This window comes from Pseudomonas sp. TH34 (assembly GCF_016650865.1).
Taxonomy (GTDB): domain Bacteria; phylum Pseudomonadota; class Gammaproteobacteria; order Pseudomonadales; family Pseudomonadaceae; genus Aquipseudomonas; species Aquipseudomonas yamanorum.
This window is the reverse complement of sequence record NZ_JAEKFB010000031.1, coordinates 1-57671: the sequence shown is the minus strand read 5'-3', so window position 1 is coordinate 57671 and position 57671 is coordinate 1. Positions and strand designations below refer to the sequence as shown.

The 57671-nt window shown below is 61.1% G+C and carries 47 protein-coding genes and 1 pseudogene (1 of these 48 running past the window's edge); 31 read left to right on the top strand and 17 right to left on the bottom strand.

Annotated elements, in window-relative coordinates:
* The 4 genes from JFU58_RS23170 to JFU58_RS23155 all read right to left on the bottom strand — a co-directional run.
* Positions 1-125, bottom strand: the beginning of a protein-coding gene (locus JFU58_RS23170) for an alpha/beta fold hydrolase (RefSeq protein WP_201142475.1). Its footprint begins 700 nt before the window's first position; only the first 125 of its 825 coding nucleotides appear in the window; it begins with the start codon at positions 123-125; the stop codon falls past the left edge of the window.
* Complete coding sequence (locus tag JFU58_RS23165; protein WP_201142474.1) at positions 118-1008, bottom strand: VOC family protein; 891 nt, start codon at positions 1006-1008, stop codon at positions 118-120. Before JFU58_RS23165 ends, JFU58_RS23170 begins: the two co-directional genes overlap by 8 nt.
* Positions 1009-1980: 972 nt before the next feature.
* Positions 1981-2676 carry a TetR/AcrR family transcriptional regulator gene (locus JFU58_RS23160; RefSeq protein WP_201142473.1) on the bottom strand — a complete coding sequence of 232 codons (696 nt, stop codon included), beginning with the start codon at positions 2674-2676 and terminating at the stop codon, positions 1981-1983.
* Positions 2677-3254: 578 nt separating this feature from the next.
* A complete protein-coding gene (locus JFU58_RS23155; RefSeq protein WP_201142472.1) occupies positions 3255-4709 on the bottom strand; it encodes a tyrosine-type recombinase/integrase in 1455 nt (484 codons plus the stop codon).
* 226 nt (positions 4710-4935) lie between these two features.
* On the opposite strand from JFU58_RS23155, the gene JFU58_RS23150 reads away from it, so the two are divergent.
* Positions 4936-5397: a hypothetical protein gene (locus JFU58_RS23150; RefSeq protein ID WP_201142471.1), complete on the top strand. Its 462-nt coding sequence runs from the start codon at positions 4936-4938 to the stop codon at positions 5395-5397.
* A 65-nt stretch (positions 5398-5462) separates the two neighbouring features.
* Here the strand turns inward: JFU58_RS23150 and JFU58_RS23145 are convergent, their stop codons facing one another.
* The 3 genes from JFU58_RS23145 to JFU58_RS23135 form a co-directional block, all read right to left on the bottom strand.
* Positions 5463-6296, bottom strand: coding sequence for a CmcJ/NvfI family oxidoreductase (locus JFU58_RS23145; RefSeq protein WP_201142470.1), 834 nt, complete (start codon positions 6294-6296; stop codon positions 5463-5465).
* Between the two features lie 28 nt (positions 6297-6324).
* Positions 6325-7065, bottom strand: a complete 741-nt coding sequence (locus JFU58_RS23140; protein ID WP_093199052.1) for an SDR family NAD(P)-dependent oxidoreductase — start codon at positions 7063-7065, stop codon at positions 6325-6327.
* Between the two features lie 92 nt (positions 7066-7157).
* Positions 7158-9308, bottom strand: coding sequence for a TonB-dependent receptor family protein (locus JFU58_RS23135; RefSeq protein WP_201142469.1), 2151 nt, complete (start codon positions 9306-9308; stop codon positions 7158-7160).
* A 434-nt stretch (positions 9309-9742) separates the two neighbouring features.
* On the opposite strand from JFU58_RS23135, the gene JFU58_RS23130 reads away from it, so the two are divergent.
* The 17 genes from JFU58_RS23130 (at position 9743) to JFU58_RS23050 (ending at position 32200) form a co-directional block, all read left to right on the top strand.
* Positions 9743-11446, top strand: coding sequence for an ABC transporter substrate-binding protein (locus JFU58_RS23130; RefSeq protein ID WP_201142468.1), 1704 nt, complete (start codon positions 9743-9745; stop codon positions 11444-11446).
* Positions 11443-12375 (top strand): ABC transporter permease, encoded by a 933-nt coding sequence (locus JFU58_RS23125; protein ID WP_093199041.1) that lies wholly within the window; start codon positions 11443-11445, stop codon positions 12373-12375. Before JFU58_RS23130 ends, JFU58_RS23125 begins: the two co-directional genes overlap by 4 nt.
* 23 nt (positions 12376-12398) lie before the next feature.
* Complete coding sequence (locus JFU58_RS23120) at positions 12399-13652, top strand: acyl-CoA dehydrogenase family protein (protein ID WP_201142467.1); 1254 nt, start codon at positions 12399-12401, stop codon at positions 13650-13652.
* Between the two features lie 32 nt (positions 13653-13684).
* Complete coding sequence (locus tag JFU58_RS23115; RefSeq protein ID WP_063031627.1) at positions 13685-14737, top strand: NADP(H)-dependent aldo-keto reductase; 1053 nt, start codon at positions 13685-13687, stop codon at positions 14735-14737.
* Positions 14738-14752: 15 nt separating this feature from the next.
* Positions 14753-15616, top strand: a complete 864-nt coding sequence (locus tag JFU58_RS23110) for an ABC transporter permease (RefSeq protein WP_063031624.1) — start codon at positions 14753-14755, stop codon at positions 15614-15616.
* Positions 15613-17271, top strand: coding sequence for a dipeptide ABC transporter ATP-binding protein (locus JFU58_RS23105; RefSeq protein ID WP_177026029.1), 1659 nt, complete (start codon positions 15613-15615; stop codon positions 17269-17271). Before JFU58_RS23110 ends, JFU58_RS23105 begins: the two co-directional genes overlap by 4 nt.
* A 37-nt stretch (positions 17272-17308) precedes the next feature.
* Positions 17309-18709 (top strand): LLM class flavin-dependent oxidoreductase, encoded by a 1401-nt coding sequence (locus tag JFU58_RS23100; RefSeq protein WP_177026030.1) that lies wholly within the window; start codon positions 17309-17311, stop codon positions 18707-18709.
* Between the two features lie 41 nt (positions 18710-18750).
* A complete protein-coding gene (locus tag JFU58_RS23095; RefSeq protein WP_201142466.1) occupies positions 18751-19266 on the top strand; it encodes a GNAT family N-acetyltransferase in 516 nt (171 codons plus the stop codon).
* Positions 19267-19428: 162 nt separating this feature from the next.
* Positions 19429-20736, top strand: coding sequence for an IS4 family transposase (locus tag JFU58_RS23090; protein ID WP_201139778.1), 1308 nt, complete (start codon positions 19429-19431; stop codon positions 20734-20736).
* 980 nt (positions 20737-21716) lie between these two features.
* The gene (locus tag JFU58_RS23085; protein ID WP_201142465.1) at positions 21717-23378 is read left to right on the top strand and encodes an ABC transporter substrate-binding protein; all 1662 of its coding nucleotides are present in this window, start codon (positions 21717-21719) and stop codon (positions 23376-23378) included.
* Positions 23375-24355, top strand: a complete 981-nt coding sequence (locus JFU58_RS23080) for an ABC transporter permease (RefSeq protein ID WP_093199022.1) — start codon at positions 23375-23377, stop codon at positions 24353-24355. The genes JFU58_RS23085 and JFU58_RS23080 overlap by 4 nt, the downstream gene beginning before the upstream one ends.
* On the top strand, positions 24352-25215 hold the full coding sequence (locus tag JFU58_RS23075) for an ABC transporter permease (protein WP_076016009.1): 864 nt from the start codon (positions 24352-24354) through the stop codon (positions 25213-25215). Before JFU58_RS23080 ends, JFU58_RS23075 begins: the two co-directional genes overlap by 4 nt.
* A complete protein-coding gene (locus JFU58_RS23070) occupies positions 25212-26927 on the top strand; it encodes a dipeptide ABC transporter ATP-binding protein (RefSeq protein WP_201142464.1) in 1716 nt (571 codons plus the stop codon). The genes JFU58_RS23075 and JFU58_RS23070 overlap by 4 nt, the downstream gene beginning before the upstream one ends.
* Positions 26928-26947: 20 nt before the next feature.
* Positions 26948-28156 carry an acyl-CoA dehydrogenase family protein gene (locus JFU58_RS23065; protein ID WP_201142463.1) on the top strand — a complete coding sequence of 403 codons (1209 nt, stop codon included), beginning with the start codon at positions 26948-26950 and terminating at the stop codon, positions 28154-28156.
* The gene (locus tag JFU58_RS23060; RefSeq protein WP_063031611.1) at positions 28153-29592 is read left to right on the top strand and encodes an MFS transporter; all 1440 of its coding nucleotides are present in this window, start codon (positions 28153-28155) and stop codon (positions 29590-29592) included. Before JFU58_RS23065 ends, JFU58_RS23060 begins: the two co-directional genes overlap by 4 nt.
* Positions 29592-30104, top strand: coding sequence for a GNAT family N-acetyltransferase (locus JFU58_RS23055; RefSeq protein WP_177027403.1), 513 nt, complete (start codon positions 29592-29594; stop codon positions 30102-30104). The genes JFU58_RS23060 and JFU58_RS23055 overlap by 1 nt, the downstream gene beginning before the upstream one ends.
* A gap of 290 nt (positions 30105-30394) precedes the next feature.
* The gene (locus tag JFU58_RS23050) at positions 30395-32200 is read left to right on the top strand and encodes an ABC transporter ATP-binding protein (RefSeq protein ID WP_201142462.1); all 1806 of its coding nucleotides are present in this window, start codon (positions 30395-30397) and stop codon (positions 32198-32200) included.
* Between the two features lie 35 nt (positions 32201-32235).
* Here the strand turns inward: JFU58_RS23050 and JFU58_RS23045 are convergent, their stop codons facing one another.
* Both JFU58_RS23045 and JFU58_RS23040 read right to left on the bottom strand, forming a co-directional pair.
* Complete coding sequence (locus JFU58_RS23045; RefSeq protein ID WP_201142461.1) at positions 32236-33324, bottom strand: sigma-54 interaction domain-containing protein; 1089 nt, start codon at positions 33322-33324, stop codon at positions 32236-32238.
* Between the two features lie 8 nt (positions 33325-33332).
* Entirely contained in the window at positions 33333-34520 is a 1188-nt protein-coding gene (locus JFU58_RS23040; protein WP_063031607.1) for an acyl-CoA dehydrogenase family protein, read from the bottom strand.
* Positions 34521-34932: 412 nt separating this feature from the next.
* Here JFU58_RS23040 and JFU58_RS23035 point away from each other — a divergent pair, with 412 nt between their 5' ends.
* Positions 34933-37038 carry a TonB-dependent receptor family protein gene (locus JFU58_RS23035; protein WP_201142460.1) on the top strand — a complete coding sequence of 702 codons (2106 nt, stop codon included), beginning with the start codon at positions 34933-34935 and terminating at the stop codon, positions 37036-37038.
* A 159-nt stretch (positions 37039-37197) separates the two neighbouring features.
* Here the strand turns inward: JFU58_RS23035 and JFU58_RS23030 are convergent, their stop codons facing one another.
* A complete protein-coding gene (locus JFU58_RS23030) occupies positions 37198-37662 on the bottom strand; it encodes a hypothetical protein (RefSeq protein ID WP_201142459.1) in 465 nt (154 codons plus the stop codon).
* Between the two features lie 133 nt (positions 37663-37795).
* Between JFU58_RS23030 and JFU58_RS23025 the strand changes: the two genes are divergently transcribed.
* A complete protein-coding gene (locus JFU58_RS23025) occupies positions 37796-39076 on the top strand; it encodes an MFS transporter (protein ID WP_201142458.1) in 1281 nt (426 codons plus the stop codon).
* On the opposite strand, the gene JFU58_RS23020 is transcribed toward JFU58_RS23025, so the two are convergent.
* From JFU58_RS23020 to JFU58_RS23010, 3 genes are read right to left on the bottom strand one after another with little or no spacing between them, the layout of a single operon-like run.
* Entirely contained in the window at positions 39068-40609 is a 1542-nt protein-coding gene (locus tag JFU58_RS23020) for a cryptochrome/photolyase family protein (protein WP_201142457.1), read from the bottom strand. The two genes, JFU58_RS23025 and JFU58_RS23020, sit on opposite strands and share 9 nt — an antisense overlap.
* Positions 40606-40911 (bottom strand): DUF6482 family protein, encoded by a 306-nt coding sequence (locus tag JFU58_RS23015; RefSeq protein ID WP_201142455.1) that lies wholly within the window; start codon positions 40909-40911, stop codon positions 40606-40608. Before JFU58_RS23015 ends, JFU58_RS23020 begins: the two co-directional genes overlap by 4 nt.
* Positions 40912-40928: 17 nt before the next feature.
* Positions 40929-41465 (bottom strand): DUF3833 domain-containing protein, encoded by a 537-nt coding sequence (locus JFU58_RS23010; protein ID WP_201142453.1) that lies wholly within the window; start codon positions 41463-41465, stop codon positions 40929-40931.
* Positions 41466-41757: 292 nt separating this feature from the next.
* On the opposite strand from JFU58_RS23010, the gene JFU58_RS23005 reads away from it, so the two are divergent.
* The 6 genes from JFU58_RS23005 (at position 41758) to JFU58_RS22980 (ending at position 47626) form a co-directional block, all read left to right on the top strand.
* Positions 41758-42426: a GntR family transcriptional regulator gene (locus tag JFU58_RS23005; RefSeq protein ID WP_177027410.1), complete on the top strand. Its 669-nt coding sequence runs from the start codon at positions 41758-41760 to the stop codon at positions 42424-42426.
* Between the two features lie 74 nt (positions 42427-42500).
* A complete protein-coding gene (locus tag JFU58_RS23000; RefSeq protein WP_177027411.1) occupies positions 42501-43307 on the top strand; it encodes an ABC transporter substrate-binding protein in 807 nt (268 codons plus the stop codon).
* A gap of 12 nt (positions 43308-43319) precedes the next feature.
* The gene (locus tag JFU58_RS22995; RefSeq protein WP_017478926.1) at positions 43320-44096 is read left to right on the top strand and encodes an amino acid ABC transporter permease; all 777 of its coding nucleotides are present in this window, start codon (positions 43320-43322) and stop codon (positions 44094-44096) included.
* 2 nt (positions 44097-44098) lie between these two features.
* Positions 44099-44878 (top strand): amino acid ABC transporter ATP-binding protein, encoded by a 780-nt coding sequence (locus JFU58_RS22990; RefSeq protein WP_017478927.1) that lies wholly within the window; start codon positions 44099-44101, stop codon positions 44876-44878.
* 20 nt (positions 44879-44898) lie between these two features.
* Positions 44899-45990, top strand: a complete 1092-nt coding sequence (locus JFU58_RS22985; protein WP_201142451.1) for a polyamine ABC transporter substrate-binding protein — start codon at positions 44899-44901, stop codon at positions 45988-45990.
* Positions 45991-46015: 25 nt separating this feature from the next.
* On the top strand, positions 46016-47626 hold the full coding sequence (locus tag JFU58_RS22980) for a gamma-glutamyltransferase family protein (protein WP_093198979.1): 1611 nt from the start codon (positions 46016-46018) through the stop codon (positions 47624-47626).
* A gap of 653 nt (positions 47627-48279) precedes the next feature.
* Here JFU58_RS22980 and JFU58_RS22975 read toward each other — a convergent pair.
* The gene (locus JFU58_RS22975) at positions 48280-49767 is read right to left on the bottom strand and encodes an aldehyde dehydrogenase family protein (protein ID WP_201142450.1); all 1488 of its coding nucleotides are present in this window, start codon (positions 49765-49767) and stop codon (positions 48280-48282) included.
* Positions 49768-49995: 228 nt separating this feature from the next.
* On the opposite strand from JFU58_RS22975, the gene JFU58_RS22970 reads away from it, so the two are divergent.
* On the top strand, positions 49996-51165 hold the full coding sequence (locus JFU58_RS22970; protein WP_177027119.1) for a p-hydroxyphenylacetate 3-hydroxylase oxygenase component: 1170 nt from the start codon (positions 49996-49998) through the stop codon (positions 51163-51165).
* 59 nt (positions 51166-51224) lie between these two features.
* Positions 51225-51701: pseudogene (locus JFU58_RS22965) on the top strand (flavin reductase family protein); the annotation flags it as partial.
* A gap of 171 nt (positions 51702-51872) precedes the next feature.
* Here the strand turns inward: JFU58_RS22965 and JFU58_RS22960 are convergent.
* On the bottom strand, positions 51873-53201 hold the full coding sequence (locus tag JFU58_RS22960; protein WP_201142448.1) for a hypothetical protein: 1329 nt from the start codon (positions 53199-53201) through the stop codon (positions 51873-51875).
* 217 nt (positions 53202-53418) lie between these two features.
* On the opposite strand from JFU58_RS22960, the gene JFU58_RS22955 reads away from it, so the two are divergent.
* From JFU58_RS22955 to feaR, 3 genes are all read left to right on the top strand, one after another.
* On the top strand, positions 53419-54918 hold the full coding sequence (locus tag JFU58_RS22955) for an APC family permease (protein ID WP_003219898.1): 1500 nt from the start codon (positions 53419-53421) through the stop codon (positions 54916-54918).
* The gene (locus JFU58_RS22950; protein ID WP_063031577.1) at positions 54899-55483 is read left to right on the top strand and encodes a DUF3156 family protein; all 585 of its coding nucleotides are present in this window, start codon (positions 54899-54901) and stop codon (positions 55481-55483) included. The genes JFU58_RS22955 and JFU58_RS22950 overlap by 20 nt, the downstream gene beginning before the upstream one ends.
* 117 nt (positions 55484-55600) lie before the next feature.
* A complete protein-coding gene (feaR, locus tag JFU58_RS22945) occupies positions 55601-56554 on the top strand; it encodes a transcriptional regulator FeaR (RefSeq protein WP_093198961.1) in 954 nt (317 codons plus the stop codon).
* Positions 56555-56720: 166 nt separating this feature from the next.
* On the opposite strand, the gene JFU58_RS22940 is transcribed toward feaR, so the two are convergent.
* Together JFU58_RS22940 and JFU58_RS22935 are read right to left on the bottom strand one after the other, a co-directional pair.
* The gene (locus JFU58_RS22940) at positions 56721-57134 is read right to left on the bottom strand and encodes a hypothetical protein (protein WP_201142446.1); all 414 of its coding nucleotides are present in this window, start codon (positions 57132-57134) and stop codon (positions 56721-56723) included.
* Positions 57131-57671, bottom strand: a 541-nt coding sequence (locus JFU58_RS22935) for a scabin-related ADP-ribosyltransferase (protein ID WP_446739988.1), incomplete at its 5' end; no start/stop codon positions are given. The genes JFU58_RS22935 and JFU58_RS22940, both read right to left, overlap by 4 nt.

Genomic DNA, 57671 nt, shown 5'->3' with positions numbered 1-57671 from the left:
CTGTAGTTCGACCAGCCGGTGGCCCCGGGACCGGAACCTTGCAACATCACAAGCACCGGCCCCTGGCCTTCGTCGTGGTAATGGATGTTGACGCCACTGATTGTGGCGAATCTGCCCTCAGCCATGTGCGCGATCCTCAGGGTTGATCTTCAGTTCGTGACCCCAAATGCTCATCGAATCGTGACGCTCGACGGTCCAGGTTGCATCGTCGATCACACGGGCGCCCCAGCCATACTCGAATTCCCACTTCGATGGCGTGAGCATGTAAAACGAGGTCATGTGGTCGTTGGTATGGCGGCCGATGTCCCACGCCACCGGAACGCCAGCCTTCTTGACACGATCCAGCGCCAGGCCGACGTCGTCCAAGCAGTGGGTCTGTACCATGAGATGGACGATCCGTTTAGGGGAGGGCACCGACGCAAACGCAAGGCTGTGGTGACGCGTATTGCAGTGCATAAATGTCACCTTTGCGTGCAGGCCTGGCGCTGGTATGAACTCGATGTAGTCGCTGAGCTTGAAGCCGAGCTTGGTCCAGAACGCCTGATATTCGACGTCGTCCTTCACTGCGATGACGATGTGACCGAGACCTTGATCGCCAGTGACGAAGCCCTGCACACCAACCGGCGATATGAACGGCTTCTGGAACAACTGGGTCGCGCCATAGAACACTTCGATCTTCACGCCAGCCGGATCCACAAATGTGGCTAATTCGACCACGCCGCGGGCCTTTGCCAGCATTGCATCCTTCGTGTACTCGACATTGAGCGCATCCAGTGTGGCCAGCACGTCGGCAAAAGTAGCCGGCGTGGTGGTTTCGAAGCCGATGACCTTGAGATCGTCCAGCGGTCCCTCCTCAACGCGCAGACGCCAAGCACGCTCATCGATGCGCAACTCCAGCGCACCATTTTTCTCGTTGACCTCGGCGCCGAGAATGTTGCGGCCGTACTCGGCCCAGGCCTTCAGGTCGCGAGCCTCGATGACGACGTAGCCCAATGCGGATATGGACATGTGTTCTCCGTACTTGAATGTTGGTTGGTACTTGCGGTGGGTTTACAAAGGGCTGACCGCCTTGATTGCGCACACCGCCCCGTCTGGGCGATTGCGAAATTTCGGGGGTATACCTGACAGCCAAAAGCCGGGCGCGGGCCTTACTACCGGAAAGCGTCCGTCCAATTCGGCGACGGACAACTGTCGGCAGATATAAACATCAAGCCCAAGGATCCAGCCATTGCTGAACCTCAACCCAAGATGTAGTGACGATCAGTTCCTGGCGCGACCAGCGTTCTCAAAGCTCACTTCGCCCATTACGAAAGGGCTGAAAGTTGAGGTCATCGGAATTGATTTATTCGGTTCGCTGTTGCGAAGGAGGGTTCCTGCTGACGCAGTTTTAGGATTGAAATGACTCATGGAATAAACCTCTATTATTTTTATTGGTTTCGCTCGAACCCTAAGCACCTAATTTTCGCAGGCATCCAAAGGTGAGCCGAGGACCATCACACATTTGCTCATGTATGTGTCGCTCGTTACATAACTTAAGCTGAAACACGTGATTTAATCAAGACCACCAAGGAGATTTTATCGTGCTGCCTCAGATGAGCAGGCACCTCTCCCTAGACATAGGCCCCTTCGCAACGTCTAGGACGGCACTTTTAGGCAACCGCCTCAAGCAACGCGCATGATGCTTTCGAAGTCGAGAACCGCTAGGAAGCTGATCTGCATGACGCCCACTGGAGTTCCTAGAACGCTCAGCTAGGCGGTTTCGAGTCAGAAAGCTGCCGCCAAGCCTCGGTTCAGCAGGCCATCCGATGACTCGCAGATAGACACAAGGCCAAAAGCTAGGCTCCGCAGCCGCTAATTCCGTTCGCAACGAACGTTGAAGAGGAACTCAAGAAAACAGTAGATGCAGAGATAGCTGTACTCTCCCTGCTAGCCTCAGGTGGCCCCTGATCCCTAACCCTGTATCGCGAGGCCGGCTAGAAGCTACGTCGCTAAAGGCTTCCACTTCTCAAGAAGTTTTTCCGCCAAAGCCTGCATTGCGAGGAGTTGTTGGCGGCAACATCTGACCACATCCATCGCCCCCGGCTCTAGTTGCGATGCAACGAAAACACCATCGCCGAAAGCCATCCACACCTGCGCTAGCTCCTCAGCTAGGTCAGGTGGCAACATCTGACCACCCGGCCGGATTACGTGGCGTATCTGTTCGGTCAATATCGCCCGGCTGTGCTGACGAATACGGGCAATCACCTTGGTCACTTCAGGATCAGAGCTACGTCGCTCCAGACCAATCAGAAAAATCAAACGCATAAACGGTGGTGGATTCTCGAGGAATTCGGCATCGCTACGCGCTTGGCTCTCTATCAAATCCGTCTCGCCAGGCATCTTGCTCATGCTTTTGCGGTTCAGATTGTTATCGATCACCTGCAAGGCACTGTGTTCGAGAGCGGCAAGCAGCAACTTTTCCTTATTGCCGAAATGCCAGTAAATAGATGTCGTTGGATAGCCACTACGCTCACGGATCATCGACATACTGGTTCCGGCATAACCGTACTCAGCCATCAGACTCATTGCCACGTCTAGAATCTTTTCGGGATTAGCTTCGGCCCGTTGACGACTGGCTGAACGCGGCTTTACGGAGTTGCTCTTTTTATTGTCCGACGCATTCTCGGCATTGCTCATTGGCTGTCCCCTTGAATCTGATGATCGTATTAGCTAGCCGTGCACAATACCTCTCATTGGCCTTCTCGGTGCGAGTAACCTGATCTTCTACGTTGTTTAGGCATTGAGGGTGATGTGTTGGCAAGCACTTACGTCGTCTAGGTTGTGTCCGATTGAAGTACACCTCAATCAGGCGTCAGGACGATTACTCGCCCCGTCAGAGTAGGGTCTATTTCTGCATTTTCTGACGCTACGGCGTCCACCTCTACGACCTCAACCAGACAGACAAAGCGCTCAGCGTATAAAAATTTCCTTTTTCTATATTCGCCCAAGACTGCCCAGGGGACTACGATTCCGGTCGATGTCGCCAACGCAGCTTTGGCGCATGGGTTTGGCTGGGTGATGCTGTATGGCGGTGTTGCTGCATGGGTGCTCATGGCGGCGAACTGCTTGGTCTTTCGTTCGAGTAAAGCCGTTCATTTTCAGCAGTGACTGTAATCCGAAGGACTTGCTATTGGCCGATTTCTGCCGGTCACGACGTGCCGGAATCGATCCGAAAAACAAGCGCTCAGCGATGTCTACAAAATTATGAGTCTGACCTATGGAGTCGGCAGTGATCCAGTCGCGGTAAACGCTGGAAAAGACATCATCGACTCGGTCGGTGTGTGCTCGTAAGTTGAGGACAACACCGCACCGAGCCGATCGCCCAGCAGGTTCCAGGCTCGTTTCTTCTCTTCGGCATAGTCGTGATGCAGGTAGTGGCGCCTCACCCGAGAACCTGCCAGCACATGGTTTTGGCAACGGTCGATGACGTCCAGGCTGATCCCCAAAGCCTGCATCATGGTCGCGCCCGTGCGGCGCAGGTCATGCGGCGTCCAGTCGCCGCTTTGGCCGTCGGCAAGGACCAGGGTGTCGTCGTGACGCCGTCTGGAGAGGGCCTTGCGGTTTTTGAACCGCGCCTGGCGATCGCCGACCTGTTTACTCACCACCTTTACGTCCACATGCCCATCATCCTGCTTATTTGGAAAGCACCATTGTGAGTCCCCCGTCAGGGTCTTGAGTTCCTGAAAGAAATGCAGCGCAAAGGGAGAGAGGAAAACATGGTGGTCCTGTTTCTTGCCGCGAGTGCCTTTGACATTTTCACTGGGTAGGAACCAAGTCTGCCGGTCCAGATCGACATTTTTCCATTCGGCCTGCAGCAACTCGCCAATCCGACACAAGGTGCCCAGGCTGATCCAGAGCGCGAGTTGAGTCTCCTTCTTCAGTGGACGAATGCCGTCGTATTTTTGGCCAGCGGGGAGGGCGTTGTAATCGGCGGTCATTTGCTGGAAGCGGTTGTGCAGTTCCAACAGCTCCGTCGGCGAAAGGATCCGGCTTCGTTCGGCCTCGTAGTCGGCAGGGATCAGGGGGGAGATGTCGACCAGCTCCGTTGGATCACCCTCGACCAATAAGGCCCGCCAGGGCTGGCGCTTTCTGGCCCAGCTGAACATCTGAGTGAGGTCGGCGAAAAAGCTGATGGCTTGCCGGTGAGCGCCGCGGTTGATCACTGCCCGGATCAGCGCCCGAATATCATGCTCAGAAACACTACTGACTGACGTCTTGCCGAGTGACGGGTAAAGGTCCTTGTTAAAGCGCCGTTGCAACTCCGCATTGCCGTCTTTGCGCGCAACGCCATCCAACAACCAGGCTTTGGCCAACTCTTGGACGGTCAGTATTTGAACCTTGCGGGTCTTTTCCTGTTCGGCCTCTACGTTAGCAGCGGCATGCGCTTGTGCCTTGGCGGTTTTCTTTTGTTCGTTGGGATTGATTTGCTCATCGATGAGCGCCCGGGCCTGGTTGCGGGCCTTGCGGATGTCCGTCAGGGATTTGCGTGGCCAGGAGCCGCAGGAGTACTCTTTGTTCTGCTCTCCCCACCGATACCGATAGAAAAAGCTGACCGACACACCGTCCTTGCGGACTGAGATTCGACCGGCCAGATTGCCATCCTCCCTGAGGATGCGATCGGCATCATTGGCGGTCAGCGACTCGAGTTCTTTGATGGTAATTTTGGCCATGAAATGGACTCCCCCTACTTTTACCCCCACAAAAACGTCGGCTCTTGATGGACGTTACTGGACTCTCGTAGAGCAGAACACCGCTGGAGCTCAAGTAAATACTAGCTTAGAAAAATCCAGAGTAAAATTTTGGAAGCTTTCAAGAAGTATGAAAAAGGAGATGGGGTGCTAGGGGTCGAGTGTTCGAATCACTCCGTCCCGACCATATATTTCAATGAAAAGGCCAATGCACACAGCATTGGCCTTTTTCATTTGCGTGACTTTTGCGGGATGCCCTTATTTCCCCGCTTGCCTTAACTTGCCGATTAAACTTCCAAGACAATCCTCACTTGAACAAGCCCCGATCCCGGCGGTAACTCGTCACAAAACCCTCAATGGTCGGCAGCGGGCCGAACAGTTTCTGCTGCGTTCGATGATCGTGGCTGATATAGCCGCTTTTTCGCACCCACGACAACACGGCAACGCCGTCCCGGAGCTATGGAGCGGGCCTGGCATCAACGGCCTCAGCAACGTGATCAGACGCGAGAATGCAGGTTTCGCAACGACGAGCCGACCCGGCACGCGGGTGAATGCCGCCGCCACCATTGGTCCGGTAGGCGACATCGCAGAAGATATCGACGCTTTGATTCAGCACCGAGGCAGGCAAGTCGAGTGCTGCTTCAATGGCGTACCGCGCCAGGTCAGGTGAGTAGCCTTCAAACGCATGGTCGGACGTGCGCTCCGAAGTTACCAGGCCTCTCTCCAGACTCGCCCTCACTCCCCAAAAAACACCAACGCCCGCACCTCGATACTCCTCCTTGGCGGTGCATCCACCGGCGTAGTCGGGTCATCAAACGCCGTATGTGCGCTGCGCCTCGCAACATCGCTACGCGAGTCATGGATCTTCAACAGCAGCACCTCATCCGGCCGCAGCTGCGGGTAGTAATACCAGCGATGTGCGGGATTGGCCTTGACCGAAAAAGTCTCGCCAACTTTGTCCCGATACACCAGGTCGCTGGGCAGCAAGTCGCTCTCGGCCATGCTTTGCGCATCGCACAGGGCGAGTGGGGTACTCAGGACCGGCGCACCAATCGGCCGCCAGACGTTAATAATCGCAAACCGTTTCAGCAGCCGCTGTTCAGCCTCATCCGCAGGCAGATGATCACGTACCCTGCGAATCGCCGAGCGCTCGGTCTGGTCGTTATGCACGTACCGCACCGGCTCACGCAGCCCGCGGTCCTCGCGTCCGTGCTCGTCCACCCGGATGGTGTGGTCGAAGATCACCACTTTCACCGCTCCGGTCTGTTGCTTGAGCAAGGCTTCGGTTTCCGGATAGTAGTGTTCACGGACCTGATCATCGTTTTCCAGGTCAGGCACCGTGCTGGTGTGGTCGATCCTTTCGAAACCGTTGCGATCCAGATGAGCCGGTTCGTCGAGCAACCGGGCGTTGTGAATACTCACTTGGGTGGGGTCCAGCACGCCGTTGCGCTTGGGTGTGCCGTCTGGCTGCGGAAAGGTGTAGTTCACCGGTCGCTCGCCGGTGTCCAGCAGGTAGTTGAGTTCGCCGATGACCGATGGCGGGGCGAGATGAGTCTGATGAGTTCCCATGAACAATCCTCCAGGCGTGAGGCGGTTTTCAGAAGGGTTCCTTGAAGGGCCGCAGGTCCAGTTCCTGGGTCCAGGCGCTGCGCGGTTGGGTGTGCAGGTACCAATAGGCGTCGGCGATGTCTTCGAGTTTCAGCGCACCGTCTTCCCCCAGTCGCGCCAGGTAATCCGGGGCCCGGCTTTGCACGCGCTCACCGTCGATGGCGCCATCGATGACCACATGGGCGACGTGCACGTTTTGTGGCCCGAACTCGCGGGCAAATGACTGGCTCAGTGAGCGCAAGCCCGCCTTCGCGGCAGCAAAGGCGGCGAACGGTGGCTTGCCTCGCAATGAAGCGGTAGCCCCGGTGAACAACAGGCTGCCGCCACCACTGTCGAGCAGCAAACGGGTGGCCTCGCGGGCAAACAGGAAGCCGCCCAGGGTCGAGGCCCGCCAGGTCTGCTCGAACAACTGCGCGCTCAACTCCAGGGTGGGCGCTGCGACGGAGTTGCCGACATTGAAGATCGCGGCCTTGAGGGGGCCCAACTGGCTGATCTGCTGGCTGGCGGCGATCACCTCGGACTCGATTCCCGAGTCCGCCACGATAGCTACCGCATCCCCGCCGAGCGCACGGATGCCCTCGACCACAGCCTGCAACTTGTCGGGGCTCCTGCCGCTGACAGCCACCTGCAAACCCTCCCGCGCGAAGCGTCGCGCCAGCGCCGCTCCCAGGCCGGCCACGGCACCCACACCGGCAACCCACACCACAGGCTCGGATCGAGACTCAGACATTAGCCACTTCCTCAATGAGATACGTGGCTAACAATTTACCCATCGCCGGGCGTGAGGAATAAGAACATCGACAGCTAAGGTTATGCGATGACTCAATAGCGCATTTCCACCGCCACATAAGCCCCAATCCCATCCCCCGGATACAACGACGCCGTATCCTGGCCCTTCGCGTCATACAACGGCTGCACCGCAGTCACGTACTTCTGATTGGTCAGGTTCTTCACATCCAGCGACACCTTCCAGTCCTTGCTCGGCGTTTCATACCCCACGTTCGCCCCGAAGATTGTGTAGGAGGGCGCGTAGAAGCTATTGGCATAGTCCACCGCCGTACGCGAAGCCGACTGCACGTTCACCCCGGTATAGAAGCCCGCCGGGTGCTGATACTGCACCTCGCCCTGATAGATATGCTTCGGAATTCCCGGCAGTTGGTTGTCGCCGAAGGTCGGGTCGTGCCGGTAGTAGAAGTCGTTGTAGGTGTACACCTGGCGCAGGGTGATTTTTTCACCCGAGGTGTTTTCCCACAGGCGCGTATTCAAGCCGGCCTCGATCCCTTGATGGATCGTCGGTGTGGCGTTGAATGCACCGGTTACCGCCGCTGCGGTGGAGGTGGCCGGAATGATCTGCACGTTGAGCAATTCATTTTTCACCCACGAGCGGTAGAGCGCCAGGCTGCCGTCGAAGATGCCCGATGAACCCTTGATCCCGACTTCCACGGTATTGGCTTTCTGTTCCACCAGCGGCCGTACGTACGGCGAGGTCGGCCCGGAGCCGGAGTATTCCCACGACGCCGGTGGGTCGACGGAGCGGCTGACGTTGGCGAACACTTGCAGTTGCGGGGTGAACTCGTAACGCACGCCGATTCGCGGTGCCAGGCTCCAGTTGTCGTAGGTCACATCGCTCGGGTACGTGGTGGTGTTGGCCACCAGGGCTTCCTTGACGTCGGCATGGCGCCGCACGTTGATCGCCGAGACGCCGCTGGTCAGCCACAGGCCGTCCACCAGTTCCAGGTCGTTGCCCACGGAGAACACGTGATCGAAAGACGAGCTGTAGTCGACGAACTTGCGGGTCTGTTTGTTGGCGAAAGTGGAGTCGACCTGGCCCTTGAGGTGTTCGGTGGAGGTGAAGGCCAGGCTGGAGCGGCTTTCGTGGCCGAACAGGGTGTCGCGGCGGTCGTAGTTGATCACCGCGCTCAGGTCATGCCAGTCCCAGTAGCTGGGGTTGCTAGGGCTGTTCGGGCTGTTGTTGTGGGCGTACTGGTAGTAGACGAAGCCCACCGACAGGGTGGCGTCGTCCTCAAAGGTGTAGGTGGTCTTGCTGCCCAGCCATACGCTGCCGGGGCGACGGCTGCCGGCGCCGCTGCTTTCGGCGGTGGCACTGGCGCGGTCGGAGTGGTGCTTCACCGCATCCAGGGTGGTGGCGCTCGGGTCGTTGTGGAACTCGTCGCGGTAACGCAGCATCACCCGGGTTTCGAGTTGCGGGCTGAAGCGGTAGCCAAAGTTCGCCACTACGCCCTGGCTTTTCGACAGGCTGTAATCGCGGTAGCCATCGCTGCGGTAGTTGTCGGCATTCAGGTAGTAATCGAACGCGCCCTCGACGCCGCCGACACTCAGGCTTTGCTTGTTGTAGCCGTAGCTCCCGGTTTCCGCGCGCACCCGTAGCCCGGGCGCGGTGTAGCCGGTCTGGTTGACGAAGTTGATGGCGCCGCCAAGGCTCAGTGCGCCGTACTGGAAGGCGTTGGCACCGCGCAGGATTTCGGTGTAATTCACCCCCGAGCCGTTGAGGAATTCGTAGGGTGTGCCGCCCGGGCCGGTGATCGGCAGGCCGTCGAACAGGAACTTGATGCCCTCACGGAAATACCCCGGCGAGGTGTTGGCCCCTGAGCCACGGATGGAGATCTTGGCCGCGTCATTGCCACCGGTGGACTGCACGAACACACCCGGTTGATAGGCGAGGGTGTCCTGCAAGGTGGCGGTCCGTCCCTTGGCCACCTGTTCGCTGTCTACCACGCTGGTGCCGCCGGGCACCTCGGACAACTGACTCTTTGCCGCCTCAACGGGCGTGATTTTTTGTGCCTCCACCGTCACGGTCTTTAGCCGTGTACCGGTTGTCGGTGTGACCTCATCCTCTGCCTGTGCGCTGGTGGAAAAGACCAGGGCCGAGCCCAGTCCCAGCATCGCCAGCCAAGTGGCTTGCCGAACGGCAAGTGTCAACTTTTGCAACTCTCCCCGAAAGATCGGATCCATTAAGCGTGTTCCTTGTGAATAGATAAAGATAGCCCCAGCTTTCTATTCGAATAGTCATGCCTGTTTCGCTCTGAGCAGTTTCTATGCCAATGCTATTTTCCAAGGATTACGGGCGCTTAGTGGGGGAGAAGTGTTCTGCGGGATACTTTGTTTTGAATCAGTGTTTAATTTTCAACAGTTAACTCTGTTGGCCGGATTTGCTTCAACTGTCGCAAACGCAACAGTTGATAAGCAGTGTGTAAAGCTACCAACAACTTAAGGTCGTATAACGGGTATAACCATATAAATGTTTGCTATGGATTTGCCCGGTCTGTAAGGGTTTCGTACCTATTTAGTGATCAGGATGGCGTTTCTGAAAGTCTGGCATGCTCACTGCATTACAGCCTGTAGTTGCAAACTTTCAGTGTTTATCGAGTTCCTCTAAGGAAGCGTCATTGACAACCATTCTGAAACTGTCGGCGGTTATATCACTGTCCCTGGCGATCAATGCCTGTTCACCGGCTGCGGCACCACAACATGAAACTTCGGTGGCTGATGGCACTGTGACTAACGGTGTGGTGACTTATTCGGCGACGGACTTTTATGAGCCGTCACCGGGTCGCAGCGGTGGAACTTTGCGAGTGTCCGCCGCCTCCGACGCCGGCAGTTTCGATGTGCACGCCTTATCCAACGGCAACATCCAATGGATGGGCCGAATTCTCTACGATTGCCTGGTGTACCAGGACGAGCAGGGCAATATCAGCCCATGGCTGGCCCGCTCCTGGGACATCTCCGAGGACGGCAAGACCTACACCTTTCACCTGCGCGATGACGTGACCTTCAGCGACGGCGAGAAATTCAACGCCCAGGCGCTGCAAACCAACCTGGAGCACATGCGCGATCCGGCCACCAAGTCCCCGCTGGCCGCGGCTTACATCGCGCCATACCTGAGCGGCAAGGTCATCGATGACTACACCTTCGAAGCCCACTTGCGTGAACCCTACACACCCTTCCTCGACGTGCTGGCGCAGTCCTGGCTGAGCATGATCTCGCCAAAACAGATCCGCGAAGCGCCCAAGACCATCGCTGAACATCCCATCGGCAGCGGTCCGTTCCTGTTGCAGAGCTACACCCGTGACCAGGGTGCGGTGTTCATCAAGCGCCCCGGCTACAACTGGGCACCACCGGTGACAAGGCATAAGGGGGAGGCCTACCTGGACCGCATCGAGTTGAGCTACGTCCCCGAAGCCATGATCCGCTTCACGGCGCTGGAGTCCGGCCAGTCGGATTTCGCCCTCGACGCACCGGCCCAGAACGCCGCCGCCATTCGTGCCAACCCGAACCTGGTGATGCGCAGCCGGATCCGCAAAGGCAACCCGAGCCGCAGCATGACCTTCAACGTTGAACAGCCACCGTTTGACGATGTACGCGTGCGCCGCGCAGTGGCCAAGGCCATCGACCGCGAAGGGTTGGCGTGGATTTCCGGCTTCGGCGAATACATCGCCAAGGCGGATTTCCTGGCGGCCAACACCCGGTTTTATCAACCCAACAACGACGCCCTGGCCTACGACGTCAAAGCTGCCAATGCGCTGCTGGACGACGCCGGCTGGACCGGGCGCGATGCCCAGGGTTATCGCACGAAGGATGGGCAGCGCCTCAAGGCAACCCTGCTGTCCTATGACAACCCGGCGTTTCCCGCCAGCGTCTCGGTGGCCATCCAGGCCGACCTGAAAAAGGTCGGCTTTGAGATGCCCATCGAAATGCTGCCGCTGACCCGGGTGACCGAGAAACGCTATGCCGGGAAATTCCAGGCGCTGGCCGGCGGTTACTGGCACACCAACACACCCGACGGCCTGTTCGTGCTCTATCACAGCCAGGCCATCAGCACCGACAAGATCATCGGCCAGAACGTCGGTCGCTTTCGTGATGCCGAGCTGGATCGGGTACTCAGCGCCGCTCGCCAATCCCGCGACTCGGTTGAATTGCAGGCGCTCTACGGCGAAGCACAAAAGCGCCTGACCGAGACCGTCCCGGCGGTGCCTTCGGTGGAAAGCCAGGTGCTCACCGCGTATGGCCGGCAAGTTCAAGGCGTGATTTTTGATACCTCCCACAACGTACCGTTCTTCACCAGCATCTGGCTGGACCGGGGGCAACCATGAGCCTGTTCAAATCCATCGCCTGGCGCCTGCTGGCGGGCATCGGCGTACTGTGGGGCGCTGCGACGCTGACCTTTCTCGCCGTCAATTTCAGCGGCGGAGATACGGCGCTGGCAATCCTCGGCGGCCCGGACTCGATGCCCACACCGGAGCTGCTGGCCCGGGTGCGTGCCGAATACGGCCTGGACCAGCCCCTGATCGTGCAATACGGCAATTACCTGGTACGCCTGGCCCATGGCGACCTCGGCGAGTCCTATCGCCTGCGTATTCCGGTGCAGCAGGCGATTGCCGAGCAGATCGGCGCCACCATTCAACTGTCCTTGAGCGCCGCGCTGCTGGCAGTGGTGTTGGCCCTGGTGTGCGCGATCCTCACCGCCAACCGTTCGCGCTGGGTGCGCTCAGTCGTCTCCGGCAGCGAACTGGTGCTGTCGTCGGCGCCTTCGTTTGTGATCGGCATGCTGCTGTTGCTGGTGTTTTCGTTTCATTGGCACTGGTTGCCGCCGTCCGGTTCCGTGGGCTGGCGCTCGTTGATCCTGCCCTCGGTCGCGCTGGCCTTGCCGGTGGCTGCGGTGCTGACCCAACTGCTGCGCCAGTCCCTGGAAGACACCCTCGAACAACCCTTTATCGCCATGGCCCGTGCCCGCGGTCTGTCCGAAACCGCCGTGCGCCTGCGTCATGCCTTGCGCCACGCGCTGGTGCCGTTGGTGACCCTGGCCGGGTTCGTGTTCGCCAGCCTGCTGGGCGGCGCGGTGGTGGTGGAATTGCTGTTTGCACGCCAGGGCATCGGGCGCTTGATGCTCGATGCCACCAGCAACAAAGACGTGCCGATGGTGCTGGGGGTGACCCTGCTTGCGGCCACGGTGTACGTGCTGGTGAACCTGGCCGTCGATTTGATCAACCGCTGGATTGACCCCCGGGCCAATCAGGCGTGAGTGTCTTTGAAGAAGGAAAAACCATGAGTGCTTCGATCCCCGCTGCGGTGAGTTATGTCGACTTGCACCAGCGTTTTGCCGACGTATTTGCACGGATAGCCGACACCGCCGTCGCCCGCGAGCAGCAACGCGAGCTGGCCCATGACGCGGTGGCGTGGCTGCGGGAGGCCGGCTTCGGTGCCCTGCGCGTGCCCCTGGCCCAGGGCGGCCTGGGCGCGAGTTTGCCGCAGTTGTTTCGCCTGTTGATTGAACTGGGGGAGGCCGATTCAAACCTGCCGCAGATTGTGCGCGCGCATTTCGGGTTTGTTGAAGGCCGGATTTCCAGCCGTGACAGCGAGTCCCAGGATTACTGGTTCGCCAAAGTCGTCGACGGCGAACTGTGGGGCGCCGCCATGGCCGAGCGCACCGATACCACCCGCAACTCGGTGACCCTCAGCGCAGTCGATTCCGGCTGGCGGCTGGACGGCGAGAAGTACTACTGCACCGGCACGCTGTACGCCAACTGGATCGCCGCCGTCGCCCTGGATGGCGAGGATTTTGTCAGCCTCGCGGTGCGTACCGATGCGCCAGGCGTCACCGTCGAGGATGACTGGGACGGCTTCGGTCAGCGCCTCACCGGCAGCGGCACCACCCGCTTCAAGGCGGTCGACGTACCGGCGCAGCACATCGTGCGACGCTTCAAGAAAGACGAGCTGCGCGCCGAGTCCTACCTGAGCGCGTTCTACCAGCTGTTCCACCTGGCGACCCTGGCCGGCATCGCGAATGCGGTGCTGCGCGATGCCACCGAATTCGTCAAAGGCCGCACCCGCGCGTTTGGCGTGCCGGGGCAATCGAGCCCCAAGGATGATCCGCTGGTGCAGCGGGTGATCGGTCGCCTGTCGAGCCTGGCCTATGCCGCCCGCACCCAGGTGCTGGCCGTTGCCGAGGTCCTTCAGGAGGTGCACGAAGCAGAGCAGGGTGGCTACGCCAACGAACAGCATTACACCGAGGCCGAGATCCGTGCCTATCAGGCGCAACAGATCGTGCTGGAACAGGTGCTGGAAGCCACCACGCTGCTGTTCGAAGTCGGCGGCGCCTCCGCCACCAGCGAGTCGCGTCGCTTCGACCGGCATTGGCGTAACGCGCGCACCCTGGCCTCCCATAACCCGGCGATCTTTCGCGAACGCGCCCTGGGCAACTACTACCTCAACGACGTCACCCCCAACGCCGCCTGGCGCAGTCTGCAAGCCGCCGACGCCGAGCAGCAGGCCGCCCGCGACGAAGCGAGTGCGGTATGAGCCCTCAACCCTTGAATAAAAAAGGATCACCCATGCGTTACCGCCAATTGGGCAACAGCGACATCCAAGTCAGCGTGCTGGGCCTGGGCACCATGACCTGGGGCCACCAGAACACCGAAACCGATGCCCATCAACAGATTGATTTGGCGCTGGCCGAAGGTATCAATTTCATCGACACCGCCGAGATGTACCCCACGCCGACCAAGGCTGAAACCTGGCGCACCACCGAGCGTTACATCGGCAGCTGGCTGGCGGCCAGTGGTCGCCGGGACGAGGTGATCCTGGCGAGCAAAATCGCCGGCCCGGCCCGTGACCCCAGCAGCCAGCAGCACATCCGCGACGGCCTCAGCCACCACGACCGGCGCAACATCGTCGAAGCCCTGGACGGCAGCCTCAAACGCCTGAACACCGACTACCTCGACCTCTACCAACTGCACTGGCCCGACCGCACCACCAACATCTTCGGCCAGCGCGAATACCCCTATCAGGCAGACAACCAGAGCGTGGCCATCGAGGAAACCCTGGCGGTGCTGGCCGATCAGGTCAAGGCCGGCAAGGTGCGTCACATCGGCGTTTCCAACGAAACCCCGTGGGGCGTGGCCGAGTTTCTCAAGCAAAGCGAACGCCTCGGCCTGCCGCGGATTGCCAGCGTGCAAAACCCCTACAGCCTGCTGAATCGCCTGTACGAGGGCGGCCTCTCGGAGTTCACCCACCGCGAAGGCGTCGGCCTGCTGGCGTACTCGCCGCTGGCCTTCGGTGCGCTCACCGGCAAATACCTGGGCGGCGCACGTCCCGAGGGTTCGCGGCTGTCGGCGGTGTACCGCACCTTCAACCGCTATGACAGCGCCTCGGCCCAGGAAGCCATTACCGGCTACGTGGAAATTGCCCGGCAACACGGCCTCACCCCGGCCCAGTTGGCCCTGGCCTTCATCATCGACAAACCCTTCGTCACCAGCGCGCTCACCGGGCAAACCAGCCTGGCGCAATTGCGCGACAACCTCGGCGCGCTGGACGTGAGCCTCAGTGACGAGATCAAGGCGCAGATCCAGGCCATCCACCAGCGCATTCCCAACCCTGCGCCCTAGAACGAGGAGCCTGGCATGACGCAAACCATTGAAACGTTGAGCGGCATTCGCCCGTTGCGTCTTGCCGGGCTGACCCGGCTGCGGCCCGGCCTGTTGCTCGCCGGGGTGTTTGTTGCCCTGTTGCTGTTGGCCGCCGTTGTTCCGCAATGGCTGGCCCCCTATGACCCGCTGGAGGCGTCGGCGCGCCTGGCGTTCCAGGCACCGAGCAACGTGTATTGGCTGGGCACCGATGAGAACGGGCGCGATGTGCTCAGCCGGTTGATTTATGGCGTGCGCTCGTCGCTGTTCATGGGCATCGCCGCTACGGCGCTGGGACTGGCCTGGGGCACCTTGCTCGGGTTGATCGCCGGCCTTGGTCCGCGCTGGCTGGATGGCGCCCTGATGCGCGGTATCGACGTGTTGCTGTCGTTTCCCGACCTGTTGCTGGCGCTGGTGATCATCACGTTTTTCGGCCAGGGCACGGCCAACCTGATTCTCGCGATAGGCATCGCCGGCGTGCCGCGTTATGCGCGGCTGGTGCGGGCGCAAACCCTCAATGTGCGCAACGCGGGCTACGTCGAGTCCGCCGTCACCCTCGGCCAATCGCACCTGGCGGTGGTGCTGCGGCACATCCTGCCGAATGCCTTCAAGCCGGTGCTGATCCTCGCCACCATCGGCGTCGGCGGCGCGATCACCGCTGGCGCCGCCTTGAGCTTCCTCGGCTTCGGCGCACCGCCGCCCGCGCCGGAGTGGGGCGGGATGATGTCCATCGGGCGCAGCTTCCTGGCCAACGCGCCGTGGCTGGTGGCCTGGCCCGCCCTGATCATCACCCTGACCGTTGTCTCCATCAGTGCCATCGGCCGCGAACTCTTGCGCCGCAGCGAAGGAAAGCCCCTATGACGATGAACATCCATACCCTCGGCCCGCTGGTCGACATCCGCGACCTGACAGTACGTTTCGGCCAGGCCGAGCCGGTGTTGCACGGCGTCAGTCTGCAGTTGCACCGCGGTGAATGCCTGGCGCTGGTGGGGGAATCGGGCTCCGGCAAAAGCGTCACCGCCCGCACCCTGGCCGGCCTTACGGGCAAGGACGCTCATGTCCAGGCCGCCAAGCTGGCCTTCCAGGGCGTCGACCTGCGCCAGCTCAACGAACGGGCCTGGCAGCAACTGCGCGGTGCGAGCATCGGCTTTGTGATGCAGGATGCCCTCGGCGCGCTGGACCCACTGCGCCGCGTCGGTGCCGAGATCGAAGAACCGTTGCACCTGCACACTACGTTGGGTCTGGAAGCCCGCCGCCTGCGGGTGCTGGAGCTGCTGCGGGATGTCGGCGTGCCGGAACCGGAACTGCGCGCCAGCCAATACCCGTGGCAGCTCTCCGGCGGTTTGCGCCAGCGCGCGCTGATCGCCTCGGCCATTGCCTGCAATCCACGGCTGATCATTGCCGATGAACCCACCACGGCACTGGACGCCACGGTGCAGGCCCAAGTTATCGCGCTGCTGGAAAGCCTGCGGGGTGAGGACAATGCGCTGCTGATGGTCAGCCATGACCTGTCGGTGGTCTCGCGCCTGGCCGATCGCGTGGCCGTGATGCGCCACGGGGTGATCGTGGAGGAGGGCAGCACCGAGCAGGTCCTGCAAGACCCGCGTCATCCGTATACGCAACTGCTGCTGCGGGCGGCCAAGGCCGTGCACTTCCAGCCCACACGGCGGTTGCTCACGGCGGTCGAAGCCGAGCCTGCTCCCGAAGGCGAGGTGCTGCTCGAAGCGCGTGATCTCTCCAAAACCTTTGTCGGCCCCGACGGCAAAACCCGCACGGTGCTGAACCAGGTGTCGTTGCAGCTGCGCCGCGGCGAAACCCTGGGGGTAGTGGGCGAATCGGGCTGCGGCAAGACCACCTTGACCCGCCTGATACTCGGCCTGGAAACCGCCGATGCCGGCGAGGTATGGATCAAGGGCCAGCGCTGGTCCGACCTCGACACCCGGCAAAAACGCGAAGCCCGGCGTGTGGTGCAAGTGGTGTTCCAGGACCCCCTCAGCTCCTTCGACCCGCGCTACACCGTGCAGCGTGTGCTGTTCGAAGCGCTGGTGGTGGCCGGTGTACCGCGTCACGCACGGCGCGACCGCGCGCTGGAACTGCTGGAACTGGTGCGCCTCGATGCCAGCGCCTTGTCCCGCCGACCCATCGAACTCTCCGGCGGCCAACGCCAACGCATTGCGATTGCCCGGGCGTTGGCTTCCGAGCCCCAAATCCTTATCTGCGATGAACCGGTCTCGGCGCTGGACGTGTCGGTACAGGCACAGATTCTGGAGCTGCTCGACGACCTCAAGCGCCGCCTTGGCCTGGCCTGCCTGTTCATCTCCCACGACCTGGGGGTGATCAACCACGTCAGCGAGCGCGTGCTGGTGATGAAGGCCGGCGAAGTGGTGGAGTCCGGCTCGGTACGCGCCGTGTTCGACCGCCCGGCCCATGCCTATACCCGCGCGCTGATCGACGCGATCCCGACCCTTGAAACCGACTACACGCCAGTCCCGTTCTACCTGAACGTCGCGATCTGACGTATTGGAAAACGTATCTACGAAAGGAGTGCTCCAGGTGCCCAAGCAACTGCACGTGAATTTGTTTGAGATGAACTGCGTCAGTCACATCGTCCATGGTTTGTGGGTGCACCCGGACAACAACCGGCACCGCTTCAACGACCTCGACTACTGGACCGAGCTGGCGCAATTGCTGGAATACGGCACCTTTGACGGTGTGTTCCTGGCCGACGTGATTGGCACCTACGACCGTTTTCGCGATGGCCCTGAAACCTCGTTGCGTGAAGGCATGCAGATCCCCAGCAACGACCCGCTGCTGGTGATTCCGGCGATGGCCGGGGTGACCAAGAACCTTGGTTTCGGCGCGACCTTTTCCACCACCTACGAACCGCCGTTCGCCTTCGCGCGGCGCATGAGTACCCTCGATCACCTGACCAAGGGGCGGGTGGGCTGGAACATCGTCACCTCGTACCTGCCGAACGCGGCGCGCAACTTCGGGCACGACACTGAGGTGGTCCATGATCACCGCTACGAGATCGCCGACGAATATCTGGACGTGTTGTACAAACTTTGGGAAGGCTCCTGGGACGACGACGCGGTGATTGTCGACCGCGAGCGCCGGATCTACACCGACCCGGACAAGGTGCGCTACATCAACCATGTGGGCGAACACTTCAAGGTTGCCGGTCCGCACCTGTGCCAGCCTTCGCGGCAACGTACGCCGGTGTTGTTCCAGGCCACCGGGTCACCGGCGGGTATCGAGTTTGCCGGGCGGCATGCTGAAGTGGTGTTTACCGGGGGCAATGATGCGCCGGCGGTGCGGGCGAATATCCAGGCGATGCGGCAGAAGGCAGTTGAGCATGATCGCGATCCGGCGGGGTTGAAGTTTATTGTGATGGCGGGGGTGATCGTCGGGCGTACCGATGAGGAGGTGAGTGCCAAGCTCGACAGCTATCGCAAGCTGGTGAGTGTTGAGGCGTCGCTGGCTCATGGGCAGTCGGCGATTGATTTGACGGCGTATCCGCGGGATACGTTGATCAGTGATCTGGTGGGTCGGCAGGTCAAGGGGTGGGAGAGTTTGAGCCGGTATAAACCGGATTCCACGGTGGGCGCGGTTCTGGCCCAGCTTGGTGGCTTCAATCGTGAGCGTTTTTTTGTTGCCGGTACACCTACGGTGGTGGCTGATGCGATTGAGAAATGGCTGGATGAGGATGGGATCGACGGGATTAACCTGAGGCAGTATTTGTCGTTCGAAACGGCGCGGGATTTTATTGAATTGGTGGTGCCGGAGTTGCGTCGTCGTGGGCGGTTTCGTGAGCGGTACAACGAAGGGGAGACGCTGCGGGAGCGGTTGTTTGGGGCTGGGCGGGCGCGGTTGCCGGGGGACCATTTTGGCGCGCGTTATCGGGATCCGGCGGCGTTGCTGAAGCCGGCGTTGCCGTTGCGGTTTCCGGCGTGAGTGGTGTGCCTGAGGGGGCTCTGTATTTCAGGGCTGCCAGGGTGGATGATGCGCCGCGGCTGGCGCACATTCATTTGCAGACCTGGCAGGCTGCGTACCGGGAGATTTTGTCCGAGCGTTTTCTTGCTGACCTGAACAGCGGGGTGTCACAGCGCACGGCGTTTCTGGCCCAGGCCATAGGTGGTGGCACCTTGTCGGTGTGGGTAGTGGAGTTGGACGGGGAGCTCGTGGCGTGGGCGTCGTTTGGTAGCAGTCGGGATGTGGATGCGCCGCTGGTTACTGGAGAACTGCGTGCGCTTAATCTGTTGCCTGGGATCTGGGGGCAGGGGATTGGTACGCGGCTTTGGGGGCGGGTTCGGGAGCAGTTGATCGAGGCCGGTTTTATCAGTGCGACCGTTTGGGTGGTGCAGGGGAATCGGCGTGCTCTGGGTTTCTATCGGGCGCTTGGGTTTGTGGCTGAACCGCATACGGCTAAGACTGTGGTGGAACATGATGAGCCGTTGCCGTTGGTGCGATATCGGGTGCAGCTTAAGGTTTTTGTGGGAAATGAAGTTTGAGTACATATCCGTTATTTAGGTAACGGCGGCTTATGGTTCCGCTCTTACAGCCATCCCTTTCAAGGTCTTGGTTTAAAATCCCCTAACCAATCCAGTCAGGACGGCGAAACTATGTGGGAAAAGGTTTTAGAACGGTTTGAAAAACAGGCTCCGGCCAGCGTCATGACCAAGTTGATATTAGAGCAGGCAGTAGATGCCGCTTGGGTTGACAAGGTGTTCGATGATCACCGCCAACGGCAGTACTCACGTGAGCTTTTGTTTTCAACCGTTGTTGAGCTGATGTCCCTTGTTTCATTGGGCTTGAGGCCGTCGTTGCACGCGGCGGCGCGCAAGATGGAGGGCCTTTCGGTCAGTGTTTCGGCACTCTATGACAAGATCAAGCGAACCGAACCCGAGCTGCTTCGCGCCCTCATTTCGGGCAGTGCCGAGCGTTTGATACCAACCGTCGAAACGCTCGGCCATTCATCGATCCTGCCCGGCTGGCAGTTGCGTATTGTGGATGGCAACCACTTGCCGGCCACTGAAAAACGTCTAGGCGCTCTGCGCAATGAGCGCGGCGCAGCGCGCCCAGGATTTTCAGTAGTTGCCTACGATCCGGATCTGGATTTAGTCGTTGATCTTCAGCCGTGGGAAGATGCCTACGCCAGTGAGCGAGTCAGTGTTTTACCGCTGCTGGCCCGCGCATGCGCGGGCCAGTTGTGGATGGCTGACCGGCTCTATTGCACGCTGCCCATCCTGCAAGCCTGCGAGGATACGGGGGCTTCGTTCATCGTTCGCCAACCCAGCAAGCATCCACGCCTGGTCCAGGAAAGTGAGTGGCAAGACTCAGGGACGGTCGATAGCGGAACCGTTCGCGAACAAATCATCGAAATGAAGGGTGGCCGCCGCTGGCGACGTGTTGAGTTGAGCCTGCAAACGGCGAATGACTCAGGTGATTTGGTGATGTGGTTCTGGAGCAATTTGCCCGACACCATCGGTGCCCGGCAGATAGCCGATTTATACCGTCATCGCTGGAGTATCGAGGGAATGTTTCAGCGCCTTGAGTCGGTACTGGACAGTGAAATTACAGGCCTTGGCAGCCCGAAAGCCGCGCTATTGGGCTTTGCCTCGGCGGTCCTGGCTTACAACGTTTTGTCGGTTCTCAAGCGTAGCGTTGAGCAGGCGCACCGCGAAACGCAGCCAGAGGGTTGGCAGGTTTCGATTTTCCATTTGGCGGTGCATGTTCGCAGTGATTATCAAGGCTTGCAGATCGCATTGCCTGCGGAAAATTTCCCTCTTGAAAAGACTCCGCAAGGGCTGGCAGAGCGATTGCTGGCCCTGGCAAGGATGATCAAACCTAAGTCCGTAGCAAAAAGCCCTCGTGGCCCCAAAGTAGCCAAGCCCAAGGAGTGGCTGGAAGGTAAGGCAGCACGGGCGCATGTCTCAACAGCTAGGGTGCTTAAGGCGGCCAAGTCGGATAAACGTACTTAAACATGGCCTTAAACGGACTTTTAAACGCAGACCTTGAAAGGGATGGCTCTTACAGCGGGTCACTTTTGGCAAACGCCCCAAAAGTAACCAAAAGGTCTTTGCCCCACCACTCGGTGCCTCGCCCAGGCTCGGCATGCCCGCACTCCGGCCCGGTTCCGCGGGCCGCCGCGACGGGCCATCCATGGCCCGGCGCGGCTAAATCGGCATCCCTGCCGATTTACCCGCTCCACCGTGCCTACTTGCGGCCATCGTGGTTGACGGGGCCCGCAGATCAAGATCAAAGGCCAGATCAAAAGCAAGAGCACAGCGGCCTACCGGCCGGCTTGAGTGTGGTGAAGCAAAAGCCAAATCAAAAGCTAAAGCGGGCACGGTCAAATGTGGGAGCTGGCTTGCCTGCGATGGCATCAACTGGGTGTACCTGATGCACCGAGGTGTTTGCATCGCAGGCAAGCCAGCTCCCACAGAAAAGCAGCTCTGCTTTCGCTCTGGCCTTTGATCTGGCTTCTAACACTCAAGCCAGCCGGTAGGCCGCTGTGCTCTTGCTTTTGATCTTGATTTTGATCTTAGGCGCCCCGTTAAACCACGCTGGCCGAACGCAGGCTTTGGAGCGTGGGTAACCTGGCAGGACGCCAGGTTAGCCGTCCTGGGCCATGGATGGCCTATGACGGCGGCCCACGGTCCAAAGCCGGAGTGAGGGCACACCGAGCCTGGGCGAGGTGCCGAGTGGTGGGGCAAGAGCGTTTTGCTTACTTTTGCGCTGTTCAAAAGTGAGCCGCTGTAAGAGCGGAACCATAAGTGGCCGTTACCGCAGCAACGGATATGTACTCCCCCCAAGGCCAGATGTTGCCTGGCCAACAGTTGCCGCACACATTGTCGTTTTCAGCCATCACCTAAACCCCCAATGCCCCCTGTTTACGGCCCCAAAAACCCGGCATGCCTTGTGCAATGACCCAGTTCCCGGACTTTAGGCCTCTCCAATCATGCAAGAACCCGCCCCTTACCCGCGACGATCCAGCCCGTTGCTCCTCATCGGCACCGCCACACTCTGCAGCCTGCTGCTCGGCTGCGGCCAAAGCAGCTCCACCGTCACCCGCAGTGACCAACCGGTAAAGGGCGGCACCCTGGTCTACGCCACCGACCGCGAACCCACCTGCCTCGACCCCCATGTGGCCGGCGACATGCCTCAGGTGTTCGTCGCCCAGCAATACCTCGACTCCCTGGTCTCAATGGACACCGACGGCCGCATCGGCCCCTGGCTCGCCAAGACCTGGGAAGTCTCCCCCGACGGCCTGACCTACACCTTCCACCTGCGCAACGACGTGCACTTCACCGACGGCACCCCGTTCAACGCCGCAGCGGTCAAGGCCAACCTCGACCACATGGCCAACCCCAAGACCCAATCCAGCACTGCAGGCGGCTACATCCGCCAATACCGCAGCACCGACGTGCTCGACGAATACACCGCAGTGGTGCACCTCGCCACGCCTTACGCCGCGTTTCTGGAAGTGTTGGCCCAAGGCTTCCTCGGCATCGAGTCCCCCACCGCACTGCTGCGCTCCCGCGACGTGAACTGCGAAAGCCCGGTCGGCAGCGGCCCGTTCAAGGTCGTGCGCTGGGACCGCCAAAGCCAGGTCGAACTGGTGCGCAACCCCGACTACAACTGGGCCCCACCCACCGCCAAGCACCAAGGCCCGGCCTGGCTCGACCGGATCGTCTGGAAGTTCATCCAGGAACCTTCCGTGCGCTTCGCCTCCTTGCAGGCCGGCGAGGTCGACGTAATCGAAGCCTTGCCTCCCGAATCCCACGAGGCCGCGCGACGCAACCCGGACCTGACCCTGGTGATCGCCCAACGCCCCGGCAATCCCACCAACGGCACGCTGAACATCACCCGTGCGCCGTTCGATGACCTGCGGGTGCGCGAAGCCTTCGTGCGCAGTTCCGACATCGAGGGCGCGTTGAAGAGCGTGTACTTCAACGAATTCCCCCGCGCCGGTGGGCCGTTGAGCCCGGCCACGCGCTTCTACAGCCCGGAGTTCCAGCACGCCCAGGATTACGACCCGGCCCGTGCCGCGCAGTTGCTCGATCAAGCCGGCTGGACCCAGCGCGACAGCGAGGGCTATCGCACCAAGGACGGCAAGCGCCTGCAAGTTCACGTGGTGATGGGCAACCGCACGCCACCGTCGGAATACACCTTGTGGGAGCAGGTGCAGGCCACCACCCGGCAGGTCGGCTTCGAGCTGATCGTCGACCAGATGAGTGACGTGCAGGCCACCAAACGCCAGGCCGACTGGGACTACGACATTCGCCTCGGCTACTGGAACACCAACACCGCCGACGTGCTGCGGATCATCTTTGGCAGCGAGTTCATCCGTCCGGCAGGCGTCGGGGGTTACCACCAGAACACCGCAGGCTTCAGTGATCCGGCCTTCGACACGCTGATCCAGCAGGCCCTCACCACCCAGGACAGCGAGCAGCGCCGGGCCCTGTATTACCAGGCGCAGAAAATCGCTTCCAGCCAGTACCTGCAACTGACCACCTACCCGCAAAGCACGCGGCTGGGTATCTACAAGACCACCCAGGGCGTGCGGCTGGAGCCGTCGCTGGCGGTGACATATCTCTATGACGCATGGGTGAACAAATGAGCAGTCCATCACTTGCCAACCCACGCCACGAGCGCCTGGCCCGGCTCGGCAAACGTGCGCTGTGGCGTCTTGCCGGCGGGGTGCTGGTGCTCTGGGCGGTGGCCACGCTGACTTTCTTTGCCTTGCGCCTGATGCCCGGTGATCCGGTGCTGGCGATCCTCGGCGGCCCGAGTGGCAATCCCACTGCTGAAACCATCGCTGAAGCCACTCGCGAATACGGTCTCGACAAGCCTCTGGCGGTGCAATATGCGCTGTACCTCGGGCGGTTGGTGCAAGGTGACCTGGGGGTTTCCTATTCCCAGCACCTGCCGGTGACCCGCGTCCTCGCCGAGCAATCCTGGCCGACCCTGGAACTGACCCTGACCTCTCTCGCACTCGCCTGGGTCCTGGTGCTGGCGCTGACGGTGCTGACGGCGGGGCGCCGACGCTGGGTGGCCAGCCTGGCTTCCCTCGCCGAAACCCTGGCCGCCGCGTTGCCGCACTTCTGGCTGGGGATTCTGTTGCTGGCGGTGTTTGCGTTCGGCCTGCGGCTGTTCCCGCCGGCGGGCAGTGATGGCTGGCGCACCCTGGTGCTGCCGTCGTTCGCCCTGGCGATTCCGCTGGCCGGGTTTATCGCCCAGGTCACCCGCGAATCCCTGGACCTGACCCTCGACCAACCCTTCATCCTGACCGCCCGCACCCGTGGCCTGAGTGACTTCAACGTGCGCTTCAAACACGCGTTGCGCCACGCCGTGTTGCCGGGCATCTCGCTGTCGGGTTGGGCCATCGGCGCGCTGATCAGCGGCGCCGTGGTGATCGAAGTGATCTTTTCCCGCAAGGGCCTCGGCCGCCAGTTGTACCAGGCGGTGCAGGCACAGGACCTGCCGCTGACCATCGGCATCAGCCTGGTGGTCGCCGCCGGTTACGTGCTCGCCAATATTCTGGTCGACCTGCTGTACCTGTGGGTCGACCCTCGCCAACAGGAGCTTCCAGCATGAGCGGCCTGACCCTGGAAACACCGCTGCCCGCGCTGCGGATTCAGCGCACCACTCGCACCCTGCGCCTCGGTCCGCTGTTGGCGATTACCTTTTTGCTGCTGGTGATTGTCGCGGCGCTGGTGCCGCAGTTGTTCGCCTACAGCGACCCGCTGGCCATCGTGCCCCGCGACGCATTTCATTCGCCGAGCCTGGCCCACTGGTTCGGCACCGATCAGTCGGGACGGGATATTTTTTCGCGGGTGATCTACGGCACTCGCCAGTCGTTGTTTATCGGTCTGGCAGCCACGGCGATTGCCATGAGCATCGCCATCGTTCTCGGTCTGCTGGGCGGCCTTGGCGGCGCGCGGGTGGACCGTGGCGTGGGTTGGTTGCTGGAAGTGCTGTTTGCGTTTCCGAGCCTGATCCTGGCGCTGCTGTTCGTGGCGATCTTCGGTAGCGGCATCGGCCCTCTGATTGTCGCCACTGGGCTTGGCAGTGCGCCGGGTTACGCAAGGATGGTCCGTGGCCAGGTGCTTGCGGTGCGTAACGCGGGCTATATCGAAGCTGCCCGGGCTCTTGGGCATCCGCCGCTGCGCATCATCCTGCGCCAGTTGCTGCCGAACGCCATGCGTCCGTTGATCGTGACCCTGACCATGGGCGTGGGCCAGGCGATTGTCTGGGCCTCGGCCCTGAGCTTTCTCGGCCTGGGCGCCCGCCCGCCGGCGCCGGAGTGGGGGACCATGTTGTCCATGGGCCGCGACTTTATCGCCAACGCCTGGTGGCTGACGTTCTTCCCCGGCCTGTTCATCGTTCTCACCACCCTGTCGACCACGGTCACTGGCCGTTACCTGCAACAACGCCTGGAGGGCCGTCTTTCATGAGCGACCAGAAACGCTTGATCGTTGAAGGCCTGTCCATCGAGTTTGCCGGGCAGTCCGTCGTGCGCAATTTGTCTTTCACTCTGGAACCGGGCAAGACCCTGGCGCTGGTGGGTGAATCCGGTTCCGGCAAAAGCGTCACCGCCCGCAGTCTGATCGGCCTCGCAGGTGCCGGTGCCAGGGTTACCGCACGTACCTTGAGCTATGACGGGGTGGATTTGCTCAGCCTGTCGGAGCGGGGCTGGCGTCGTTTGCGTGGCAATGGCATCGGCTTCGTGTTGCAGGACGCGCTGGTGTCCCTCGACCCGTTGCGGCCGGTGGGCAAGGAGATTCTTGAGGTGCTGGAGATCCATCGCTGGGGCGACCGTCGCAGCCGTGGCGAAAGGGTCATCGAACTGCTGGACCTGGTGGGCGTACCCGAACCGCAACTGCGTGCCCGCCAGCGTCCCGATCAACTCTCCGGCGGCCTGCGCCAGCGTGCGCTGATAGCCAGTGCACTCGCATTGAACCCCGGCCTGGTGATCGCCGATGAACCGACCACCGCGCTGGATGCCACGGTGCAGGCGCAGATTCTGCAGGTGTTGCAGCAGATCAAGGCCCGTGGCGATTCGCTGCTGATCATCAGCCATGACCTGGCGGTGGTCGCGCAACTGGCGGATGAGGTGCTGGTGCTGCGGCACGGCGAAGTGGTGGAGCAGGGGCCGATGGATCAGGTGCTGCTCAACCCGCGCCACGCCTACACCCGCTCGTTGCTGGATGCGGTGCCCGCCGAGCATGCCCGTGGCACACGCCTGTCGCCGGAGCGCAGCAATGCTGTCGCGCAACCACGGCCTGGCGCGGATTCGCCGGTGCTGCTCAAGGCATCTGGCCTGGGCAAGCGGTATGTCGGCCCCGATCAACAATCGCGCCAGGTGGTGGATAACGTCAGCTTCGAGCTGCGCGCCGGTCGCACCCTGGGCATCGTCGGTGAATCCGGCTCCGGCAAAACCACCGTGGCGCGCATCGCCCTCGGCTTGCTGCAACCGGATGCCGGCGAGGTGCGTTTTCTCGACCAGCCATGGGCCGCGACAGGTACCGAGCGGGTCGAGGAAAAGACCCGCCGTGTGCATCGCCGCGACATCAGCGTGATCTATCAGGACCCGCTGAGTTCGTTCGACCCGCGCTGGACGGTGGGGCAGATCCTCAGTGATGCGTTGGACGTTGCCGGTATCGACGCCGAGCAACAGGCGGCCCGCGTGACACAGTTGCTCGACCAGGTACGGCTGGCGCCGCAATTGGCCGAGCGCCGACCGTTGCAACTGTCGGGCGGGCAGCGCCAGCGCGTGGCGATTGCCCGGGCGATTGCCAGCAACCCCAAGGTGATTATCTGTGACGAGCCGGTGTCGGCGCTGGACGTGTCGGTGCAGGCCCAGGTCCTGGATTTGCTGGCCGACCTGCAAGCCTCGCTGGGCCTGGCCTACCTGTTTATTTCCCACGACCTCGGGGTGATCCGCCACGTCAGCGACGAGGTGCTGGTGATGCGCCACGGCCAGGTAGTGGAAAGCGCCAGCGTCGAAACGTTGTTCGAATCCCCTCAACACGAATACACCCAACGCCTGTTGGGCGCAGTGCCGCGCCTGCCCGGCAGCGGTACGCAGCTGGTGGTGCCGGCCCTGGAGCCGGAAAACCCCGGCTGGCTGTTTGATGAATCGCGCCTGTGGAAAATCGCCATCTAGACCTGAATCAAGGAAGTGCCATGAGCAAGTTGTCTGCTGTACCCACGCCGCCGGTTGTGACGGTGGCCGAACTGAACGCCCGTGCCGATCGCATCTTGCCGCAGATTGCCGCCGGCGCTGCGCAACGTGAGCGTGACCGCCAACTGCCCTATGAGGCCGTGGCGCAGATCGCCAAGGCCGGGTTGTTTACCTTGCGGATTCCCAAGCGGTTTGGCGGCGCCGGTGGGACGGTCAAGGACGTGATTGCCTTGCTGATTCGCATCGCCTCGGCCGACTCCAACGTGGCCCAGGCCCTGCGTCCCGGTTTCGGATTTGTCGAAGGCCTGCTGGCGTCCCGCGCTGAGGGGGCAGAGGAGGAGCGCGAGCGTTGGTTCGGGCGCTACCTGCAAGGCGCCGTGATCGGCAATGCCGGTTGGGAAGTCGGCGGTGCCAACGGTTCCATCAGTGCGCGCATCGTGCGTGACGGCGAGCACTTTCGCGCTTCCGGCAGCAAGTACTACAGCACCGGTTCGTTGTATGCCGATTGGGTCAGCGCCGTTGCCCTGGACGAGAATGACCAGCCCGTATCGTTCATCCTGCCCCGCGACCGCCAGGGCCTGGAGTTGCTGGATGATTTCGACGCCATGGGCCAGCGCCTGACCGCCAGTGGCACCACCCACCTGCATGATGTGCAGGTGTTGGCCAGTGAGATCCGCACCCGCACCGTCGAGGAGGGCAAGCGCACGATTGTCACGCCGTTCCTGCAAGTGTTCCTCGCGGCGGTGCAGGCCGGTATTGCGCGCAATGCGCTGAACGACGCAGTGACCTTTGCCAAGGAGCATGCGCGGCCGATCAAGCACAGCAGCGCCACGCGTTCGGTGGACGACCCGTACGTGGAACTGAGCGTGGGCGACGTTTCGGCCCGGGCCTTTACCGCCGAAGCGGTGGTGCTGCACGCGGCGGACTCCATCGACCGCGCCTGGGCTGCGGATCTTGATGCGGTGGCCGTCGACCAGGCGGCAGTGGATGTGGCCCAGGCGCAATACATCGCGGCGGAGTCGGCACTCAAAGCCGCCGAGCTGGTGTTCGACGTCGGTGGCGCCTCCACCACTGGCCGCGCCCATAACCTGGATCGGCACTGGCGCAACGCGCGCACCGTGGCCAACCACAACCCCCGACACTGGAAAGCCGCGGCCGTGGGCGCCTGGCAACTCAAGGGCACGCCGCCACCGACCTCGGGGCTGTTTTGAACAAAGCCCTCGATCTTTCACACCCCTTGGGCGAGGTAGGCACCGGGCATGCGCGCCGGGTGCCGATGATCATCGGCTGTGCGCTGTTCATGGAACTGATCGACGCCACGGCGGTGCTCACGGCGCTGCCGCAGATGGCCCAGGATTTCGGCGAGCCCAGCGTGCGCATGAACCTGGTGGTGTCGCTGTACCTGCTGGCGGTGGCGCTGTTCGTGCCGGTGAGCGGTTGGGCGGCCGACCGGTTCGGGCCGCGCCGGGTGTTTATCAGTGCCATCGTGCTGTTCACCCTGGCGTCGGTGGCCTGTGCCTGCTCGGGCTCGTTGCTGCAGTTGTCCCTGGCGCGTTTGGCCCAGGGGGCTTCGGGCGCGATGATGGTGCCGGTGGGGCAGGTGATCCTGCTGCGCTGGTCGGCGCGGGAAAACCTGCTGCGCGCCATGTCGTACCTGACAGTGGCGGCGCTGGTGGGGCCGTTGCTGGGGCCGCCGTTGGGCGGGCTGCTGGTGACGGTGCTGTCGTGGCACTGGATCTTCCTGATCAACCTGCCAATCGGCGTGCTCGGGGTGATCCTGGTGCTGCGCTACATCCCGGACTATTCCGGGACGCCCGGCCAGCCATTGGACGTTCCCGGCCTGTTGCTCAGCGGTGTGGCATTGGGCGGGCTGGTATTCGGCTTCGAGGTACTGGGCCACGGCCTGTTGCCGCGCCAGTGGGCGTTGTTGCTGATTGGCGGCGGGTTGTTGAGCGCCTGGCTGTATGTCCGGCATGCGCGGCGGACGGCGCACCCGTTGATCGATTTTTCATTGTTGAAAATACCCACCTTCGCGGTGAGCTTCTGGGGCGGCAACCTGATGCGCATCGGCAGCGCGTCACAGCCGTTTTTGCTGGTGCTGCTGTTTCAGCTGTGTTTCGGGCTTAACCCGTTGCAGGCCGGGCTGCTGAGTGTGGCCGGTGGTGTGGGCGCGTTCCTGATGAAGATGCTGGCGGTGCGGATTGTCAGCCGCTTCGGCTTCCGCCGCACCTTGATCAGCAATGCCGTGCTCACCGGTGCAACCCTCCTGGCGTGCAGCCTGTTCGAGGTATCAACACCTTACTGGCTTGTAATACTGGTGTTATTTGGCAGCGGGATCATTCGCTCGCTGCAATTCAGCACCCTCGGGGCGTTGACCTATGCCGACGTGCCGCCGGAGCAATCCAGCCGTGCCAGCAGCCTGTCGGCGATGACCATTCAACTGACCTTGAGTTTGTCGGTGGGCATCGCGGCGGGACTACTCGGCTTGATCATGGCCATGCGCGGGCATGCCACGGTCGAGCAGAGTGATATCGCCTGGATCATGGTGGGGGCCGGATTGCTGTGTGGATTATCGGGACTGGTTTATCGCAGGCTGTCGCCGCAGGCGGGCTCGGCGATTTATGCAAAACGCGCAGAGGGAATTTGATGATTCGGGCAGCACGTATCGAAGACGCGGGTGACATTGCCTGGGTGCACATTCGTAGTTGGCAGCAGGCTTATCGTGAGTTGATGCCTGCGGATTACCTGGCTTCGCTGGAGGCGACACAGCCTCGGCGTGAAGCCTTTTGGCGGCAGTCGATTGAGCAGGGGAACGAAGCCGTGTTTGTCGCGGAGGTCGGGGGGCGTGTGGTGGGCTGGATTGTCGTCAGCCCGAGCCGTGATGAGGATGTCGATCCCGGTAAAACCGGTGAAGTGCAGGCGCTGTATGTGCTGGCCGAGCACTGGGGAACCGGAGTGGGCAGGGCGCTGTGGCTCAGGGGCCTGCAACATCTCGCGAGCCTGGGGCTGGAGACGGCGACGTTGTGGGTGCTAGCTGAAAACCGGCGGGCAGTGCGCTTTTACCAAAATGCAGGATGGATAGCGCAGGCCGAATCAAGCCGCACCCTTACTCGGGGCGGTTGTGAGCTGGAGGAAGTTCGCTACCAATCCCAAAAGTGACGCTGAACCTGTGGCGAGGGAGCTTGCTCCCGCTGGGCTGCGCAGCGGCCCCAAAATCCTGGGAGCGCTTCGCACTCCAGCGGGAGCAAGCTCCCTCGCCACAGGGGAATTTGAGATCGTTCCCACGCTCTGCGTGGGAATGCCGCTCTGGACGCTCTGCGTCCGCTCTTAAAATCGTGACGCAGAGCGTCACCGGATGCATTCCCACGCAGAGCGTGGGAACGATCACACTCACCATTTTTGCCTGAAAGCTGCGCGGCCACAGGCGTCATTCAGGAATGTCATTGGCCATGAGCTCGTCTTTTTCATTGTTTCGCACCTGGAATGTCCAACACTTGCCGTCGACGCCGGCGGCGTTTGTGCGGCATTTCATCGGTCATTTCAAAGGGTGGTACCTGGCGATCCTGCTGCTGCAGATTGCCGCCGTGGTGTGTTCGATTCTGACGCCCTGGGGGCTGGGGCAGATCACCCGCACCGTCAGCAACGGCTTAGAGGCTGAGCGCGCCTTTGAAGTGCTGCAATGGCCACTGACACTGCTAAGCGCGCTACTGGTGTGCCAGGTATTGTTTACCCGCGCATCCGCAGGCTGCCATATTCACGTCTTGCCGTTGCAGCGGCGTACGGTGACGCATGTGGTGTTCGCTTATCTGCAACAGCATTCCCATCGTTTCATCAGCAATGAGTTCGCCGGGGCGCTGGCGCATCGGGTGGCGGAAATTACTCTGGGGGTGAATCAGACCCTGAGCATCTTGTTGTTCGACCTGATCCCGCTGCTGGTGACGCTGAGCCTGGCCACGGCCTTGCTATGGACCGCATCGCCGTTGTTGGCGCTGTTCATGGCGGGGTGGTCGGTGGCGTTCATCGCCATCTGTTACGTGCTCGCACGCCGCAGCCATCCTCTGGCCCAACAATATTCGGCAGCGCGCAGCACCAGTACCGGCAAGGTGGTGGATGCGGTCTCCAACCTGGCCAATATTCGTCTGTTTGCGCGCCACGCGTTCGAGCACAGTTACCTCGGCACTTTCCTCGACAAGGAGGTGGCGGCTGCCTACCGATCCCTGGGGTATATGGAGAAAATTCGCTGGTTCCAGGCTTCCTGTGGCGTAGTGCTTAAGCTCGGCTTGTTATTGCTGGCGCTCTACCTGTGGCGCAGCCACCGTATCGACATTGCTGCGTTTGTCATGTCCACCAGCCTTTCGTTGTTGATCATCAGCGATGTGGAAAACCTGTCGCGACGCTTTCTCGAATTCTTCGAAGCCACCGGCAATATCGCCAATGGCGTGCGCACCTTGATTCGCCCCCATGAAGTCATCGACCAGCCCGGTGCCAAGGCGCTGCAGGTCAAGCGCGGCGATATCGAGTTTCGCGACGTGGGCTTCAGCTACGGCGCTGGCCGGCCGATTTTCGAACACCTGAATATCGTGATTCCCGCCGGCCAAAAAGTCGGCCTGGTGGGCGCTTCGGGTTCCGGCAAGTCGACGCTGCTGAGCCTGCTGCTACGTCTTTACGACGTACAGCAAGGCCAGGTGCTGGTGGACGGCAAGGACGTGCGCGACGTCACCCAGCATTCGCTGCACCAGCAGATCGGCCTGATTCCCCAGGAGCCCGGCCTGTTCCACCGCAGCATTCGCGAAAACATCCATTACGGCCGCCTGGATGCCTCGATGGACGAGGTCGCCGAGGCGATCCACCGCGCCGGCGCCAGTGAGTTTATCGACAGCATGGAACACGGCTACGAGTCGCTGGTGGGCGAGCGTGGGGTCAAGTTGTCCGGCGGCCAGCGTCAGCGCATTGCGATTGCCCGGGTGTTGCTGAAGAACGCGCCGATCCTGGTGATGGACGAAGCCACTTCAAGTCTGGACTCGATCACCGAGCGCTTTATCCAGGACAAGCTCGACGAAATCATGGAAGACAAGACCGTGCTGGTGGTGGCGCACCGGCTGTCCACCGTGGCCCATCTGGACCGAATCCTGGTGTTCGACAATGGCCGGGTGATCGAGGACGGCAGCCACGAACAGCTGCTGCGTCAGGGCGGGCAATATGCGCGGTTGTGGAGTCGCCAGTTCAGCGATGCGCTGGATGAAGTCGCAATGTGATCAGGCGGCGTACCGGGTACGCCGCGCAGTGCAGGTCAGATCGACAGGTGCAGCACCCGCTCGTCTTTGGCGCCAGCCAGCGGGCGGCGCTTGTTGACCTTCAGCTCACCCAGGTTGATCAACAAGGTGCGGGTCACGTTGCGGCTCAGCCCCAGCAACTCGGCGGTGTGCACCTGGTTGTGATGGCACAGCCGGTAGGCGGCGGTCAGCAGGCTGCGCTCCACCTGTTCGTGGAGGTTGTCGATCTGTTCTTCGAACAGGCGCTGGAAGGCCAGGTCAAGCAGGTCATGGGCCGTGGTGCTGTCTTCCTGGCGTTCGATACGCAGGTTGGACATGCGCAGGTCCTCGGCCTGGATCACGCCGTCACGGCAGATCAGCAGGGTGTGGTGGATGACGTTTTCCAGCTCGCGAATATTCCCCGGCCAACTGTAGGTGGCCAGCCGTTGCTCGGCGTCCTTGCTCAGGATCACCTCGCCATACCCCAGGCGGCGGGTGTAGGTGTCGATGAAATACTGCACCAGCGGCAGGATATCGCCGGGGCGGTCCCGCAGCGGGCTGAGTTCCAGGTTGACCACGTTCAGGCGGTAGAACAGGTCCTCGCGAAAATGCCCGGCGTTGATGGATTTTTCCAGCTGCACGTTGGTCGCCGCCAGCACCCGTACATTGATCGGGATGCTTTTGCGCGAACCCAGGCGCACCACTTCACGTTCCTGTAATACCCGCAGCAGCTTGACCTGGATCGACATCGGCAGGTCACCGATTTCATCGAGGAACAGCGTGCCGCCGTTGGCTTCTTCAAACCAGCCAGCCTTGGCGCTGAGGGCGCCGGTGAACGCGCCTTTCTCGTGGCCGAACAGCTCGGCCTCCACCAATGATTCGGAGAACGCTCCGCAATTCACCGCCACGAACGGCTGCTCCTTGCGGCCACTGAGGTTGTGGATATGCCGAGCCACCAGCTCTTTGCCGGTGCCGGTTTCGCCGATGATCAGCACGCTGGCTTCGCTCGGCGCGACTTGTTGCACATGCTTGAGCAAGGCCTTGGACCTGGGGTCTTCAAACACCTGGGCGGTGGCGCGGATGGAAGTGGCAAGGGCGGGCGAGGGCGGTAGGGTCAGCAGTTGCATGGCAATCTCTACGAATAGAACGTCGGGATGGGCGGGGTACCGTTCAGTGCCCATTCGCCCAGTTCATGAAGCTTGTAGTCCAGCGGGTCATGCAGGCTCTGGGTGCGCAAGTTGCGCCAGTGCCTGTCGAGGGCTACCGAGGCGTTGGTCGCCCGCGCACCGGTGACCTCGAAGACCTTGCTACACAACTCCAGGCCATTGCGGCTGGCGGCGACTTTGGCGGTGGCGATGGCAATCGCAGCTGTGCCGCGTTCCTCGCTGGTCAGGGCCGAGCCCTTGGCCCATGCCGCGTCCAGTACCTCACCGGCGCGCTCCACCAACAGGCGGGTGCTTTGCAGCGCCACCCAGAAATCGCCGTAGTGGCTGAGGATGTAAGGGTCCTGGGTGCTGTGGCTGGCGCTGGAGCGGAACCATGGGCGGGCTTCTTCCAGGGTGTATTGGCGCGCTTCTTCGAATGCGCCCTCGGCGATGCCGAGGAAGATATTCGCGAAGTGCAGTTGCGCGATCAGCGGCCGCAGGCAGGCGAACGGCGTGCTCAACGGCCCCGGGTCCAGCAGCAGGTCGGACTCTTCCACGCGTACGCGCTTGAAGGTCACGCTGCCGCTGTCGGTCTGGCGCTGGCCCATGTTGTTCCAGTCGTTGTGCAGGATGATCCCGCTGCGGGCGCTGGGAATCGCTGCGATCAGCAACTTGCCGCCGGCACTTTCATCGATGGCCGAGGCGATCAGCATCTCCGAGTCGTTGGCCCCGGAGCAGAAGTTCTTCTGTCCCGAGAATTCCCGCCAACCCGTGTGGCGCTTGACCACCGTGCGGGTGTCCAGCGGGTTCAGGGTGTTACCCCAGAACCAGTTGTTGCTGGCCGTCAGGCTGAACCAGGTTTGCCATTGTGCGGGCGTGGCGAACAACCGGACGGTGGCAAGCATCAGGTGATGAAAGCCGAATACGTGGGCGATGGAGCTGTCGACCCGGGCGAATTCGCGCACCACCTCGAAGGTTTCCGACCAGTTGGCATCCAGCCCGCCGAATTGCCCGGGGATGCTCAGGGACAACAGGCTGCTGCTGCGCAGCTTGTCGCGTTCGGCTTTGGGCGTTCCGCCGCTGGCATCGCGGTCGACGGCAGTGCGGGCAAATTCGCTCGCCAGGTCACGGGCAATCTCCAGCGGCGTCCTGCGGGTGCAGAGTAAGTTGGCCGTCACGTGAATACCCCATTTAATTAATTTCCCTGAGCGTTGGGTAGAGCAAGACTCATACCAAGTAAATGTGGGCCGGTAACTTGCGTTTTCTGATGGGTGTGCAGGCGCGAAGAGTGCCGGATACGCAACTTTTGTTGGTCAGCTGTTGGGATTCAAACAGTTGCGCCCGAGGCCTTTAGGACGGGGGTTTGGTTATGCTTTTATCGATTAAACATATAATTAAATGTGCATTTTAAGCATTGTTGTGAAACGAACATTTCCCCAGCAAAGTGTTGCGCCTGTGACGATTAAACCGGCCGGTGGGCCCGCGTTTATTGATGTTTTGACGTGGCACGAACCCTGCAAAGTTGGATTCAGAGCGCGACTATACAAATAGATGCTCCAACTAATTAGAGACCCCAGGAGTATTTAATCCATGCGGCAACTGTTTGAACCACGCGCTCGTCGTTTTGAGTCACTGGCCACCGCGTCCAGCCTCGGCGTGCTGTTGATGTTGATACACGGCGCGGCCTTTGCCGCCCAGGCCGATCCGACCCTGGCCACGGTGGTGGTCACCGGCGCCGAAGCCACCGAAGCGCAAAAGGCCGAGAAGCAGCTGGCCAAGGTACCCGGCAAAACCGCGGTGATCGACAACCGCAAGATCGAGCAGGGCCGGGCGGCGAATGCCGAGGACGTGCTGGCGTTGCAGCCGGGAGTCTTCGCTCAGGCCACCAGCGGTTCGGGTGCCAACAAGATTTCGATCCGTGGTTCGGGCCTCAACACCTTCTACCAAGGCTATGTGCTGGGGATCAAATTCCTCTATGACGGCCTGCCATTGACCGGCCCGGGCGGCACCCAGGAAGACATGCTGGACATGGCCTCCGTGGACCACACCGAGGTGCTCTACGGCGCCAACGCTTTCCGTTATTCGGCGTTATCCCTGGGCGGCGCGATCAACTTCGTGAGCAAGACCGGCCGCACCGATCCGGGCAACTACGCGCGCTTCGAAGCCGGCAGCTTCGGCTACCGCAAGCAGCAGCTGAGTACCGGTGGCGTTTACGGCGACAACGATTACTACGTCAGCATCCAGCACAACGAACGGGATGGTTATCAGGACAACACGCCGAACAAGGGACAGGGGATCGTCGCCAACTTCGGCCACGTGTTCAGCCCGCAACTGGAGACGCGCTTTTACATTCGCTACAAGGAAGAGACTCTGAGCCAGGGCAACACCCTGACCAAATACCAGCTCAAGCACGACCCTACGAGCAACCTCGTGCCCATCGGGCGCAAGAAGGACGGCTCGACCCTGCTGGGCAGCACCACCACCTACACCTTCGACGACAATGCCAAGCTCGAAGTCGGCCTGGGCTACAACGACTACCCGCTGGACAACGGCTGGCGTTACTCGCCAACACCCCAGGAATGGCGCTCCCAGGACGTCAACCTGACCTTGCGCTACCTGCGCACCGCCGACACCTTCTTCGGCCTGCGCAGCGACAGCAGCGTGACCTTCAGCAACACCCTGGCGTACCTCGCCGATGTGAAGTCCCACAGCAAGGCCACCGGTATCACCCAGCAGAAAACCAACTACACCGGCTCCCGGGACACGGTGTTTTCCCTTGGCAACGAACTGCAACTGAATGACCGTACGTGGCTGTCCACCGGGCTGTCGCTGATTGATATCAAGCGCAAGGCGCAGATCGAATACAGCACCGGCACCAATACCAGCGCGTTCCCCAGTGGCGTTGAGTACGACGAGACCGACGTCGCCCCGCGCATCGGCCTGCGCTACCAGCTGACCCCGGAATTCGAAGTGTTCGGCAACGTCAGCCGCTCGGTGGATCCACCCGTTACCTGGCAGCTGGGCAGCACCGGCACGCCCTACATCCGTGATGTGCGGCCGCAAAAAGCCAACACCGTGGAGTTCGGTATTCGTGGCGGCCATGGCATCTTCGACGGCAGCCTGACGGTCTACCGGTCGTGGGTGCAGAAAGAACTGTTGTCGGTGGTGGTGCGCCAGGCAACCGCTACCCAGGACCAGTTGGTGGCTACCTCCAACGGCAGCGCAACCATTCACCAGGGCATCGAAGCCGGCTTGAATGCGCAACTGTGGGACGGCGGCAATGGCGACACCGTGACCTTGCGCCAGGCCTACACCTTCAACGACTTCCACTACCGCAATGATGGGGTGTTCGGCGACAACCAGTTGCCGGGCTTGCCGCGCCAGGTCTACCAGGCGGAGCTGGAATATCGCCAGGGCAGCGGTTTCTACGCGCAGCTCAATGCCCGGGCGGCGTCCAGCTATTACGTGGATTTTGCCAACTCCCTGAGTGCGCCGTCCTATACCTTGTGGGGGGCCAAGGTGGGCTACGAGGCGCCGAGCAAGAAGTGGGAGGTGTTCGTCGACGCGCGCAACCTGACCAACAAACGCTACGCCACGGCCACCAACACCGCGTACGACGCCAAGGGCCAGGACTCGGCCAACTTCTATGTAGGGGATGCGTTCAACGTGACCACGGGGGTGGCGTTTCACTTTTGATGGCAGCACAACGACCTGACAGGCAAAGCAAATGCAGTGTGGGAGCTGTCGAGCTTTAGCGAGGCTGCGATGGCATCACCTCGGTGTACCTGAAGCACCGAGGTGCCCGCATCGCAGGCAAGCCAGCTCCCACACTGGATTTTTGTAGCGGCTGGAGACTTAGTTCTGCGGCCGCTGCTTGGTCGAATCCAGCTCGGCCTTTTTACCAGTGCTGATCTCGGTGATCAGCGCCGACTTGGCGATTGCAAAGTCAAAGGTGTCCTGCATCTTGGCGATCGCATCAGTCGCTGTGCCGTTCAGGCCACCGTTGGCCGCCCAGTCGAAGTTCCACACCCCGGACAGGTTATCGGCACCCACCACGTCATGGGTTTCAATGGCGGTGAACACGTCGGGATGGCGTTCCATGTACTGGGCAGCAGCGCTCACATCGGCGGGCACCTTGCCCGAGGCATTGCTGGCCAGTTGCGAAAGCTCTTGCTTGGTAATCGCCGATTTGCCCGACTGGCGCATGTAATCGGCGATCACCTTGCTCGACTTGGAAATATTCAACTTGTCGTCGAATACCGACGTCGAGGCTTTTTGAGTGGTCGGTCCGCCACCGGCGGGTGTTACGGTAGTAGACATCGGCGCTGCTCCCTCAATGGATTGGATGACATCGAAGCCGACGTTAGCATGGGCAATTGGCCATTTATCGCCGGCTTCACAACAATTCGCAGCGGCCGGAAAATTTCACAGCGTTTCGCACAGGGAAGGGAGGGTGTTCAGGACGAATCAAGGGCAAAGCCGGTTTGCCGGTTTTTTCATCAGCCGCAATTTTTCACTTTTATGGCTGGGCCAGGCGCTCTCGTCCTTCGGCGAGTTCGTGCTGGAGAGCACGATCATCGTCTGGCTGGTGACCGATCTGTTCCGCGACAGCGCCTTTCTACCCAGCGCCGTAGGCCTGGCGGTGGCGGCCTCGGCGATCCCGCGGGTGCTGGTGGCGCCATTGGCGGGTGCCTGGGTCGACCGCCTGCCTGCGCTCTACGTGATGATCACGGCTGATGCTATCCGGGTGATCAACTTCCTGATCTTTATCCTGATCTATTCGCTGTCCAGCCTCGATCAGATGCAAGTGTTCGCCGGCGTGCTGTTGTTGCTGGTGATGAACAGCAGCGCCGCGCAGTTCTTCAACCCGTCCCGGCAGGCGGTCATGCAAGTGATCATTCCCGCTGAGCGGCGGGTGGAAGCGTCGGCCAAGACGATGTTTTCCCTCACGGGCATTTCGGTACTTTCCGCTTCCGTGGGCCCGGCGCTGTTTGTGTGGGTGGGGCCGATCTGGGCGTTGCTGATCAATGTGCTGGCGTTCAGCTGTTCAGCGCTATGTATCCTGGCCACTCGAGATTTAGGGGCTGCATTGCCCGCAGAGCGCGCCTCATTCTGGCGTGGACTCTTGGCCGGCCTGCGGTTTTCCTGGGGGCACCCATCGATTCGAACCCTGCTGACCGGCGTGGCGTTATATGGCTTTTCCCTCGGTATCAACAACGTCGTCCTGTCGTTGTATGCCTTCAAAACGTTGGGCCTGAGCCCGCGTGAATATGGCCTGGTACTCGCCGCATTCCCCGTCGGCGGGCTGATGGCGGCCTTTCTCGTTCGGCCGCTGTTGAAGGCCTTGAGCATTCGACGCGCGTTCACCGTGGCGCTGTTGTGCCTGGGGCTGAGCTACCTGGGCTATGCGTTGCATCCGCCGTTTTACCTGGCCTGGGGGCTGATGTTCTGCTGCGGGCTGTGCTTTTCGGTGTTTGCCATGGTGCAGGGGCCTATGCTGCAAGAGGCCGTGCCGGCAGGCTATATGGGCCGAGTCTCCGCGACCGTGACGCCGGTGCTGGCCATTGCCTCGCTGACCGGCACCCTGGTGTGTTCCCAGACGCTCAGCCTCGTGCAAGGCGTGGATGTGTATGGCGGCTACATCGTTATCGCGGCGAGCCTGCTGCTGACGGGAGGTGGATTGATGCTGCTCGGTCAGCGTGCCGGCAAACACCAAGTCGCCCGCTCAAAGTGACTCGCCCGCATCCAGCTTCGCCAGTAGCCGCTGGCCCCGGTTCCACAGCGCGTCCTGCTTTGATTCAGGCATCCGGTCGAGATTCTTGTAGAGCATGGCCATGCGCTGATTACCCCGCAGCAGGTCGCCGTGGCGCATCAGGAAGTGCCAGTAAAGCGCATTGAACGGGCAGGCATTGTCAGCGGTACTTTCAGTGACTTTGTACGCACAGTCGCGGCAGTAGTCCGACATGCGCTTTATATATTGTCCGCTCGCGCAATAAGGTTTTGAACCCAGGTAGCCGCCATCCGCATGCATGACCATGCCCAGGGTGTTGGGCAGCTCGACCCAGTCGAAAGCGTCCATGTAGATCGCCAGGTACCACTCGCATATCTGGCTGGGCACGATGCCGGCCAGCAGGGCGAAATTGCCGGTGACCATCAGCCGCTGGATGTGATGGGCATAGGCATGTTTCAGGCTCTGGCCGATCGCCTGGCGCATGCAGTTCATTTGCGTCTCGCCCGTCCAGTAGAACTCCGGCAGCGGGCGGCTGTTGCCGAATGCATTGCCGGCGGCATAGTCAGGCATCTTCAGCCAGTACACGCCGCGTACGTATTCACGCCAGCCAATCAGTTGGCGGATAAACCCTTCGGCGGCATTCAGCCCGATGCCGCCCGACCAATAGGCTGCCTCCACGTCGCTGCACAGTTGGCGCAGGTCCAGCAGGCCGATGTTCAGCGCCGCACTGATACGGGCATGAAACAGGAAGGGCTCGTCGCTGGCCATGGCGTCCTGGTAGTCGCCGAACCCGGCCAGGCCGTAATCCAGAAAGTAGTCCCAGAGTGCCTGGGCATCGGTGTGGGTTACCGGGTAATCGAAGGTGTCCAGGTCGCCGTAGTGGCTGCTGAAGTGTTTACGTACCAGCACCAGCACTTCCTGGGTGATGGAGTCCGAGGCAAAGCGCGCCGGGTAGGGCGCTTTGGTTCCCTTGGGCAGCGCCTTGCGGTTGTCCGCATCAAAGTTCCAGGCGCCGCCGACCGGGGTGCCGTCACCGTTGAGCAATAGGCCGCTCTTGCGGCGCATCTCCCGGTAGAAGAACTCCATGCGCAGCTGTTTTTTGCCGCTGGCCCAAGCGGCGAATTCGTCACGGCTGAACAAAAAGCGGCTGTCGGCATGCCACTGGATCGGCAAGCCGCAGTCTTTCAGGGATTGTTCCAGGCGCCAGTCGCCGCATTCGGTCAGGTGCAGTTCCTGTGGCTGCATCAGCGATTGCCAGCGCCCTAGCTCGCCGGGTACCGAGCCGGTGTTTTGCGGGTCGTCCAGGGCGACGTACTGCACCCGGATACCACGCTGCTGCAACGCCTGGGCAAAGTGGCGCATGGCGCTGAAGACCAGGGCAATTTTTTGCGGATGGTGGGGCACATGGCTGGCTTCCTCCATCACCTCCACCATCAAGACGGCATCGTGCTGGCTGTCCAGCCCCTCCAAGGAGGCCAGGTCAAAGGACAACTGATCGCCCAGCACCAGGCACAGGTTTCTAACGGCCTTGGTCACCAGGGCGCTTCCAGGGAGAACGGCGTTCGCAGTGCCTCAATGGGCCCTTCACGCCGGCCGCACATTTCATCATGGACGCACTGATGCACCAGGGTGCAGGGAAACGCCCGGACTGACTGCAACACGTCACGCAGGTGATTGACGGAGCGAAAGTGCAGGGGCTTTGCTGCAGCGTCCAGCAACGTGAACTGGCCGTGGTCCAGGCGGACGCGCGCCAGATAGAAACCACCCTCCAGGGAGAGCAGTTCCATTTCACGCACGTCGCCTTGGGTGGCCAGTTGGGTCAGGGTTTGCAGGTTCATGATTCACTCCTTGCCGGTCAGGGTTGCGAAGACTGGCGACGGAAGAACAGCGTCACCTGGCCCACTTCGACCCCCAGCTTGGACATGCTGGAGCGATTGATCAGCGTGTCTTCGTCCATCAGGTACATCCAGTCGTCGAGGCTCACTTCGTAGACGGAGCCGTCAACCGGCAGGCTCAGCACGTAACGCCAGCGCAACGCGTTGCCGGCCACTTCGCCCTTGGCCTCACCGACCACGTCGTCGGCGCGGCCGCGCCAGTGATTCGGGCCATCGGGGGTCAGGGTCCAGGCGCGCCGCTGGCGAGTGCCATCGCTGTAGAGAAAGCGTTCGTCGAGAATCAGGTTTTCACCCTCGCGGCGGCTGGCGATATTCACCTCGAAACGCTTGGCCACTTCACCCGAGCGTTTCTCGAATATGCCCCAGGCCTTGACGGGCTTGCTGAAGAAGCTCACCAGGTCCAGTTGGGGTTGCTGGTCGGCATAGTGTTTTACATCCACGCTGCCACAACTGCTCAGGCCCAGCACCAGGGCCAGCGAAACCAATAGACGGGTCATTGCGGTTCTTCCAGAGAGGGCGTGATACCGCTGATACTTGTACAAAATAATAAAATTGTACAGGAATTTAGAAAGGTACCAGGATGTTACCGGCTACCGGCCTGCCCAGTTATGGGCCGTTCCTTGAACCTTTTGGTAGCACTTTCCTGCGGTATTGCGACGTGCACGGGGCAATGCCACTCACCAACTCCATCTGAATCAATCACTTGAAGCACTACCCGCCAACCTGGCACGCAAACTGCTTTTTTGTACTCGTGGATAATTGGATACAAAAATTCAAAAGGTGCTGCCGATGCAATTCGCTCCCGCTTATGTAGAACGCCAGCCGCTGACCGCCGAGGAGGAGGCCTACACCTTCCTGCTGGACGCGATTTGCAGTGGCCGCTACCGCAAGGGTGACCGGTTGATCGCCGAGGACATCGCCAGCGAGATCGGCATGAGCCGCATGCCGGTGCGCGAAGCCTTCCGCCGCCTCGACGCCCAAGGCCTGGTGACCCTGCGGCCTAACCGTGGGGCGATTGTCAGTGGCCTGGATATCGACGAATTGCACGAAGTCTTCGAGATGCGCAGCGCCCTTGAAGGCCTGGCGGTGCGCGTGGCGGTGGGGCGGATTGGCGAGCGCCAGTTGGCCGCGCTGGAGCGGCAGCTGGACGAGATGGACGACTACCGCGACGACAGTGCCGAGTGGGTCAGCCGCCACCGCGCCTTTCACGAATACCTGTGCAGCCTCAGCGGCCGCCCGCGCCTGATGAAGCAGATCTCGGCGCTGTACTCGCTGGTGGAGGCGCCCATGCGCCTGTGGCTGCAGCACGGCGACAAACCCCTCAGCGCCCGCCAGGAGCATGCGGTGATCCTCGAAGCGATTCGTGCCGGTGACGCCGACCGCGCCGAAGCCGTGGTGCGCGAGCACATCGAAGGCACCGTGCCGGCGCTGATTCAGTTCCTGCAAACGGAAAAATAGAAGCGGGTACAAACCCGCCCGTGTTTTGACTTTGAGTCCTGCCCCCGTTGTTCAACGAACTGGAGTGTCTGGTCATGCATAAACGCCGCGCCTTGCTGGTCGCCGTATCCCTGGGCCTTTGCACACAGTGGGCGATCGCTGCGCCCCAGGTGCCGGAGCGCCTGCAGAAGGTCGACAAACTGGTGTATTGCTCGGGGATGGATTCACCGCCCCTGGTGTCCTTCGATGAAGCGCAGAAACCCCGGGGACTGACCGTCGACCTGGGCCTGGAAATCGCCAAGCGCCTGGGAGGCAAGCAGGTGCAATGGCGGGTGATTCCGTTCTCCGGGCTGGTGCCGGCGCTGCTGGCCCAGCAGTGCGACATGATCGTCGACCAGCTGTTCGACAAGCCCGAGCGGCGGCAAGTGATCGACATCGTCAACTACATGTATTCCAGCCAGTCGGTGGTGGTGCCCAAGGGCAACCCCAAGGGCATCCAGGCGCTGGATGACCTGTCCGGGCACAAGGTCGCGGTGCTCAACGGCTCCACCATCAAGACCCTGCTCGACGCCCAGAACGACAGCCTGGCCAAGGCCGGCAAGCCACCGATGAAACTGGTGGTGTACAACACCGACACCGACGCCTTCCAGGCCCTGCGCATCAACCAGGTGGACGCCTATGGCACCACCGTGGAAACCGCCGGTTACTACGCGGCGATGGCCCCGGAACTGTTCCAGGAAGGCGTACCGGCGTTCAGCCGGATCCTCACCGGCCTGGGCATTCGCAAGGACGATCCGCAGCTCAGCGCCGCCGTGCAGCAAGTGGTCAGCGACATGCGCAGCGACGGCAGCTACGTCCAGTTGTTGAACAAGTGGCATGTCAGCAGCGACACACTCGACTGAGGCAAACCTGCGATGAATTTCAATTGGGATGTGTTCTGGCAGTACCTGCTGCAGCCCAGCGGGGTGTACCTGACCGGGCTCTGGCTGACGTGCCTGATCGCGGTGTCGGCGATGCTGCTGGGCTGTGTGCTGGGGTTGGCGGCGGCGTTGTTGCGGTTGTCGAAGAACCCGCTGCTGCACCTGCCAGTGCGTTTTTATGTGTGGTTGATGCGTGGCACACCGTTGCTGGTGCAGATCGTGTTCCTGTACACGGCGCTGGCGGCGGGGGGGATTTTTCGTTTCGAGGATATCGACCTGTTCGGGCTGGTGGTCCCCGGGAATATCCAGGCGGCGATCATCGCCCTGGGCCTGAATGAAGGCGCCTATATGGCGGAGATCATCCGGGCCGGCATTGGCGCGGTGGACAAGGGCCAATACGAAGCCGGGCGCTCACTGGGCATGGGCTTCGCCAAACTGATGCGGCGCATCGTGCTGCCCCAGGCGTTCCGGGTGATCGTCCCGCCGCTGGGCAACGAGTTCAACGTGATGCTCAAGAACACCACGCTGGTGAGTGTGATCGGCGTGCAGGAGCTGTTGCTCAGCACCCAGATGGTTACCTCGGCGACGTTCCGGGTGTTTGAGTTGTACCTGGTGGTCGCCATCTACTTCCTGTTGTTGACCACGCTCTGGGGCTTTTTCCAGCGCTGGCTGGAGGCGCGTTTCGGCCAGTCGGACCGGCCTTCGTCACCGCCGCCGGCCTCCAGCCGGATGTTCGGTCGCAGCACCCTGAAATTGCTGAGGGGACGCTAACCATGGCGCACAAAAGTGAAGAGTTGATCATCGAGGCCCTGGATGTGCACAAGTCCTTCGGCGAGTTGCAGATCCTCAAGGGGATTTCCCTGCAAGTGCGCCGTGGCGAAGTGGTGGTGCTGATCGGTGCCTCGGGCTCGGGCAAGACCACCTTTATCCGCTGCATCAACCTGCTGGAGGACATCCAGGGCGGACGCATCCGCGTCAACGGTCGGGCGATGGGGTATCGCGAACGTGCCGACGGCAGCCTGGTGCGGGACTCGGAGCGCAACATCGCTCGCCAGCGCCGGGACATCGGCATGGTGTTCCAGCGCTTCAACCTGTTCCCCCATATGACCGCATTGGAAAACATCATCGAGGCGCCGATCCAGGTGCTTGGTGTGTCTCGTGCGGCGGCATTGGAACAAGCCCGTGGCCTGCTGGAGCGGGTGGGCCTGGCGGACAAGGCCGGCCACTACCCGTCGATGCTCTCGGGCGGGCAGCAGCAACGGGTGGCGATCGCCCGGGCGCTGGCGATGAAACCCCAGGCCATGTTGTTCGACGAGCCCACCAGCGCCCTCGACCCGGAAACCGTGGGCGAAGTTTTGCAGGTGATGAAAGAGTTGGCCGAGGAGGGCATGACCATGGTGGTGGTGACCCATGAAATGGGCTTTGCCCGTGAAGTGGCCGACCGCGTGGTGGTGCTCGACCAGGGCGAACTCATCGAACAAGGGCCGCCGGAACAGATTTTCAGCCGTCCCAGCCATCCCCGTACCCGGGCCTTTCTCAGCCGTGTGCTATGACCCTTCCAAGGAAAGTCTCAATGCGCTTATCGAGTGTGTTCGCGGCCCTGTGCTGCGCCGCGATTGTCCCCATGACCCAGGCCGCCGACCCGGTGGTGAAGGTCTATAACTGGTCCGATTACATCGGGCCCGACACCTTGAAGAATTTCGAGAAAGACAGCGCCATCAAGGTCCAGTACGACATCTTCGACACCAACGAGATGCTCGAAGCCAAGCTGCTTTCCGGGCATTCGGGGTATGACGTGGTGGTGCCGTCCAGCCAGTTCCTGTCCAAGCAGATCCGGGCCGGTGCCTACCAGCCGCTGCAACGTTCCCTGCTGGATAACTGGAAGCACCTCGACCCGCGCCTGATGCAACGCCTGGAAGCCGCCGACCCGGGCAACCGTTACGCGGTGCCATACATGTGGGGCACCGTGGGCATCGGCTACAACGAGGAAAAAGTTCGTGCGGTGCTGGGCAAGGACGCGGTACTGGATTCCTGGTCGATGGTGTTCGAACCCGGCAACCTGGCCAAGCTCAAAAGCTGCGGCGTGGCGTTTCTCGATGCGCCGGTGAAGATCATTCCCCAGGTGATGCTCTACCTCGGGCTGGACCCCAACAGCGTCGAGCCCGACGACTACAAGCAAGCCTCGAAACGCCTGATGGAACTGCGGCCTTCGGTGACCTACTTCAACTCGTCGAAATACACCGCCGACCTGGCCAACGGTGATATCTGCGTGGCCATCGGCTATTCCGGTGACGTGATGCAGGCCCGGAACCGCGCCAAGGAAGCGGGCAAGCACCTCGACATCCGCTACCTGATCCCCAAGGAAGGCGTGAACCTGTGGTTCGACATGCTGGCGATCCCCAAAGACGCCGGCAACGTGGCCAACGCCCACGCCCTGATCAACTACCTGCTGCGCCCCGAGGTGATCGCGCCCATCAGCGACTACGTGGGCTACGCCAACCCCAACCAAGACGCGACGGCGCTGATGGACCCCAAAGTCAGCGGCAACCCCGGTATCTATCCCGGTGACGAAGTGATCAGCCACACCTTCGTTTCCGCCGACCTGCCGGAAGCCATCCAGCGCCTGATGACCCGGGAGTGGAACCGGGTCAAATCCGGCCAATGAATCCTTGTTTTGAAGAGCCTTTGCCATGTTGAAATTCTCTGCTCATGAATACCCTTATCCGTCCCAGCGCCAGAGCGTGTTCGCCCGGCGCGGCATGGTCGCGGCTTCCCAGCCTTTGGCTGCCCAGGCTGGTATCGAGATCATGCAAAAAGGCGGCAACGCCATTGATGCCGCCATCGCCACGGCGGCGGCGCTGACGGTGGTCGAACCCACCGGCTGCGGCCTGGGGGGCGACGCTTTTGCGTTGGTCTGGTGCAAGGGCCAGCTGCATGGCCTTAACGGCAACGGGCATGCGCCGGCGGCGGTGTCGATTGAGACGGTGAAGGCCGCCGGCCATGAACAGATGCCGCTGTATGGCTGGACCCCGGTGACGGTGCCGGGCTGCCCGTCGGCATGGGCCGAGTTGTCGCAGCGTTTTGGCAAGCTGCCGTTTGCCGAACTGCTGCAACCGGCCATCAGCTTGGCACGGGACGGGTTTCCGTTGTCGCCGGTGGTTGCCCATCAATGGCAGGTCGCCCTGGACGAGTTCAGCCCCCATCGCGACCCGGTGCTGGAGGCGTGGTTCGAAACGTTCCTGATCGACGGCCGGACGCCACAGGCCGGGGAGGTTTTTCGTAACCCAGCCCAGGCGCGAACCCTTGAAGAACTGGCCGCGACCCGCTGTGAAAGCCTCTATCGCGGCGCCCTGGCCGAGCGCCTGGACGCCCATTCCCGGGCTACCGGTGGCTACTTGCGGGCCACCGATCTCAACGGCTACCGGGCGCAGTGGGTGGAGCCGATCCACATCAATTATCGCGGGGTCGACGTGTGGGAAATCCCGCCGAGCGGGCAGGGGCTGGTGGCGCTGATGGCGCTGAAGATTCTGGAAGGGTTCAGCTTTGATCACCGTGACAGCCAGCAGACCTGGCATCGTCAGCTGGAGGCGATGAAGCTGGCGTACAGCGATGGCTTGCACTACATCACTGACCCGCTGCATATGCGGGTGGCGGTGGCGGATTTGCTCAGTGATGGGTACAGTTCCCGGCGGCGCGAGCAGATAGGGGAGCAGGCCCAGCCACCCAAGCCTGGTGATCCTCACGCCAGTGGCACGGTGTACCTGGCCACCGCCGATGCGGAAGGCAATATGGTTTCGTTTATCCAGAGCAACTATCACGGGTTTGGCTCCGGTGTGGTGTTGCCCGACAGTGGTATTGCGCTGCAGAACCGAGGGCAGGAGTTCAGCCTTGATCCGGGGCATGCCAATTGCCTGATGCCTGGGAAAAAGACGTTCCACACCATCATTCCTGGGTTCCTTACCCGGGATGGCCAGGCTCTCGGACCGTTTGGTGTGATGGGCGGGTATATGCAGCCTCAGGGGCATGTGCAGATGGTGATGAATCTGGTGGATTTCGGTCTTAATCCCCAGGCGGCCCTTGATGCACCGCGTTGGCAGTGGTTGGGGGAGATGAAGGTGGGCATCGAGCAGGGGGCGTCGCGGGATTTGGCCAATGCCCTGGCTCGGCGTGGGCATCAGGTGCAGATTGCCAGTGACCTGACGGACTTCGGGCGTGGGCAGATTATCCTGCGGGATCCAGTCAGTGGAGTGCTGTGTGGTGGGACCGAGCCCCGGGCGGATTCGCATATTGCGGTGTGGTAGGCGACGGTGATCGTTCCCACGCTCTGCGTGGGAATGCCGCCTCGGACGCTCCGCGTCCCGCTGGCACCGCCGGATTGACGCCCCGCGCAAGGGTGACGCGGAGCGTCACGGTATGCATTCCCACGCAGAGTGTGGGAACGATCAATCTGCTTTTCTGTGGGAGCGGGCTTGCTCGCGAAAAACCTGAGAGCGCCGCGTTGAATCAGGATGCCCGCGTTATCGTTAACGACCTTCGTGAGCAAGCCCGCTCCCACATTTGGACCGTTGCGCTGTTCAAAAGTGAGCCGCTGTAAGAGCGGAACCAATCTCAGCCATCACCCAAATAACGGATAGGTGATCGTTCCCACGCTCTGCGTGGGAATGCCGCCTCGGACGCTCCGCGTCCCGCTGGCACCGCTGGATTGACGCCTCGCGCAAGGGTGACGCGGAGCGTCACGGTATGCATTCCCACGCAGAGCGTGGGAACGATCAATCTGCTTTTCTGTGGGAGCGGGCTTGCTCGCGAAAAACCTGAGGGCGCCGCGTTGAATCAGGATGCCAGCGTCATCGTTAACGACCTTCGCGAGCAAGCCCGCTCCCACATTTGGACCGTGGCCGCTTCAGCTTTTGATTTTGCTTTTAACACTCAAGCCGGCCGGCACTCCGCATGCCGGTCAGTAGCGAATCATCACCGACTTGAGCTCGGTGTAGTCCTCGATAAAAGCCCCGCCAAACTCCCGCCCCACCCCCGAAGACTTGTTGCCGCCAAACGGCACCGCCGGGTCGAGCATCGTGTGCATGTTCACCCACACCGTCCCCGCGTTGATCGCCGGCACCATGCGCAGGGCCTTGCTCAAATCGTTGGTCCAGAGGCTGGCGCTCAGGCCGTAAGGCGTGTTGTTCATCAACTCCAGCAGTTCTTCCTCAGTGTCGTAGGGGAAAAACGTCGCGATCGGACCGAAGGTTTCTTCGTTGAGCAGGGTGTCGTTGATCGTGTTGGCGAGAATCACCGTCGGCTCCACGTAGCAACCGGGCCCGTCGATCCGCTTGCCGCCATGGACAATCGTATTGTTCTCGGCCCGCGCCGTGGCGAAAAACCCTTCGAGTTTCTGTTGGTGCTGACGGTTGGTCACCGGGCCGAACTCGGTGCGTTCGTCCAGCGGCGAACCGATGTTCAACTGGCCCAGGCGCTGCGCAAGCTTGTCCATGATCGGCTCGATCTGCGATCGGTGGACGAAGAAGCGTTCAGCGGCCGCGCAGATTTGCCCGGAGTGCAGGAACCCGGCTTCGATGATCCCGTTGACCGCCTTGTCGAGGTCCACATCCCGCAGAAACCCGGCCGAGTTTTTACCGCCCAGTTCCAGGGTCGCCCGGGTCAACCCGGCGCCCATGGCGCTGCGGCCCACCGCGATGCCGGTGGGCACCGAGCCGGTGAACGAAACCTTGTCGGTGTCCGGATGCTCCACCAGCCCTTTGCCCACAAGGCCGCCGCCGGTCAACACGTTCAGCATGCCCGCCGGCAGGCCGGCGTCGATGGCCAGCTCGGCGATGCGCAGGATGGTCAGCGGGGTGAACTCGCTGGGCTTGATGATGATGCTGCAACCGGTCACCAGCGCCGAGGCGAGTTTCCAGATGGCGATCATGGTCGAGAAATTCCACGGCACGATGCCCACCACCACGCCCACCGGTTCCCGCAGGGTGAAGGCGGTGTAGAGCTCACCGGCGAAGGAGGGCAGTGACGGGGTGATGGTCTGGCCGCTGATCTTGGTGGCCCAGCCGGCGTAGTAGCGCAGGAAGTGCGCGGCCTGGTCCACCTCGAACGCCCGGGAAATCTGGATGATCTTGCCCGACTGGCAGGTTTCGATCTGCGCCAGTTCTTCGCGGTGTTGCTCCAGCAGGTCAGCGAGTTTCAGCAGCACATTGCCGCGCATGGCTGGCGCGACCTGGGACCATTGTCGGAAGCCGCGCCGGGACGACTTCACGGCCGCGTCGATATCGGCAAGGTCGGCATCGGCCACGTGGGCGATCACTTCGCCGGTGGCCGGGTTGATCACCTCCAGGGTCTGGCTGGAGTGGCTCTGGACGTAGCCGCCGTCGATAAACAAGGCATGGTTTCGACGGAGGAAGGCCTGGACTTCAGGCAGCAGCGCAATATCGCTCATGGGAATTTCCTGCTCGCAAAAGCCCGAGGTTAACCAGCGCCGCCGGGCCAGGCTTGTCTGTGCCTGCCGGGCGATATGTCTGTGGCTGCCAGGCCTGTGGAAAGTGCAATCTTGGCTGTGGAAGGTACATTTTTCGGGGTGATCGCCGGCTCCATACTGGCCCCACATCCAGCGTCGTTCGTTGCTTTGGAACGCCAGCCGGACATCCAATAATAAGCAGGGCCGTCCATGAAAAAGCCAAACCCGCTCCTCGAAGACCTCAAGGCGATTCTGCCGACCATCGCTGCCAATGCCTTCCAGGCCGAGCAGGACCGCAAGGTTCCCGATGAGAACATTGCGCTGCTCAAGAGCATCGGCATGCACCGTGCCTTTCAACCCAAACCCTTTGGCGGCATGGAAATCTCGCTGCCGCAGTTTGCCGACTGCATCGCCTTGCTGGCCGGCGCCTGTGCCAGCACCGCCTGGGCCATGAGCCTGTTGTGCACCCACAGCCATCAACTGGCGCTGTTTTCCGCGAAGCTGCAGCAGGAAGTCTGGGGCGACAACCCGAACGCCACGGCCAGTAGCAGCATCGCGCCGTTTGGCCGCACTGAAGAGGTTGAAGGGGGTGTGCTGTTCAGCGGTGAAATGGGCTGGAGCAGCGGTTGCGATCACGCCGAGTGGGCGATTGTCGGTTTTCGTCGTAAAAACGCCGAAGGCACTCAGGATTACTGCTTCGCGGTGCTGCCGCGCAGCGATTATCAGATTCGTGATGACTGGTTCGCCGCCGGCATGAAGGGCAGCGGCACCAAGACCCTGATCATCGACAACGCGCGGGTGCCCGAACATCGCATCCAGAAAGCCAAGGACATGATGGAAGGCAAGTCCGCCGGTTTCGGTTTGTACCCTGACAGCAAGATTTTCTACTCGCCGTACCGTCCGTATTTCGCCAGCGGTTTCTCCACCGTCAGCCTGGGGGTGGCCGAGCGCATGCTTGAGGTGTTCCGCGAAAAAACCAAGACCCGCGTACGTGCCTACACCGGCGCGGCGGTGGGGGCTGCGACCCCGGCGTTGATGCGCCTGGCGGAGTCGACGCATCAGGTGGCCGCTGCCCGGGCGTTCCTGGAAAAGACCTGGCAGGAACACGCCGAACACAGCGAACAGCACCGTTACCCGAGCCGCGAGACCCTGGCGTTCTGGCGTACCAACCAGGCGTATGCCACCAAGATGTGCATCCAGGCGGTGGACCGTTTGTTCGAGGCAGCGGGTGGCAATGCGTGGTTTGAGCACAACGAAATGCAGCGCCTGTTCCGCGATTCCCATATGACTGGCGCCCATGCGTACACCGATTACGACGTGTGCGCGCAGATTCTGGGGCGTGAGCTGATGGGGCTTGAGCCTGATCCGAGCATGATTTGAAGCCGACCCGGCCATCACAATAATCAGGACTGCGCGTTGATGCAGTCCGGGAGTCTTGCATGTCTGATAACAGTTTCGACCCACGGGCCTTTCGCCGGGCCCTGGGCAACTTTGCCACCGGTGTCACGGTGGTCACCGCCGCTGATGCCAGCGGGCGCAAAGTGGGTGTCACCGCCAACAGCTTCAACTCGGTGTCCCTGGACCCGCCGCTGGTGTTGTGGAGCATCGACAAGCGCTCCAACAGCCACGAGGTGTTCGAGCAGGCCAGCCATTTTGCGGTCAACGTGCTGGCGGCGGATCAGATTGACCTGTCGAACAATTTTGCCCGGCCCAGGGACGATCGTTTTGCCGAAATCGAATTCGAGCCGGGCGAGGGTGGCTCGCCGGTCTTCGCTGATTGCTCGGCGCGATTTCACTGCGAGAAGTATCAGCAGGTGGACGGTGGTGATCACTGGATCATGATCGGTAAGGTGGTGGCGTTTGATGATTTTGGTCGTGCGCCGTTGCTTTATCACCAGGGGGCGTATGCGCGGATCGAGGAGCGGCAACCGTAGGGTGAACACCTCTCTCGAGGATTGACGCCGCTTGAATGTGGGAGCTGGCTTGCCTGCGATAGCATCACCGCGGTGTCTCTGATGTACCGAGGTGCCTGCATCGCAGGCAAGCCAGCTCCCACATTTGATCTTCATTAGCTCATTGCATCTGCGCTAGAACGGCACCGCCACTGTGACTTGGCTATAGACATTGGTGCCGTTGCCACCCACCTGGTTGCCGCCGTTGCTCTCATCCTTGTTCGGCTTGTACAGGCCCAGCAGCGGCGTGACGATCAGGTGTTCGTTCACCGCCCACTCTGCGTACAGGTCCAGTTCGCGCCCATCGAGGTTGAGCATGCCGCCCTTGCTCAACGTCTTGTAGTCGAAGAACAGCGCGCCGACGGTCACGCTGTCCAGCGGCTTGACCTTCAGCGCCACGTGCTGCACCTCGGTGTTGGTATTGAACGGCCCTGAGTAATTGCCAGCCACTTCGCCCTGCACCCAAGTGCCATAGCCACGGTTGAAGCCCGAGAACATGGCATCCCAGTTTTTCGAATAGCGGCTGTAGCGGTAGGTCAGGTCCGGCGACCACGGCAGCGCGGCGAAGGTATAACCGGCCTCGGTGTACCAGGCTTTTTCCGGGCCAGCGTCCTTGTCCTGCCAGGCGTATTCAAAGGAAAAATGCGCGTTCTCGATCCCGGCATTGCCGGCGCCCCGCAGGCTGTAGAGGTTCATCCCGGCGCGCTGTTTTTGCAGGTCATTGGCATAACGATTATCGACGCTGATCCCATGGATATAGGTCAACCCCACGGTGCCCGGCGCGGCGGTGTAGTCCAGGGTGCCGGCGGCCATTTCGGTGTTGGCCTGGGCGCGGTTGTCGGACTTGATCCACATCACGCTGCCATGCACGCCGTCCTTGCCCCCCAGGCGTAACACGGCGGTTTGATCGAAGGCGTGGCGCGCGGCGATGTAGTACGCGCCGCCCCGGTTGAACTTGCCGTCATCCACGCCCTTGCCCAGGTTCGGGCCGTCGTCGTTGATGATGAAACCGTCGCCGAGCATGATGATCTGGCGGCCGAACGACAGGTCCACCCCATCCTTGCCCAGCGCCGGAAACAGTTCCCCCGAGCGCCAGCCAGCGAAGGCTTCGTCGAACTTGGTGGTGCGCTCGCTGCCGGTGGTCACGCCCGACGCATCACCCTCGCCCCAGGTGCCGGAGCTGACCAGGTTGGCCGTGCCATACAGGCTGCCCAGGGCACCGAAGCGCTGGTCAACGCTCAAGCCATACTTGATGAAACCTTCACGCCAGGTGGAACCGCCGGTAGTGCCGTCATAGTTTTTGCGGCTGTTGAACATGCCGTACACCGCGAGGAAATTGCCGGTGACCTTGGTGTCGTCATCGGCATACAGCTCAAACGCCTGGGCCGATGAGTCGATGACCATCAGCGCGATGCCCAGGCTGATGGCCCTGTACAGGTGACGGGTTTGTTGTGTGTGCTGCATTGTTATAGTCCCCAACAAGGTGAATTGAGGGAGCATTAGGGCGAGCGCCACCGCGCCAAGTCTTTCCCCTGCGTGCCAGGTAATTGACCCTGGTCGCCAGCGGCGGGACAGTGGCAGGCAGCAACAAAACCGGCGGCAGCCAGGAGCAAGACGATCAGCCAGGGCGGGGCGCAGAGTGCCAATACTTCTAAAAATCCGCTTCTTGAGGATCTGCACCATGTCGATCAACGACCGGCTCACCGAACACTTGAAACGCGGCACGGTGGGCTTTCCCACGGCGCTGGCGAGCACCATTGGCCTGATCATGGCCAGCCCGGTGATCCTCACCGCAACCATGGGGTTTGGCATCGGCGGCAGTGCCTTCGCGGTGGCGATGTTGATCGCGGTGGTGATGATGCTGGCCCAGGCGACCACCTTCGCCGAAGCCGCCTCGATCCTGCCCACCACCGGTTCGGTCTACGACTACATCAACTGCGGCATGGGCCGGTTCTTTGCGATCACCGGCACCTTGTCGGCGTACCTGATCGTGCATGTGTTTGCCGGCACCGCCGAGACGATCCTGTCCGGGGTGATGGCGCTGGTGAACTTCGAGCACCTCAACACCCTGGCGGAATCCGCCGGCGGTTCATGGTTGCTCGGGGTGGGCTTCGTGATTGTGTTCGGGGTGCTGAATGCGTTTGGTGTGAGCGCGTTCGGCCGGGCCGAGATCATCTTGACCTTCGGTATGTGGACCACCCTGATGGTATTCGGCGTACTGGGCCTGATCGCAGCCCCGGCGGTGCAGCTGGATGGCTGGTTCGGTGAATCCCTGGTGGGCACCGACCTGATCACCATCCTGTCGCTGGTGGGCATGGCGATGTTCATGTTCGTCGGATGCGAGTTCGTCACGCCGCTGGCACCGGACCTGCGCAACTCGGCCAAGGTGATGCCCAAGGCCATGGTGCTGGGGTTGCTGGGGGTGGCCACCTGCATGTTCATCTACGGCGCCGCCATGAAGCGCCAGGTGGAGAACGTATTGATCGACGCGGCGGGCGGGGTGCACCTGCTGGATACGCCGATGGCGATCCCGAAATTCGCCGAGCAGGTGATGGGCAGCATCGGCCCGATGTGGCTGGGCATCGGCTTCCTGTTTGCCGGGGCTGCGACCATCAACACCCTGATGGCCGGTGTGCCACGGATCCTGTACGGCATGGCGGTCGACGGCGCGTTGCCCAAGGTCTTCACCTACCTGCACCCGCGCTTCAAGACACCGCTGCTGTGCATCCTGGTGGCGATGCTGATTCCGTGCCTGCACGCGCTGTACCTGGGGGGCAACACCGACAACATCATGCACCTGGTATTGGCCGCCGTGTGTGCCTGGAGTTTTGCTTATCTGCTGGTGACGTTGTCGGTGGTAATCCTGCGGATTCGCCGGCCGGATCTGCCTCGCGCCTACCGTTCGCCGTTCTTTCCGCTGCCGCAGATTCTGTCGAGCATCGGCATCCTGCTGGGCATGTGGTTTATCACGCCGCCGGGGATGAACCCTGCTGACATCTACATTCCCTTCGGCGTGATGCTCGGTTGCACGGCGGCGTACGCGCTGTTCTGGACCCTGGTGGTGCAGAAGGTCAATCCATTCAAGCCCGCCTCGGTGGAGGAGGTGTTAGCCAAGGAGTTCGCCCATGAGCCAGGTCAGCCGCACAACGGGTATATCAGCCATGCTGCAAAAACTGTCTGAGCTGTTCAGCGCCCGGCGCGCGCCTGCCGGTTATCGTCCCGGCGTTACGCTGGAACACCTGCGGCGCAACCTTGGCCTCGCCGGTTATGAGGTGTGCGGACCGACGACGGCCCGGGTGGCCCTGGACGAGCTCGGGTTGCAACTGGAGATCGTCGAGCGCACCGAATCGCAACTGTTGATGCACCTGGTCATGACCGAATTCGTACTGCGCCTGCCTGCCTCGCAGCGGGGCACGGCAAGCTTCGAACTGCACCACACCGGGGCCGTTCGACGCACTGGAATCCGCTGTCGGCAGCGCTCGGGAGACAAGGAAGTGTTAGGCGTTCTGCAAGCCGAGTTGCAGGAGGGCAGTGCGTTGTATCGCGCCTTGATGCCGCTGGACTTCAAGCGCCTGCGCATCGACCTGGTGGATCATCAGTGGTGCGTGCGGCTTGAGCATATGGGCGGCAGCGAGGTGGTCAATCGCATGCCGGCGTTCCGGCGCTATATCGCCTTGAGCAGCGATCAACGTGCCTGGCTGCTGGACGCCTTGAGCGGTTTTCAGCGCGCATTACAGGCCCACTGACCGCAGGATCTGGCATCAATAGTGCAACCACCTTGGCAGACACGTACTTGTTGCGCGCATATAGATAACATGTTAACTATTGCCCGACAAAAACAAAAAGCCAAGGTGGAAACTACCATGAGCATGCAACAGATTGGGCAAGACGGGCTGGACCGCTGGACCCGGGATCTGCGCGCGGTTTGCGGTCACTTCGACACAGAACTGGCCTTCAACCGCTCGTTGTTCATCGGTAATATCACCACCTTTTCCCGCGGCGGTTTGCCCCTGGCCAACTTGCGCACCAACGCCGGCCTGATCAAACGCCCCAAAGCCCGCGCCGACCACGATGACGACCAGAACTGTTTCCTCGTCAGCCAGCGCAGCGGCTACTGCCAGATCACCCAAAACGGCCAGAGCGTGCAACTCGCCCCCGGCGAATTACTTTTGATGGACTCGGTGGGCTCCATCGACATCACCCCGTTCGGGCTGATCGAACATGCGTCCCTGTCCTTGTCCCGCGCAGAGGTGTGCAAACAGTTCGGCAACCAGCCCAAGACCTTCGGCAAAATCTCCTCAAGCAAAGCCTGCGGGCGCATGTTGCATGTGCTGATGGACCAACTGTGCAAAGACGCGTTGAACGGCGAAGGCGCGGTCGGCGAGGGGCAGGCGTTGCAATCGGCGTTTGTCTCGCTGCTGGGGTCGGCGTTTGAGCAGGAAGATGATGAGCGGGATGATTGTGGCGGGTTGCAGGGCAGCAATCTGCGCAGCTATGTGCAGAAGGTGATTGATGAGTCGTTAACCCAGCCAGGGTTGAGCCCGGTGGGGTTGGCGAGTCGGTTGAACATCTCGGTAAGGCATTTGTATCGGTTGTTTGAGGAACAGGATGACAGTGTGTGCCGGTATATCCAGCGGGCGCGGTTGAAGCGGAGTGCGGATGATCTGACCAACCCGTTTTTGCGCAGTGAGTCGATTACGTCGATTGCGTATAAGTGGGGGTTTACGGATTCGGCGCACTTTAGTCGGTCATTCAAGAAACAGTTCGAAGTTTCGCCGAAGGATTTTCGGGCTGGGCGGTTGCAGCAGGTGGGGTGAGTGGCGACCGCAAAAGCTTCTTTGACGTAAACAGTTTAACTGTGGGAGCTGGCTTGCCTGCGATGGCGATTTGGTAGGCGCTAAGCATGCTGGGGTTTACCGAATAGGCTGAACTTTCCAACTGGCTGTTCTTCCGTTATTCGAAAGGTGAGACTGTACTAACCGCTTAGTTGAAGTCTTCGTATCTTTCGGCGTTTAACGATGCAAGCCAGGTTTTAAAAAAAGTAATTTGCTCTTGTGGGTCATTTGTCAGGTTTTCCTCTTCGTAATCAAAAATGTGAACTATATCCTCTGGAAGGGCGGGCTTGCTCATCGTCATTTGATAAGCGACAAGCCCAGCGCCCATTTGAGATGCCATTCTGGAAGGCATGACGTTTAATTTTGCGCCTTTGCATAGAAAGGTTAGGTGGGGAAAGTCCGATCTGACTTTTGCGAGGCAAACATATATATCTTTTCCAGAGTAGATTTTTTTGAATTTTTCGGCCTCGGAAAAAGTCAAGATAAGCTTTTCATCATCGTATTTTACAAATGCTTCTTTTTTTTGATTGTTAGTCAGGATGTATATTTTTTTAGTCTTCATTCTATTTTCCTGTTCGGATTTGGAATTGAATAGCCTACGTAGCTTCCGTCTTTCTTCATAGGGGTAACGCCTAAAATGTCCTCTGTGTGTATTCTGTGGTGAATGGCAAATTCCTTTTCTTTTGGATAGGGGGCTTGCATCCCTAATTCTGTATTTAGGTCGTGACCAGCGATACTTCTTAGAGTGTATAGATAACCTGGTTTTGTTTTGTAGCTGGTGGCGAAATTTATCCCTACCGCCTTTATAGGTGATGTACTAATGAAATTACTTGGAGGATCGTCGCTATCAATGGCATGCAAGTATAGGTCTTCACTAGCTCCCTTGCTTTTGAAGCCGTCTTTGAACACTACATCTGGCTTGGTTTTATCTCCGCGAAAAAGATACTCCTCGCTTTCATCTGGTGTCGGTTGTTTGGGTTCTGCTTTGTTGACTGACGCTTCTGCCGAAGGCTCAGCGGCGCCAATGGTTGGCTTACAGCCGTCTCCTCCCGGACAGGTATTCAACCCCAACGGATCCACCCACCCCGTCGGGTTGGGC

Excerpts from the sequence above, each read along its gene's own strand:
- JFU58_RS23165 (WP_201142474.1), bottom strand. The coding sequence starts at position 1,008 with ATGTCCATATCCGCATTGGGCTACGTCGTCATCGAGGCTCGCGACCTG.
- JFU58_RS23160 (WP_201142473.1), bottom strand. The coding sequence starts at position 2,676 with ATGAGCAATGCCGAGAATGCGTCGGACAATAAAAAGAGCAACTCCGTA.
- JFU58_RS23155 (WP_201142472.1), bottom strand. The coding sequence starts at position 4,709 with ATGGCCAAAATTACCATCAAAGAACTCGAGTCGCTGACCGCCAATGAT.
- JFU58_RS23150 (WP_201142471.1), top strand. The coding sequence starts at position 4,936 with ATGCACACAGCATTGGCCTTTTTCATTTGCGTGACTTTTGCGGGATGC.
- JFU58_RS23145 (WP_201142470.1), bottom strand. The coding sequence starts at position 6,296 with ATGGGAACTCATCAGACTCATCTCGCCCCGCCATCGGTCATCGGCGAA.
- JFU58_RS23140 (WP_093199052.1), bottom strand. The coding sequence starts at position 7,065 with ATGTCTGAGTCTCGATCCGAGCCTGTGGTGTGGGTTGCCGGTGTGGGT.
- JFU58_RS23135 (WP_201142469.1), bottom strand. The coding sequence starts at position 9,308 with ATGGATCCGATCTTTCGGGGAGAGTTGCAAAAGTTGACACTTGCCGTT.
- JFU58_RS23125 (WP_093199041.1), top strand. The coding sequence starts at position 11,443 with ATGAGCCTGTTCAAATCCATCGCCTGGCGCCTGCTGGCGGGCATCGGC.
- JFU58_RS23120 (WP_201142467.1), top strand. The coding sequence starts at position 12,399 with ATGAGTGCTTCGATCCCCGCTGCGGTGAGTTATGTCGACTTGCACCAG.
- JFU58_RS23115 (WP_063031627.1), top strand. The coding sequence starts at position 13,685 with ATGCGTTACCGCCAATTGGGCAACAGCGACATCCAAGTCAGCGTGCTG.
- JFU58_RS23110 (WP_063031624.1), top strand. The coding sequence starts at position 14,753 with ATGACGCAAACCATTGAAACGTTGAGCGGCATTCGCCCGTTGCGTCTT.
- JFU58_RS23105 (WP_177026029.1), top strand. The coding sequence starts at position 15,613 with ATGACGATGAACATCCATACCCTCGGCCCGCTGGTCGACATCCGCGAC.
- JFU58_RS23090 (WP_201139778.1), top strand. The coding sequence starts at position 19,429 with ATGACCAAGTTGATATTAGAGCAGGCAGTAGATGCCGCTTGGGTTGAC.
- JFU58_RS23085 (WP_201142465.1), top strand. The coding sequence starts at position 21,717 with ATGCAAGAACCCGCCCCTTACCCGCGACGATCCAGCCCGTTGCTCCTC.
- JFU58_RS23080 (WP_093199022.1), top strand. The coding sequence starts at position 23,375 with ATGAGCAGTCCATCACTTGCCAACCCACGCCACGAGCGCCTGGCCCGG.
- JFU58_RS23075 (WP_076016009.1), top strand. The coding sequence starts at position 24,352 with ATGAGCGGCCTGACCCTGGAAACACCGCTGCCCGCGCTGCGGATTCAG.
- JFU58_RS23070 (WP_201142464.1), top strand. The coding sequence starts at position 25,212 with ATGAGCGACCAGAAACGCTTGATCGTTGAAGGCCTGTCCATCGAGTTT.
- JFU58_RS23065 (WP_201142463.1), top strand. The coding sequence starts at position 26,948 with ATGAGCAAGTTGTCTGCTGTACCCACGCCGCCGGTTGTGACGGTGGCC.
- JFU58_RS23055 (WP_177027403.1), top strand. The coding sequence starts at position 29,592 with ATGATTCGGGCAGCACGTATCGAAGACGCGGGTGACATTGCCTGGGTG.
- JFU58_RS23050 (WP_201142462.1), top strand. The coding sequence starts at position 30,395 with ATGAGCTCGTCTTTTTCATTGTTTCGCACCTGGAATGTCCAACACTTG.
- JFU58_RS23045 (WP_201142461.1), bottom strand. The coding sequence starts at position 33,324 with ATGCAACTGCTGACCCTACCGCCCTCGCCCGCCCTTGCCACTTCCATC.
- JFU58_RS23035 (WP_201142460.1), top strand. The coding sequence starts at position 34,933 with ATGCGGCAACTGTTTGAACCACGCGCTCGTCGTTTTGAGTCACTGGCC.
- JFU58_RS23030 (WP_201142459.1), bottom strand. The coding sequence starts at position 37,662 with ATGTCTACTACCGTAACACCCGCCGGTGGCGGACCGACCACTCAAAAA.
- JFU58_RS23015 (WP_201142455.1), bottom strand. The coding sequence starts at position 40,911 with ATGAACCTGCAAACCCTGACCCAACTGGCCACCCAAGGCGACGTGCGT.
- JFU58_RS23010 (WP_201142453.1), bottom strand. The coding sequence starts at position 41,465 with ATGACCCGTCTATTGGTTTCGCTGGCCCTGGTGCTGGGCCTGAGCAGT.
- JFU58_RS23005 (WP_177027410.1), top strand. The coding sequence starts at position 41,758 with ATGCAATTCGCTCCCGCTTATGTAGAACGCCAGCCGCTGACCGCCGAG.
- JFU58_RS23000 (WP_177027411.1), top strand. The coding sequence starts at position 42,501 with ATGCATAAACGCCGCGCCTTGCTGGTCGCCGTATCCCTGGGCCTTTGC.
- JFU58_RS22995 (WP_017478926.1), top strand. The coding sequence starts at position 43,320 with ATGAATTTCAATTGGGATGTGTTCTGGCAGTACCTGCTGCAGCCCAGC.
- JFU58_RS22990 (WP_017478927.1), top strand. The coding sequence starts at position 44,099 with ATGGCGCACAAAAGTGAAGAGTTGATCATCGAGGCCCTGGATGTGCAC.
- JFU58_RS22985 (WP_201142451.1), top strand. The coding sequence starts at position 44,899 with ATGCGCTTATCGAGTGTGTTCGCGGCCCTGTGCTGCGCCGCGATTGTC.
- JFU58_RS22980 (WP_093198979.1), top strand. The coding sequence starts at position 46,016 with ATGTTGAAATTCTCTGCTCATGAATACCCTTATCCGTCCCAGCGCCAG.
- JFU58_RS22975 (WP_201142450.1), bottom strand. The coding sequence starts at position 49,767 with ATGAGCGATATTGCGCTGCTGCCTGAAGTCCAGGCCTTCCTCCGTCGA.
- JFU58_RS22970 (WP_177027119.1), top strand. The coding sequence starts at position 49,996 with ATGAAAAAGCCAAACCCGCTCCTCGAAGACCTCAAGGCGATTCTGCCG.
- JFU58_RS22960 (WP_201142448.1), bottom strand. The coding sequence starts at position 53,201 with ATGCAGCACACACAACAAACCCGTCACCTGTACAGGGCCATCAGCCTG.
- JFU58_RS22955 (WP_003219898.1), top strand. The coding sequence starts at position 53,419 with ATGTCGATCAACGACCGGCTCACCGAACACTTGAAACGCGGCACGGTG.
- JFU58_RS22950 (WP_063031577.1), top strand. The coding sequence starts at position 54,899 with ATGCTGCAAAAACTGTCTGAGCTGTTCAGCGCCCGGCGCGCGCCTGCC.
- feaR (WP_093198961.1), top strand. The coding sequence starts at position 55,601 with ATGAGCATGCAACAGATTGGGCAAGACGGGCTGGACCGCTGGACCCGG.
- JFU58_RS22940 (WP_201142446.1), bottom strand. The coding sequence starts at position 57,134 with ATGAAGACTAAAAAAATATACATCCTGACTAACAATCAAAAAAAAGAA.